Here is a 55,772-nt window from a genome sequence, read left to right as displayed (position 1 = left end):
GGCGAACGCTTCCTTGAAAGAAGCGGTGGTCGAGAGGCTGCATCGCGCACGTACCCCGCTCGAGCGGATGGATGCGATCATTGAGGCCAATTTCGAGGAACGCTTCTTCCAGCCTTCCGTCTGCCACGCCTGGCTATCGCTTTGCGCCGAAGTGCCGCGCGAACCGCAATTGGCGCGGATTCAGAAGATCATTCACGCAAGGATGCGGTCGAACTTGCTGTCGGCGCTGACGCACATCCTGCCTGCGAACGAGTGCGAAGATGTGGCGCTTGCCATTACATCGTTGATCGACGGGCTGTGGCTGCGGCTCGGGCTGCAGTCTGAAGGGGGGCTGACACGCGACATGGCACTTGCGCAGATGCGCGACTACCTGGTCCATCGCCTGCCAAAAACCCAGGCGTAAATGGACGCAGCGGCACTCATTGCCGACTGCAACGTGTTTGCCCATCCACGCGTTAGACGCCGAGCGCCTCCAGAACGAGGCCGCTGGCGCTGGCCTTGGCACGAGACTTGATCTCGGCGATGCGGGCGCTGACGGCTTGGCCGTCCGAAAACACAAAACCTTCCGGCAATCCGAGAACGGCGATCGAACAGCGCATCAGCGGAAAATCCTTGGCCGTGCCATCGCGGCCATGACCGCTGATACGCCCCTCTGCCTGATGCTCCGGTAGATAGAGCTGGCGGACATCGGAGGCGAAATCGTCGAGTAGACGGTGAAGAACGACCTGCAGCTCATCGACGGTGCAACCGCTGATGCCGACGAAGAAATCGTCGCCGCCGACATGGCCGAGGAACTTTTCTTCGCCAATGAAATGCCGCCGCAGCAGGGCGGCGAAAAGCGAAATCGCCAGATCGCCCTTCTGAAAACCGTAGGTATCGTTGAACGGCTTGAAATCGTCAAAGTCGCAATAGCAGAAATAGCGCGGCTGATCGCCGTCGAGGATCGCGTCCTGAACGTAATCGCGGATGGCGCGATTGCCGGGCAATCCGGTCAGGGGGTTCTGCTCCTGCGCCGTCTTCAACTGCTTCTCGTTGATGATCTTCAACAGCGACGATGCCGACAGGATGCCTGCATAGCGCATATTCTCGGTCAGGATCACACAATCGCTGCCGTCCATGCCGGCGAAAATCTTCAGCATCTCGTCGGCCGGCGTATCGAGATCGGCGATCGGCGCCGGGCTTGCGAAATGCGAGATGCGGCGCTGGTAGAGCCGGTTCTTCAGCAGGTCGCGGCCGAAGGGATGATAGATCATCTCCTTGACGTGATATTCGTGCAGGATGCCGCGCGGTTCGCCGTTGGCGTTGAGCACCGGAAAGAACGCCTGACGGGGATTAAGCCGGAACAGATCGAACACGGATTCGAGTTCGTCGCTTTCGCGCACCGCCGGCAGCTGTTCGATCTGCTTGCGGATCAGAATGCTGTCGAGCGTCGCCGACGAGCGGTGACCGCCGCCATTCAAGGCCAAATGCGGATAGGCAGGCTGCAATTCGCTCAGGTGCGTCGTCGGCCGGGCGATGAAATAGCCCTGTACGAGGTCGCAGCCGAGATCGCGACAGGTCTGGAACTCCGCCTCGGTCTCGACGCCTTCGGCGATGACCCGGGTGCCGAGCACATGGGCGGTGTTGACGGTGTGGCGCACCAGGTGGCGCTTGCGCGCATCGGCGTCGATGCCGGAAATGAAATGCCGGTCGATCTTCACGTAATCGACGGGCTGATCGCAGAGCAGCTTGAGGCCATTGAAGCCGGCGCCGAAATCATCGATGGCCAGCTTGAATCCGGCCAGCCGCAGTTCGCGCACGAGCGCCGAGAAATCCGGCATCTTGCCGCTGTCGAAACGTTCGGACAGCTCGAAGCATAAGGACGACGGCGCGATGTTGGCGCGCTTCAGGTGATTGACGAGGCGCTCGACGATCGCGTTTTCGCCGCCGACCAGGCGGGAATCGAAATTCAGGAACAGCGTGCGGGTGGAAAATTCCGGCAATGTCGCGAAGCCTGCGACGGCACGACTGTTGACCATATGCTCGAGCGCCAGCAACTGGCCGGCCTCTTCCGCCTTGTCGAGCAATTCCAAGGGCGAGGCAAAGCCCAGCTTTTGAAAGCCGCGCATCAGTGACTCGTAGCCGAACACGGCACCGGTTGCCGCTTCGACGATCGGCTGGAATGCGCTTTCGATCACAAGCTTTGCAAGCGTTACGATCTGGTCGTCGCCGAACCGGCGAAGCGAGAGAATTTCGGCGGGGGCGGCGGACATGCCGGGCTCCAGAAGATTGAGAACGGACGATCGGACGGCCGCAGGATGGCGACCAACAGTCAACGAAGTCTTTCCCCAATATGAAGCTTTGATGAAAGCTATATGACAGCTCCGCCCACGCTGATCATTATCGAACTTTCTAATAAAATCAGTAGTTTCATCGAATTTTCCCGAACTGCGGAAAATTGGTCGCAACAGGTTCAGGTGATGCGATAACGAGTGCATGCCACGACCGAGAAAGATCGCGGCAAGCGCAAACATCGTGGTCCAGAGCAGTCACACTGCAAGCAGGATCAGTGCCATGCCGGACAGGGGCACCTGTAGCGCTACACCCGAGATGGCGATCAGCGCTGGGATGAGCGTCGTTACACGGGCGGCCCGCACGGTCGCCTTCCCAATACGCCAGCCAACAGGCACGCTCTGCTTACAATCCCACCCGAACACGGCAAAGGCGAGCGAGCCGTGCGCTAGCCTTTTGCCAACACCCCGAAGGCGATCAGCGACAGACCCTGCATCACCAGATCGACCGCCAGGAACAGGCCGAGGATCCAGAGGCTGTTGACCGGCCAGCCGGCGGCAATGATCAGACCGGCGGCGAGCGTGACCAGACCGCCGAGCGCGACCCATCCCCAGCCCTGGATCGGCCGCAGCTTGAAGCTGACCCAGATCCGGAAGCAACCGGCGACGACGAGTGCGATGGCCATCAGGAAAGTGAGGACGGAGGAGGCCAGCACCGGGTTGATGAAGGCAAAGAGCCCGGCAATGGCGTAGCAGGCGCCGCTCAGCACCCAATAGAGCACGCTGTTCCAACCCTTGACCTGAAAGGCATGGGCGAGATTGAACAGGCCGCCGACGAGCATGATCAGCCCGACATAATAGACCGAGGCCACCGTCGCCATCAGCAGATTGCCGAAGGCAAGGCCGCCACACATGATCAACAGCACGCCGAGCGCGACGAACCATCCCCATTTGCCGGCAACCGCCGCCTTGCCAGCCGGATCGAATGCATGGGTCATTTCAACCTCCAGTCCTTCTGATATCCAGAACTCTACCATCGGATTGAGCCGGATTTCTCCGAAAAAAGAAAGAGAAAACATCGCAAATTTTTATTGATTGATGAGTCAATCAAAAATAAACTGACCATCATCGAGGGAGAGACGGATGCCCAAGGTCGGGATGGAGCCTGTGCGCCGCAAGGCGCTGGTGGATGCGGCGCTGCGCGTGATCGGCGATCAGGGCACGCTCGCCGTCACCATGTCCGACATCGCCCGCCGTGCCGGTGTCTCCCCTTCCCTTGCCCATCACTATTTCGGCAGCAAGGAGCAATTGCTGATCGAGACCGTGCGCAGTCTTCTAAGGCAACTGCGCGACGATACGGTGACGGCGCTGAGTGCAGCGATTACACCGCGTGAGAAACTGAGCGCGTTGATCCGCGTTTCGTTCCAGGCAAGCCAGTTTGCGCCCGACACCATCGCCGCTTGGCTCGCCTTCTATTCCGAGGCGCAGCGCTCGGAAGACGTCCGCCGGTTCCTCGTCGTCTACGCCCGGCGGTTGCGCTCCAACCTGATGGCGAGCCTCAAGGCGCTTTGTCCCGTCGATGACGCGGAACGCATCGCGGAAGGCGCAGCTGCGATGATCGACGGGCTCTACATCCGCCAGAGTCTGCGCTCTGCGCCGATCGGCATCGAAGCCTCGATCGCGCTGACGGAAGACTACGTCACCTCGCTTCTCGACCAGCTCCACCGCCAAGGACGGGCCATATGACCGCCAGACCTAATATCCTGATCATTATGGTCGACCAGCTGAACGGAAAATTCTTTCCCGACGGTCCGGCGGAATTCCTGCATGCGCCGAACCTGAAGAGCCTCGCCGCCCGCTCCGCCCGCTTTCGCAACAACTACACCTCGTCGCCGCTTTGCGCGCCTGCCCGCGCCTCGTTCATGGCAGGCCAGCTGCCGAGCCGCACCCGGGTCTATGACAACGCCGCCGAATACCAGTCCTCGATCCCGACCTACGCACATCACCTGCGCCGCGCCGGCTACTACACGGCACTGTCCGGCAAGATGCATTTCGTCGGGCCTGATCAATTGCATGGTTTCGAGGAGCGGCTGACGACCGATATCTATCCCGCCGATTTCGGCTGGACGCCGGATTATCGCAAGCCGGGCGAGCGCATCGACTGGTGGTATCACAATCTCGGCTCCGTCACCGGCGCCGGCGCCGCCGAGATCACCAACCAGATGGAGTATGACGACGAGGTCGCCTTTCTCGCCAACCAGAAGCTCTACCAGCTGTCGCGCGAAAACGACGACGCGGGCCGCCGCCCCTGGTGCCTGACCGTCTCCTTCACCCACCCGCACGACCCCTATGTCGCACGAAAGAAATTCTGGGATCTCTACGAGGATTGCGAGCATCTTCTGCCAGAGGTCGGCATGCTGCCGGAGGAGGACCAGGATCCGCACTCGAAGCGGATCATGCATTCCTGCGACTACGTCAATTTCGACTTGACCGAGGACAATATCCGCCGCTCGCGCCGCGCCTATTTCGCCAATATTTCCTATCTCGACCAAAAGGTCGGCGAACTTGTCGACACGCTGACGCGCACCCGGATGCTCGACAACACTCTGATCCTGTTCTGCTCCGACCATGGCGACATGCTGGGCGAGCGCGGCCTGTGGTTCAAGATGAACTTCTTCGAAGGCTCGGCGCGCGTGCCCCTGATGGCGGCCGGACCCGCCGTTGCGCCCGGCCTGCACCTGACGCCGACGTCGAACCTCGACGTAACCCCGACGCTTTGCGACCTCGCCGGCATCTCGATGGACGAGGTGAAGCCCTGGACTGATGGCATCAGCCTCGTGCCTGTCATCAATGGCGAGGAGCGCACCGAGCCGGTGCTCATGGAGTATGCTGCGGAAGCGTCCCACGCGCCGCTGGTCGCCATTCGCAAGGGCAAATGGAAATATATCCACTGCGCGCTCGACCCGGATCAGCTCTATGATCTCGAAGCCGATCCGCTGGAGCTGAAGAACCTCGCGGCAAACCCGGAGACACCGGTGCAGGCGGCAACGCTGAATGCGTTTCGCGACATGTGCGCCGCCCACTGGGACATGGAGGCCTTCGATGGCGCCGTGCGCGAGAGCCAGGCCCGGCGCTGGGTGGTCTACGAGGCACTGAGGAACGGCGCCTATTATCCGTGGGACCATCAGCCGCTGCAAAAAGCATCCGAGCGCTACATGCGCAACCACATGAACCTCGACAATCTCGAGGAATCCAAACGCTATCCGCGGGGAGAATGACATGAGAGCCCAACCGCAAGCCTCGCACTTCATCGATGGCGAGTATGTCGAGGACATTGCCGGCACCGTCTTCGAGAGCATCTATCCCGCAACCGGCGAGGTGATCGCCCGGCTGCATGCGGCAACGCCCGCGATCGTCGAAAAGGCGATTGCCGCTGCCAAGCGCGCGCAACCGGAATGGGCGGCCATGAGCCCGACTGCCCGCGGCCGCATCTTGAAGCGCGCCGCCGAGATCATGCGCGAGCGCAACCGCGAGCTTTCCGAGCTCGAAACGCTCGACACCGGCAAGCCGATCCAGGAGACGATCGTCGCCGACCCGACATCGGGCGCCGACTCGTTCGAATTCTTCGGCGGCGTCATCGCCACAGCGCTCAACGGCGACTACATTCCGCTCGGCGGCGATTTCGCCTATACCAAGCGTGTGCCGCTCGGCGTCTGCGTCGGCATCGGCGCCTGGAATTATCCGCAGCAGATCGCCTGCTGGAAGGGTGCGCCGGCGCTTGCCGCCGGCAACGCCATGGTCTTCAAGCCATCGGAGAATACCCCACTCGGCGCCCTCAAGATCGCCGAGATCCTGATCGAGGCGGGCCTTCCCAAGGGCCTCTACAACGTCATCCAGGGCGATCGGACGACCGGTCCGCTGCTCGTCAACCACCCCGATGTCGCCAAGGTATCGCTCACCGGCTCGGTGCCGACGGGCCGCAAGGTGTATGAGGCGGCAGCTGCCGGTCTTCGCCACGTAACGATGGAGCTCGGCGGCAAGTCGCCGCTGATCGTCTTCGACGATGCCGATCTCGAAAGCGCCATCGGCGGCGCCATGCTCGGCAACTTCTATTCCACCGGCCAGGTCTGCTCGAACGGCACCCGCGTCTTCGTCCAGAAGGGCATCAAGGATGCGTTCCTCGATCGCCTCAAGGCGCGCACTGAAGCGATCGTCATCGGCGACCCGATGGACGAAGCCACCCAGCTCGGGCCGATGGTGTCGGGCGCGCAACGCGACAAGGTCTTCTCCTATATCGAAAAGGGCAAAGCCGAGGGCGCGCGTCTGGTCACCGGCGGCGGCATTCCGAATGCGGTCAGTGCCGACGGCACCTATATCCAGCCGACCGTCTTTGCCGACGTCACCGACGACATGACCATCGCGCGCGAAGAGATCTTCGGCCCTGTGATGTGCGTTCTCGACTTCGAAAGCGAGGCTGATGTCGTCGCGCGCGCCAATGCCACCGAATTCGGCCTGTCGGCCGGCGTCTTCACCGCCGACATCACCCGCGCCCACCGCGTCGTCGACCAACTCGAAGCCGGCACGCTCTGGATCAACACCTACAATCTCTGCCCGGTCGAGATCCCCTTCGGCGGCTCCAAGCAATCCGGTTTCGGGCGCGAGAATTCCGTGGCGGCGCTCAACCATTACAGCGAGTTGAAGACCGTCTACGTCGGCATGAGCCCGGTGCAGGCGCCGTATTGAGGTTCAAGCGGCCTTCCTCGGGACGCATCTGATTCGCTCCCTCATCCTCGGGTGAGCGAAGCGAGTTCCGGGGATCCAGCAGCGCCACGTCGGTGGCGCGAAAGACTCCCTCAAGCGACAGACGTCGCTTGGCTGGATTCCTGTGACAAGCACAGGAATGAGGGGACAGAGGTAGAGGCACGGTACCGGCCGGTTTAGAGACGCAGAAGAAAGAGCACGATCATGCAGGCAGACTACATCATCATCGGCTCCGGCTCGGCCGGTTCGGCGCTCGCCTACCGCCTCTCGCAGGACGGCAAGCATTCCGTAATCGTGCTCGAATATGGCGGTTCGGACATCGGGCCGTTCATCCAGATGCCGGCAGCACTTGCCTGGCCGATGAGCATGGACCGCTACAACTGGGGCTATCATTCCGAACCCGAGCCGAACCTCAACAACCGGCGCATCACCGCGCCGCGCGGCAAGGTCATCGGCGGCTCCTCCTCGATCAACGGCCTTGTCTACGTGCGCGGCCATGCCGAGGATTTCAATCGCTGGGAGGACCTGGGCGCACGTGGCTGGGCCTATGCCGACGTGCTTCCCTACTTCAAGCGCATGGAGCATTCGCACGGAGGCGAGGTCGGCTGGCGCGGGACCGACGGGCCGTTGCACGTCAAGCGCGGGCCGGTGACCAACCCACTGTTCCATGCCTTCATTGAAGCGGGCGAGCAGGCGGGCTTCGAGCTTACCAACGACTACAACGGCTCCAAGCAGGAAGGCTTCGGCCTGATGGAGCAGACCGTCTGGCAGGGGCGCCGCTGGTCCGCCGCCAACGCCTATCTCCGCCCGGCTCTGAAGCGGCCCAACGTTTCGCTCATGCGCTGTTTTGCCCGCAAGGTGGTGATCGAGAACCGCCGGGCGACCGGCGTCGAGATCGAGCGCGGCGGCAAGATCGAGATCGTCAAGGCGAACCGCGAGGTGATCGTCTCCGCCTCCTCCTTCAACTCGCCGAAGCTGCTGATGCTGTCCGGCATCGGCCCGGCACAGCACCTGAAGGACATGGGCATAGAGGTCAAGGTCGATCGACCCGGTGTCGGCGCCAACCTTCAGGACCATATGGAGTTCTATTTCCAGCAGGTCTCGACCAAACCGGTCTCGCTCTATTCCTGGCTGCCGTGGTTCTGGCAGGGGGTCGCCGGAGCACAATGGTTGCTCTCCAAAGGTGGGCTCGGCGCCTCCAACCAATTCGAGGCCTGCGCCTTCCTGCGTTCGGCGCCGGGCGTCAAGCAGCCCGATATCCAGTATCACTTCCTGCCGGTCGCGATCAGCTATGACGGCAAGGCGGCGGCCAAGAGCCACGGCTTCCAGGTGCATGTGGGCTACAACCTGTCGAAGTCGCGCGGCAACGTCACCCTGCGATCCTCCGATCCGATGGCCGACCCGGTGATCCGCTTCAACTATATGAGCCACCCGGAGGATTGGGAGAAGTTCCGCCACTGCGTGCGCCTCACCCGCGAGATCTTCGGCCAGCGGGCCTTCGACCAGTATCGCGGGCCGGAGATCCAGCCGGGCGAGAAGGTGCAGACGGACGATGAGATCGACGCCTTCCTGCGCGAACACCTGGAAAGCGCCTACCACCCCTGCGGCACCTGCCGGATGGGTGCCAAGGACGACCCAATGGCCGTGGTCGACCCGGAGACGCGGGTGATCGGCGTCGATGGTTTGCGCGTCGCGGACTCCTCGATCTTCCCGCACGTGACCTATGGCAATCTCAACAGCCCCTCGATCATGACCGGCGAAAAGGCAGCCGACCATATCCTCGGCAAGCAACCGCTTGCCCGGTCCAATCAGGAGCCCTGGATCAATCCGCGCTGGGCCGTCAGCGACAGATAGGATCGCCTGCGCCACGAGGCACGTTTTCCCCGGCATTCGACTGCCGCAACGTCTGCGGCATGTCACATTCATTGACGCTATCTCGTCCTGTCTTCTCAAGTGCCCGAGATGAAGGAGACGAACATGACAGCGAAGCTCGATCCGCTTGTCGCAACCGCTGCGGCAATGCCATCATGGCTCCGCCTGCGCGCTGGCCATTGCTTGACCGCCTGCACCGCACGGCAGTGGGGGATGTGATGACCGAGATGACCGACGAAGACGTCAAAACGAGCTTCGACCCGCTGCGTCCGCGACTGATCCGCATTGCCTATCGGATGCTGGGTTCGGTCAGCGAGGCCGAGGACATCGTCCAGGAGGCATTCCTGCGCTGGCTGGACACCGACCGTGTGACCGTCAAGGAACCATCGGCGTTTCTGCGCCGGATCGTGACGCGCCTTTGCCTCGATCAGTTGAAGTCGGCACGACGGCGGCGCGAAACCTATCTCGGGCCGTGGCTGCCGGAACCGATCGTCGAGGAGAGCGACGACCTCGACGACATCACCCTGCCGCTGATGATGGCGCTGGAGCGTCTGTCGCCGCTCGAACGGGCTGCCTTCCTGCTGCACGATGTCTTCGGCGTCAGCTTCGATGAAATTGGCGAGACGATCGGCCGCAAGCCGGCGGCCTGCCGCCAGCTCGCCAGCCGCGCCCGCGTCAATATCCGCAATGCCCGACGCCGCTTTGCGATGCCACGGGAACAGGGCCTGGAAATCGCCTCCGCCTTCTTCGCGGCGTCGCGTGGCGGCGACATGCAGCAGCTTCGTTCGCTGCTTGCGACCGAGGCGATCGTCTATGCCGATGGTGGCGGTAAGACGGTGGCACCAAGACGGCCGATCGTCGGCCTAGACAAGGTGATGAAGCTGCACGCCTCGCTGGCGCTGATCTTTGCCCAGACGATGTCGCGGCTGGTGCGTTACGATTTCATCAATGGGCTGCCCGGTTTCATCACCATCGAAGACGGAGAGATCCTGCAGACCACTGCCCTTGAGATCGAGCAGGATCGGATCACCGCCATCTACGTCACCCGCAATCCGGAGAAGCTCAAACATCTCCCGGAAACACTGCGACATTTCGGTGGCCATGCCGTTCACTGAACGGCGGGTGGCCGCGCCCTAAAAATCGTTGGAGCCGACAGCTCCGTCAACCGACCCTGACCAACGCTTCAGCAAACCTGGCACGCGCCGACGGCGCGCGCCTTCGCTCGCGCGACAAATCCACCACCAAAACCAAAGGAGACCGAACCATGAGCAACATATGCATCGCCGTCATCTACCACAGCGGCTACGGACACACGGCACGGCAGGCTGACGCTGTCAAAACCGGTATCGAGCGGGTCGACGGCGCGCAGTGCCTGCTCTTGACCGTTGAAGACACACCGGCGCGCTGGAGCGATCTGCTCTCGGCCGAGGCGATCATCTTCGGCACGCCAACCTATGTCGGAGGCCCGTCGGCCGCGTTCAAGTCTTTTCAGGAAGCGAGTTCCAACGCTGTAATGGCCAAAGGCTATCTCTGGAAAGACAAGATCGCCGCCGGCTTCACCAATTCGGGAACCGCTTCCGGCGACAAGCTCGCGACGCTGATGCAGCTCGCACTCTTTGCTGCCCAGCACGGCATGCACTGGATCAACCTCGATCTGCCGCCTTCCAACCACTCGACCACCGGATCACCTGATGATCTCAACCGGTTGGGCTTTTGGCTGGGCGCCGGCGCCCAGTCGAATGTCGACCAGGGGGCCGATCTCGCGCCGCCGGCATCCGATCTCGCCACAGCACGGCATCTCGGCCAACGCGTCGCCGAGGCCACGTTGCAGTTCGTGCGTGGCAGAACGGTCGAGCGGGAGCCGGTCGTCCCCGCGTGGAGAACGGCAAACGAGCGATAGGATCGGCGTCAGAGAAAGCCGATCCAGCGCCCAGCCAGAAGTGCTGCCGGCCACACCGTCAGCGAGACGGCTGCGGATACGCGAAGACGCCATGAGACCGGGCCGCCATTTACGGCGGCCCGCCAGGCGCCGCCAAGATGCACAGTCATAGCATTGGCGGCGCCAACCCCGAGCAGACCGATCTTTGCGAGGAAGGCAGCATTCGCGGCATAAGCCGCCGGCCGAACGCTAAAGAGGCAGAAACCGGTCACGATCGCCAGACCCAGACCGACCGCGGCAGCGCGCGACAGAAACGGCCCGAGCCCTTCCAGCGAAGTGTTCCCGAAGAAACCGAGCAGTCGCAGGTCCAGAGGCACGATCGCGCCGATCAAAAGCGCGATCGCCAAGATATGGGCCGCGTTGACGACGAGATAGAGGATCGCGGATCGACGCATCGCTGACGCCAGCGGCCAGGCGGCAATCCAATCGAGCAGTTCCGCCGCGCTCATCCACCGGTCCGGATGCGGTCCGGATAGATGTCGAAGCTCTTGCCGGCAACGGTGACGCGGACTGCCTTCAGGCGCTTCTCGTTCGGATCGAGCGAGCGATTGCCCAGAACCACGATCTGATCGCCGACTTTGGCGACACCTTCGACGAAGCCGGACCGTTCCGTCTGTCTGGGATTGCCCAGTTCGACGCGCCAGAGCCCGTCCTTTTCAGTCTCGACCTGAAGCGTCGGATGTGGCGGCGCCATCGAGATTTCACGGATCGTGCCGGCAAGTTCGATCTGGTCCGCCTCTGCCCAGGACCAGCCGTGATGAGCGTAGGCGCCAGTGACCAGAAGCAACGTCACGATGCTTCCGGCGAGAACGCGGCCAGGAAAGGACCTCATCATCTCCCACTCCTCAATTTGCCTCGGAACCCGCAAGATTGAACCTGAAGCGACGGATGGGAAAGCATCTGCCGTTCAACATATCTTGAGCGGTCCGGCCTTGAGGCAAGCGCTACGTCGTCGTTGCTAGGCCCGCGCATCCGTGCTCGGCCGCCGACTTGCGGCTGCTTTTCGCAATCCGGAAGCCGAGCAGGAGAAGGCCTGAGTAGAGTTCTGACCGGCACCGTTGACCGATCGCCCGTTGAAGCGCGGACCGAAGGGGCCGCGCTTCTTCATGTAACGGCCGGGCCAAGGACGCGAAAGGAAGTATAAAGTCTAGTAAATTACTAGCTTATCTTGCGTTTTTCGCTGCTTTTCGATCTGAGAGGCAGATTTGCTCCAAACGCCCAGCATTAGAAACCGCTATTTCTGTCCCTCGCCACACCCGGCTGCGATATTCCTGACAAGTTGGAACAGGACGCAGCCATGACCACGTCACCCCTCGACGCCACCGCGAAAGCTCTGAACCAAGCGCTTGAAGTCCTGGATCTCGCAGGACGTCTCGCGCTCGTTGCCGGCCTTGAAGGCCGTGCCGTCTTTACCACGTCGCTCGGTATCGAAGATCAGGTGATCACGGCCGTCATCGGCGAGAACCAGCTGGCGGTCGATGTCGCCACGCTGCAGACCGGCCGCCTCTTCAACGAGACGGTGGCGCTGATCGACAAGACCGAAGAGACCTATGGCATCCTGATCAAGCGTTTTCATCCGGAAAAGGCAGACGTCGACGCCTATGCCGCGCAATATGGTGCCAACGGCTTTTATGACAGCGTCGAAGCCAGGCATGCCTGTTGTGACGCGCGCAAGCTGAAGCCGCTTGCACGCGCACTCGAAGGCGCCAGCTACTGGGTGACGGGGCTTCGCCGCGGCCAGTCCGGCAACCGGGCAGCGACACCCTTTGCCGAAGCGGATGCTGAGCGCGGCCTCATCAAGATCAATCCGCTCGCCGACTGGGACATCGAAACCATCCGCAGTTACGTCACTGCCAACGCCGTTCCTGTGAACCCGCTGCATGCCCGCGGTTATCCCTCGATCGGCTGCGAACCCTGCACCCGCGCCATCAAGCCGGGCGAGCCCGAACGGGCCGGCCGCTGGTGGTGGGAAAACGACGAGAAGCGCGAATGCGGGCTTCACGTCCCAGAGACCGCCAGTTCCATCATCCCGACTTCGAGCAGCGCCGCCTGAGGGCTGGCGCGCTCCTCCCAAGACAAAGATCCTCCCGGAGACTGAAATGCCTCTTACCCATCCGGAAACGGAACTGCACAATCCGCAGAGCACCAAGCCGCCGCTTGACCCGCATTTGAAGGCGCTCGAAAACGAAGCGATCCACATCTTCCGCGAAGTGGCCGCCGAGTTTGAACGCCCTGTCATGCTCTACTCGATCGGCAAGGATTCCTCGGTGCTGCTGCACCTGGCGCGCAAGGCCTTCTATCCCGGCCGCGTTCCCTTTCCGCTGCTGCACGTCAACACCGGCTGGAAGTTTGCCGAGATGATCACGTTTCGCGACGAGATCGTGAAGCGCTACGACCTCGACCTGATCGAGCACGTTAATCCGCGCGGCGCTCAGGAGAACGTCACGCCGTTCAGCCACGGTTCGGCGCTCTACACCGACATCATGAAGACCGAGGCGCTGCGCCAGGCGCTCGACGCCGGCCAGTATGACGCCGCTTTCGGCGGCGCGCGCCGCGACGAAGAGGCCTCGCGCGCCAAGGAGCGCATCTACTCCTTCCGCACCCCAGACCACCGCTGGGATCCACGCAACCAGCGTCCCGAGCTTTGGAACGTCTATAACGGCATGGTGCGCAAGGGCGAGAGCGTGCGCGCCTTCCCGCTGTCGAACTGGACCGAGGTCGACATCTGGCGCTACATCCAGGCCGAAGACATTCCGATCGTGCCGCTTTATTTCGCCAAGAAACGGCCGGTCGTCGAACGCGACGGCATGATGATCCTTGCCGAAGACCCGCGTCTCGAACTGCTGCCGGGTGAGGCCAAGCGCGAGGAAGTGATCCGCTTCCGTACGCTCGGATGCTTCCCGCTGACCGGCGCCATCCGCTCCGACGCCACGTCGCTCGACGACATCATCTCCGAACTTGAAACCGCGACCGTATCCGAACGCCAGGGCCGCGCCATCGACCGTGACCAATCCGGTTCGATGGAAAAGAAAAAACGCGAAGGATATTTCTGATGACCGCACCAGCAACCGCGAATGCCGTTCAGGAAGATGCAGCCGCTCACGTTCTGGCGTTTCCGGCGTCCGAATCGGTCCGCGCAACGCGCGACAGCCGCCCCCTTCGCCTCATCACCTGCGGCTCGGTCGACGACGGGAAATCGACGCTGATCGGTCGACTGCTTTGGGATACCAAGGCGGTCAAGGAAGATCAGGCGGCGACGCTGCGGCGTGATTCCAACGGCAAGCAGAACGATCTCGGCCTGCCGGACTTCGCGCTCCTGCTCGACGGCCTGCAGGCCGAGCGCGAACAGGGCATCACCATCGACGTCGCCTATCGGTATTTCTCCACCGACAAGCGCTCCTTCATCGTCGCCGACACACCCGGCCATGAGCAATATACCCGCAACATGGCAACCGGCGCGTCGACGGCCGACCTCGCGGTGTTGCTGGTCGACGCCCGCGTCGGCCTGCTCGAGCAGACTCGGCGGCACGCGACGATCGCGACCCTGATGGGCATCAAGCAGTTCGTTCTGGCGGTCAACAAGATCGACCTGACGGACTATGACCGCGCCCGGTTCGACCAGATCAGCCACGAGTTTCGTGAGCTGGCGCTATCGCTCGGCGTGCGCCAGGTCACGGCAATTCCGCTTTCGGCACTGAAGGGCGAGAACGTCGTTTACGACGGCCGCGCTTCGATGCCCTGGTACGATGGCCCGACACTGGTCGAAGTGCTTGAACTGGCGACGACACGCTCCTCCCAGACCGTCGGCTTCCGCCTGCCGGTGCAGCGCGTCTCGCGCCCGGGCGAAAGCTTCCGCGGCTACCAGGGAACGGTTGCCGGCGGCGCGGTCAAGCCCGGCGACAGCGTCGTGATCCTGCCCTCGGGCATGGTTGCCAACGTCACCAAGATCGTCACCTTCGACCTCGTGCGCAACGCTGCGGTCGCCGGCGATGCCATCACCCTGGTGCTCGACCGCCAGGTCGACGTTTCGCGCGGCGACATGATCGTCGCCATCGACAGCCAGCCGCTGACGGGCCTTGCCTTCGACGCCCAGATCGTTGCGCTGCAGCCTGATGGCATCCAGCCGGGCAAGCGCTACTGGCTGAAAAGCGGCAGCCGCCGCCAGCGTGTGCAGGTGCAGCCGGCAAGCCAGCTGGACCTGAAGACGGGCAAGTGGGAGCACGCAGACCAGTTGCCGATGAACGCCATCGGCAAGGTTCACCTTGCCTTCGACGAACAGGCGATCTTCGACCCTTATGAGCAGAATCGGACGACCGGCGCCTTCATCCTGATCGATCCCGACACCAACAACACGGTGGCCGGCGGCATGATCACGGCCAAGCGCTCGGCGCTCGGCGGCATCCATACGGAAGACGCCCGCGTGATCCTGTCGCTGCCCGCCGATCTCGCCGACCAGCTGATGGCAACCGAGCTGTTTGCGGGTCGTCGCGAGGATGCAGAAGTGCGTCGCGTCAGCGCTGGCCGCGCGAGCGAGATCATCGACACGATCGACGGCTGATCGCCACTCCCCAAAGATCAGAAAGGGCCCACGAGGGCCCTTTTTCCGTTTCTGCTGATCTATTTTTGATGCCTCGCCAGATTGCTCCTACCGCCTCTTCCCGAAACGACCTGCCGCACTACTTCCAAAGAACCGGGAAGGAGGAGCAGCCATGATGCTGGACCATGAACGGGAGGACGTGCCGCGCCGAAGCTTTCTTGGGCGGGCCGTGACGATCGAGGCCTTTGCGCGAAAGTACCGGTTGGACGCTGAGGAAACAAAACGGCTTCAGAGCCAGTTTGGTCCGACGGCCGGTGAGATCGAGTTATTGCAGGCCGCGCGGCGCAACGGAATGCCTGAGGAGTAGCGTTTCGCGCCGCGCCGGATTGCCTTTAAATTACGACCGCTGCTCGATGCTCGGAAGCACCATCGTCAGCGGCGCGGGATTTGTGTGCTGCCAAAGCTGGTATCCGACGACGCTGCCGAGGATGGCAGACCATATGGCGATCTCGCGGAATGTGAATATCGGTTCCTTCAACATCTGAGCCTCACTGGGAGAACGATTGTTGAAGATAATATCGCGCTTATTGTTCACCCTGATAAGACGCCATTCGATGAACAGGCCGTTTCCAATTGAACAATAACGTGACCCGACGTAGGCGGGTGCGGCGTTGGAGACTGCCCCTCACCCGCAGCTTCTGCCACCGCTAGAACGATCGGAAAATGGCCGCACGCGTGACGCCCAAGATGCGATCGTCCCAAAATGGGACACTTGTCGACATTGCTTCACCTTGATTGGCGGTCGCGAATTACTTGGGTTCAAATTCACCGGGGCATTTGTAATTTGGCGCGTCGATCATGATGATCGATAGGGCTGTTTCACCGTTTCCAAACGCCGTGGGACAGTCCGCCTGGCTATGCACCTTGCAGGCTTTGGCCGTGCAACAAGAAAGGGCCCTTGCGAGCCCTCTCCTGTCATTCGAAGCTGCTGCATGTTTCCTTAAATCCTATTCGATTTAACGATAAAAACATGCAGCCATTCAAAGTGCTACAGCGACCTTTGCGCGTCTAATAAGACGCGCGGCGCTGTAGTTCCCGATCAGCGTGTGATGACCACGGGCTCGACGTTTTCGTCTTCCGTGCGGCTTGCGAAGTAGTTGGCAAGCAGCGCGCCGGAAATGTTGTGCCAGACGCTGAAGATCGCGCTCGGCACGGCAGCCACGGGCGAGAAATAGGCATTGGCCAGAGCCGCGCCGAGACCGCTGTTCTGCATGCCGACCTCGATGGCGATCGCCTTGCGCTTGGCAAGTGACAGGCCGGCGGCCTTGGCGGCGAAGAAGCCGAGCAGATAGCCGAGGCCATTGTGCAGAACGACGACCGCGAAGATCAGCAGGCCGGAGCTGGCGATAGCGCCCTTGCTGGCGCCGACGACGGCGGCAACGATCAACACGATGCCCGCAACGCTGACCAGCGGCAATGCCGGCACCGCGGCCTTGACCAGGCCCGGCAGCAGCTTCTGCAAAAGAAAGCCCAACGCCAGCGGCACCAGCACGACCTTGACGATGCTCATGAACATCGCCATCGCATCAACCGGCAGATACTGGCTGGCAAAGGTCCAGACGAGAAACGGCGTGACGACCGGGGCCAGAAGCGTGGTGACGCTAGTGCAGGCCACCGACAGCGCGACATCGCCCTTCGAGAGGTATGTCATGACGTTGCTCGAGGTGCCGCCCGGGCAGCAGCCGACGAGAATGACACCGGCGGCCACTTCCGGCGACATCGGGATGATGGCCGTCAGCAACACGGCCAGCAAGGGCATGATCAGAAACTGTGAGATGACGCCGATGCCGACCTCGAACGGGCGCTTGGCGACTTCCTTGAAATCGTCGAGCGAAATGGTGAGGCCCATGCCGAACATGATAATGCCAAGCAGCGTAACGATATAGGGCGTGATCTGCTTGAAAATATCCGGGAAGACAAAGCCGAGAACGGCGAAGAGAATGACCCAGAGCGCGAATGTGCGCCCGACGAACGCGGAAAACGATGCGACAGCCTTCAAAATTTTACTCCTTGGCGTGATGAGGGCTGTCTAGGCGCCACAACCGGCGGCTTCAACACGCTTCGAACAAAAAACCGTCAGATATCGCAACTTTGTTTCTATCACGTCACGATAGCCGACATAAACCAGACGTCTATGGACATGGACCGCGTCATGCGGATATCAGGCATTGCCCACGCGGCGGCGCGCAGGATCTCAAGGAGACGAAGATGACCACGGATAAAAAACCGGAGACGACCGTGACCGTCGAGAAGCGCATGAACGGCAAATGGTGCTTCGTCGTCAAGTATCGCGGCGTCACCCATCCGGCTCAGGGCAACTTCTCCTCGATGCTGCAAGCGCAGGCAATCGGCCAATCCGTGCTGAAGGCTTTGGAAAAACAACGCTGAAGACGCGGGGGCCGTCGTGCCCCCCACCCAGCGGCACAGTTCGCTTCCAGCTTGTACTTGATCGCGCCACGGCAGCGAGCCCCGCATGGCTGTGCGGCCGTCATCCCGACTGGTGTTTGGCCGCACCGCGCAAACGAACGGCCAGCAGCCGCCTGCGACTACTCCGTCGCCGAGCGAACGATGTTGCAGAGACCGTCGCGCACGATGTCCTTGGAGGTCACCTGTCCGGCCTGGATGTCGAAGATGGCATCGACGCGCGTGCCGGCACCGCGCTTGCGAGCAACGACCCGCAGCGTCTGGATGCGTCCTGAACCGGTCGTTTCCTGGAATGCGTCGACAGTGCCGAGCGACTTGTTGACCTTGATGCCCGAGAACCCTTCGGCGGCAACGCCCTGGGCAAGCCGCTGCAAGGCCGTGTCGGGTTTCAGCTTGGAAAATTCCTGCCAGGTCTTGTAGCTGATGGCCGTCACCAGCGGCACACCGGATACCTTGAAGTTTTTCTCGCAGCTCTGCGCCTGCGCCAGTCCGTGGCTCGCCAGAACCAGCGCCGATGCGACTATTATCCGCCTAAACAACATTCCCTATCCTCTCGACAACGACAATGTAGTTGCCGAGACTACAACCCTTAGTTATCGACCAACAAGTCGAACATCCACCAATGCACCGTTATTCGACGAACGGCGCGTTCACGCCTGCGAAACGCGCACCAGAGGGAATCACGCGCCGCAATAGAACTTCGAGGAGATGTCGAACACGGAGGAGAATGGATAAGCGGCCAGCGCCAAATTAAGGCGGGCCAATCCGTATGCGGAGACGAACTTCACAAGCCCACGACTTGCGTTACCCTGAAGGCGCCCGCAATCGGTCCGCACTCAAAAACGGGCCGAACAGAAAACGAATTAAGGGATTGATTTAGCTGGTCGGAGTGAGAGGATTCGAACCTCCGACCCCCACGTCCCGAACGTGGTGCGCTACCAGACTGCGCTACACTCCGTGACCAGCGGCGCCTCTATAGAACAGGCATTTGGATTGCACAAGCGCCTATTTCGAAAAACCTTCTCGGTCTCGCCAAAAAAGCCGGTACAGTGGAAAACCCCGGCCGAAACCGCGTTCCGCCTCTTGTCCGACACACCCGTCAGGCACACCAGCAATCGACCAGGACAGAAGGCGATTGCTCGTGCTTGAGGCCGCCCCTTGACGGGGATGGCCCGTGTCGATTGTCTGCTGTGTCCGCTTTTTTGCCCGCCATTGCCAAGGAGTGCTGCCGTGTCGCCCATCATCCGTCCCGTGTCGCTTGCCGCAATGATCCTTGCCGGTCTCTTGGCTGGCCCGGCTGGTGCCGATATTGCCGGACCCTGGGGCTTTGAAGTGGATCTTTCCTTCTCGCAGGCCGCCGCGAGCAAACTTCAGGCGCTGAAGGAAGGGGTCGTGATCGCGGCCTATTATTCCGGCGAGCCGGCGGCGGGCGCAGAAGAGCATGCTGATCAGATCGGCATGATCGATCTCGGCGAGGACAGGACCGAGCGCGATGGCGAACCGGCCGTGGTGGCGATCCCCGGCAAGGGCGACATCGAGACGCGGCTGCATTGGGTCAAGGACGGCGAACCTCTCGTCAACATCAACGTCCATTCCGCCCGTCGCAGCGGCCCGGACAACCTGCTCGATTGCGATGTCTATGACGGTCCGCTGAAGGCGATCGCCGGGAGCGCCACCAAGATCGGCTGCAAGCTGATCGGGGAGTAGACCCACAGGAGCCGCCCCTGACCGACACAGCGGAGCGGACAATGCCTGCGCACCGACGAAACTCTAGCGCTTTCGCGTCTCGGCGAAGACCGCGCCCACCAGAAGCCCTCCCGCGGAGCGATTCGCATCGAAATGGAGCAACGGTTTCCCATGCCCGCAGCGGCGGGCGAAGGGACCAGAAACGACTGCAACCGATCACGTTGCGGTGAGGTTTCCGGGGCCAGATAGGGACTTTCTGCAACGCTTCGCATTTTCCTTAGATAGAATGCAGACAGCGGATTTTCTTTGCCGGCTTTTGGCGCTAGAGGCTCAGCGGAAAGCGCGCGAACTCAGGGGATTGGGGCGCGCGCGCCACGCCTACTTCCGAACGAGAGCCAAAGGGACGAAAACATGAACTTCCGCATGATGACGGTGGCAGGCCTCGCGCTTGTGCTCGCAGGCTGCACCACGACGACGGCGATTTCCAGAAACGCAGTTGAATCGCGTTGGCTCGGTCAGCCGGCCGGCGGCTTCTTCGCCCAGTATGGTCCTCCGCTCTCCGACGTCGAAAGCGGCAGTTCCACCGTCTACAACTGGAAGGGCGGCTATAAGACCCGCAAGACCCCGGCCCAGTACGAAACCGGCAAGGACGGCAAGCGCGGCAAGCGTATCTCCTCGGCCCGCACGGAATATCTGAGCTGCTCGGTGCAGCTGACCGTCTCTTCGGACTATGTCATCCGCTCGATCCGCCTGGTCGGTGACCACAAGCGCGCCGACGGCCCGAGCTGGTGCGAAGAATTCCTCGGCGGCGCCAAGGCGGAAAAGCCGGCTGCACCGGCAAGCTGATAACCGGCGCATCAAGGGGCAGACATTTGAAACCCGCCAGCGTCAGTTGGCGGGTTTTCTGCTTCCTTGGAATAGTCCGCCGAAGCCAGCCGCCCTCGGTTATTGCTTCAGGCAGCCGGACTGGCTGCATTTGCCGGCTGAGCAACCTCTGCCGGCCCAGCGGTCAGCGGCATATCCGCAGCCACGACCCGGTCGCGCCCCTCGCGCTTGGCGCGATAAAGCCTTGCATCGGCGCGCGCGCTGAACGCCTGGAAACGTTCACTGCCATCGCGTTGCGCCAGACCGAAACTCGCGGTCACGCTTTCTGTCGCGCCAAGAACAGGAAAACGGTGAATTGCCAGCCGCTCGCGAATACACTCGGCAACCGCCATCGCCGCATCCACGTCCATCCCAGGTAGGAGGATTGCGAACTCCTCGCCGCCAATCCGCGCGACAAGATCTGCTTCACGCACGCTGTCGCGCAATACGCCCGCAAACGTCGCCAGCACTCTGTCACCGGCCGCATGTCCATGGGCGTCGTTGATCGCCTTGAAATGATCGATATCGCAGAGGATCAGGCTGAGCGGTGCACCCGCATTGCGAAACAGCCTTGCCACTCGCTCCTCCAGCCCCCGACGATTGAGGACACCCGTCAGCGGGTCGACATCGCGCTCGCGCCTGAGATCGTCCATGACATCCGTCAGCGCCGCCGCAAGCAGCGCGAAGGCAAGCGCTGTACCCGCCGCCGCGATCAGCAACTGCATCATGTTCCAGAAGAGCGACGCGCCGAAAGCCTCGATGCTGGCGGTCGCGTCAGTGCCAAATGTCAGCCAGGTGCGCGGGAAGAAGTGGATCGCAACGACAGCCACAACCCAGAACAGGACGCGGTCTACAAGGCGACCATGTCGCAGAGCCCGAATGCGCCAGGCGGCGGCCGCAAGGATCAACCCATACCCAAAAGCCTGCACGTAGATCCGCACCAGAAGGTTCGGCCTGATATAGTAGAAGTACCAAAGCAGAGCGGTTATCACACCGATTGCCCCGAGTGCCGCCTTCCAGCCCATGCCGCGACCTGAACGACGCAGGATGGCCTCCGCGGCAGCAAGCACCGCAAGCGTATAGAGCAGGCCAGTCGGGATGGTATTGGCGCCGATATCGAGGGGCAGCAGCATGATCTGCATAAACGCCGCTGTCGCAAACAATAGGCAGGCGGCAGTCAGAAGCAGCAGATAGTGCCGCTTCTTCTCAATCGACCACGCCCATCCAAAGGCAAGGCCGAATAGCACGAACAGTCCCGGCCATGCCGAAGCGATCGCCGATGCCGCCAGAGGTCCATTCATTTTCCGGCTGTTTCCTCCCTGGCAACCAACGCCTCTCACGCGACGTGAAGACGTGCATCCAGACGTTGCGTGCATGAATGCGGCAGACAGATGGAGGAAAGATGAAAGACGCCCCTAGAATTTTAAGGAGACTCGAGGACCGGGCATACACGGCAACGCGACAGCCATCGTCAAGCGCGACGCCGAACTTGGCATCCGGGACGTTGAGAGGACAGAACGCTTGAAAGAAAAATGTGGCTGGGGCGCCTGGATTCGAACCAGGGGATGGCGGTACCAAAAACCGCTGCCTTACCGCTTGGCTACGCCCCAACGAAATTGGCGAGAAATAGTTTCGCCAAATCGAGCGCCTGATTAGCAAAGCTCGTGCCGCGTCACAATGATTAAGTTTGTGGTTCGAGCGGTTTTGTTGGGCTTTGTTCGCCAGCATACACTTCGCCCTCGGCGAAACGCCAGTGCCCGATGCCGCACCGCCCTTCCCTTCCCGACCGTCACCTCCTATTCTCCGGCGCGAATGGAGACCCCAATGAGCCAGTTTCGCGCCCGTCCGCCCGCCGTGCCCAGCATTCTTGTCGATGACGCGGTCGTGCGCATTACTAGGTGGGACTTCGAACCCGGTGCCGATACCGGCCATCATGTCCACGGTCTCGGTTATGTCGTCGTGCCGATGACCGATTGCCGGTTCCTGCTGGAGGAGGAAGGCGGCAGCCGCCGGGTGGATATCGCCAAGGGAGCGGCCTACCGGCGCGAGGCCGGCATGGCGCACAACGTCGTCAATGCCGGCAGCGAACCGATGTCCTTCATCGAGATCGAATACAAGTGAAGGCCAGGAAACGACGCATGCAGGGCCCCGACTTCGATCTCGACTTCAAGCCGGCACATGGCGAGGCCGTGACCGTTGCCGACGGCGTGCAGCGCATCACCGTCAACAATCCCGGCCCTTTCACCTTTCACGGCACCAACAGCTATATCGTCGGTAATCGCTCGGTGGCGGTGATCGATCCGGGCCCGGAGGACGAAGCGCATTTTCAGGCGTTGATGTCGGCGCTTAGGGGCCGCGAGGTGACCCACATCGCCGTCAGCCACACCCACCGCGACCACTCGCCGCTGGCGCGGCGACTGAAGGCCGCGACGGGCGCGGCAATCGTCGGCGAAGGGCCTCACCGTGCCGCCAGACCTTTGCATGAAGGCGAGATCAACCCCTTCGCCGAGAGTTCCGATATGGACTTCTCGCCCGACATCATCCTTGCCGATGGCGGACGGATCGAAGGCGACGGCTGGGCGCTGACGGGGCTCGCCACCCCCGGCCACACCGCCAACCACATGGCATTTGCGCTCGACGGCACCGGCACGGTCTTTTCCGCAGACCACGTCATGGCCTGGGCGACGACGATCGTCGCACCGCCGGATGGCGCCATGGCAGACTACATGGCCTCGCTGGAAAAGCTGCTGATGCGTGACGACCGGCTCTATCTGCCCGGCCACGGCGGGCCTGTCATCGAGCCGGCTTCATTCCTCAGGGGCCTGCGCGCCCACCGGCGCATGCGTGAGCGCGCCGTGCTTGAGCGCGTCCGCGCCGGCGACGGCAAGATCCCCGACATGGTCAAGGTGATCTATGCCTCCACCGACACACGACTGCATGGCGCAGCAGCCCTCTCCGTGCTGGCGCATCTTGAAGACCTGGTCGAACAGGGACGTGTTGAGACCGATGGACCGCCGTCCCTTTTCGGCGACTATCGCCTGGCGCCGGGAGGGGCTGGCTGAGGATGCGGCGGCAAGCGCACAGCTACCGCGAGGACCCGTCGGTGCCGCGCTTTCCCGACGATCGGCCGGTGATCGTCTTTGACGGCGAATGCATCTTCTGCTCGGGCTGGGTGCGCTTCATGCTGCGCCATGACCGGCAAGCGCGCTATCGTTACCTGACGGCGCAATCGCCGCTCGGCCAGGCGCTCTACCGGCACTATGGCCTCGATACAGAGAACTATGAAAGCAACATCCTGATCGAGAACGGTATTGCGCGCTTCAAATCGGACGGATCGATTCGCACGCTTGCAGGATTGGGCCTGCCATGGTCGCTGGTGAATATCTGCCGCATTTTGCCTGCTGCCCTTCGCGATCCGCTCTACGATCTCGTTGCAAGGAACCGCTACCGCATCGCCGGGCGCCGCCAGACCTGCATGGTTCCGACCGCCGACGAGCGCGGGCGTTTCATCGCGTGAAGGACGCAGCGGAAAGTGGCATGGTCCGTCAGCAAAGCCTCTACCGACGAGTTCTCGGCGCTGAATGGGATCGCTTGCCCACGGCGATCCGCACTCTGCATGAGACGTCGGATGGGCAAGCCATTTTCAGGGGGCGTGCGACCATCGAGCGTGGCAAGGGGTCATGGGGCCGCCTCACCGCCTCTGTCTTCGGCTTTCCCGTGGCCGGCGAGAATGTGCCGGTCGAGATCCGTTTCGAGTGCGCCAATGGTCGCGAGATCTGGACGCGGCGGTTTGGAGAGAAGGTTTTGCGCAGCTCCCAGCAAAAAGCCGAGAACCGGAAGGAACGATTGCTTGCCGAGGGTTTCGGGCCGTTCCGGATCCTGTGCGCCTTGGAGCCTGTGGGAAACCGCCTGCATCTCAGGGTTCGCGGCTGGTCCTTCCTCGGCCTCCCGCTTCCAGCGTTGCTGGCGCCAGGTGGCCGGACGTTCGAGGAAGATCGCGATGGCCTGTTCCACTTCCACGTCGAGGTCGAAAGCCCATTGACCGGCTTGATTGTGCGCTATCGCGGCTGGCTCAAGGCGGACGACGAGGCACCATCGCCGATCGCAAACGTGCGAGACCAAAAGCTGCCTCATGGATCTGGTGGCCACGACGCCCTCATGCAGGACTGAAGCGTCTGCCGGTATTCTGCGGATCAATCGCCGGCGATGCCGAGCAGCTCCGCATCGAGCGCCCGCAGGAACTGGTCGGCGAAGGCGGCGCCGATGCCGAGGTCGTGCTGGCCGTAGCGAGACGCGACGCGCAGGTCGACGAACGTCGTTTCCGCTTCTTCGCGCAGGCGGATCAGCACATCGAAACGAAAGCCGGCAATCAGCGTCCGCCATTCTCCCTGAAGCACGACGTCACTGGAACGCCGCCCTGGAAGGGCGCCCTCCAAAGCCAGCTCCGGTCGGGATTCCGGCACGGGTATGTTCTCCGGCTCGGCGGCGGCGTCCGCCCCGGCATTCGGCCGCACCGCCAGATCCTCGAGATCGGCGCGGGCGTTTTCGACGCCGAGTTCCTGCGTGACGCCGACGCGCGTTTTCTCGACGACATTGCGCACACCTTGGAAAACGCGGTCGAGCGCACCGTCGTATCGTCGTCCGGTCAGGCCGGGATAGGCGATAATCTGCGCTTCGCGGTCCTCGGGCGTCACAGCCGGATTGCGCTTCAGCCAGCTTTCCTCCGTCTGCGGCACCTTCAGCCAAGGCGGCGGCGTCACTGTGTCGGTGCTGACATCATAGATCGCCGGCCGGGTCAGGTACTGCGCGATGCCGAAACCGATGAAACCGAGCGTGGGCGCCGCATAGACAAGGGCCGAGGCGGAGGCGATGCCACCGATCGCGGCCACCTGCCAAAGCCGCGCGAGCCCGACTACGGCAAGCAGGACGCCGAGCAGTGCAAAAGCACCGGAGAGCCCGACCAATCCAAGGAAATGCGGCGTCGTCAACGGGCCGAACCGGTGCGCCAGCAGGGACAGCGCGAAGATCGCAAAGGCTATGCGGGCAAAGCGGCGCGCCCAGTGGGCGGCATAGGAATAGGGGCGCTCGTACCGGACCATCATATAACGGAATCAATCCCCTGCATCGAAACAGACCAGCATTCTTAGACCATGGCCGGGGCCGTGAAAACAGGCAATAGGATGCGGCTGGAGACCTGGGCCGCGCGCCTGCAGCCACTTGCCGCAAAATCGCCATTCTCGTTAACCACCTATCAGAAACTGGAAATATGCCCGTACGCCGGCAAAAGTCGTCGCGAATCGTCAATCGGGGGGCAAGGGCCGACGCTGGGAACGCATCCGGCACGGCAAGATGGAGAGACATCATGGTCGCATCGCAAGCAGCCGTGGCAACAGCCACCCACGCAGCACCGCCTCCGCCGGCTGACGCCCGCATTCCCATGGCGCTGCTGGAGCTGGAGCTTTCGCTCGACGGTTTCTCCGGAAGCAAGGACGATTTCACCGCCTTCATCCGCACGGTTGCCGACAACGTCGGCGGCGAGTTTCTCTTTGCCTTGCCCGCTTCCGGCCTGGTCGACGATTGCCTGAGCATCGCGGTCCTTCGGCTCGGCGGGACCGAGGGCGACGCGTCGCCAATCCTGTTTGTCTGCCTCGAAGAAGAGGGCTCGACGATCCGGCTCGAGCACCCCGGCGAGAACACCCAGGATCTGAAAAGCTTTGCCGAATCCTTTGTCGGCGTGCTTGAGCGCATGTGACCATCCGGACTTGCCGAAAACGGATTGACGGTCGCCCAACGGCTGCCCCATCATGTCTTCATGCGATCGAATCGTGAATGCAAAATCCGTGTTGTGCGTTTCTGCCCTTGGCTTGTAGCTGCGCCGAAGCCTCGGCCCTCGATTGCACGATCCACCCTACCGATCTTTACAGCCATACCCGAAAAAATCAGGGTGGACACGACGGCCCGCCATGCGGCAGAGCTCTGTCCTGCAGGCGGCGGTAAAGACCTGAGCGACCGGTGTACCCAACAGCCTTCTGACAAAAGCTGAGGTTCGGGCACAAGCAAAGCCGGTCTTTCGCCGAGCCGATCTGCATCCGCTCAGGAGGCATGAATACGATGAAGACCAAACTGCTGACCCTTGCCGCCATCGGGCTCTTGCTTGCGGCCTGCCAGACGATGACGCCGGAAGAGCGGCGCGCCGCCGACGGCAACACCTGCGCCTCCTACGGCTTTCGGCGCGGCACCGATGCATTCGCCACCTGCCTGCAACGCATCGAGCTCGACCGCCGCGCCGAGCGGCGCAGCTACCGCTATGACAATGATGTGATGATGTGGGGTTGGAACCGGCCGGTCGTCATTGCACGCCCGGTTATCGTGCAGTCTAAGTAGCTCTGAAACGAGATGCCTACAGCGCCGCGCGTCTTGATAGACGCGCAAAGGTCGCTGTAGCACTTTGAATTACTGCATGTTTTTGTCCTTAAATCGAATAGGATTTAAGGAAACATGCAGTCGCCCCGGGCACCCTTGACCGGGGCGTTGAGGTTATGGCCGGTATCGATGCCGCCTCACGCCTTGCCGTTGATCGCCGCCTGTGCGGCGGCGAGCCGGGCTATCGGCACGCGGAAGGGCGAACAGGAGACATAGTCGAGGCCCGCTTCTTCGCAAAAGCGGATCGAGGCCGGATCGCCGCCATGTTCGCCGCAGATGCCGAGCTTGAGGCCGTTCTTGGTCCGGCGTCCGCGCTCCGTGGCGATCTGGATCAGTTCGCCGACACCGTCGAAATCGAGCGAGACGAAGGGATCCTGCTCGATGATGCCCTTCTGCTGATAGGTCGCCAGGAACTGCGAGGCGTCGTCGCGTGAAATGCCGAATGTCGTCTGGGTCAAGTCGTTGGTGCCAAACGAGAAGAAGTCGGCGGCTTCCGCAATCACATGGGCGCGAAGTGCCGCGCGCGGCAGCTCGATCATGGTGCCGACGAGATAGTCGATGTCGATGCCGGCTTCGCCGATCACCGCCTTTGCCACCGCATCGATGCGCTCCTTGACGTAGTCGAGTTCGGCGCGCAGGCCGACGAGCGGCACCATGATCTCAGGCACGACGGCAGCGCCGGTTTCGCGCGCGGCTTCGACCGCCGCCTCGAAGATGGCGCGAGCCTGCATCTCGGCGATCTCCGGATAGGAGATGGCCAGACGGCAGCCACGATGGCCGAGCATCGGGTTGAACTCGTGCAGCTGGTCGACGCGCTGACGCAGGGCTGACGGATCCAGTGACAAAACACCGGCAACATCAGCGATTTCCTCATCCGTCTTCGGCAGAAATTCGTGCAGCGGCGGGTCGAGCAGACGGATTGTCACCGGCAGCCCGTGCATGATGGAAAAGAGTTCGACGAAGTCCGAACGCTGCATCGGCAGCAGCTTGGCGAGCGCCAGCCGCCGCCCGGCTTCGTCTTCCGCCAGGATCATCTCGCGCATGACATTGATGCGGCCATCCTCGAAGAACATGTGCTCGGTACGGCAAAGGCCGATGCCCTCGGCACCAAAAGAGCGGGCGGCGCGCGCGTCGGCCGGCGTTTCGGCGTTTGTGCGCACGGTCATGCGGCGGCTGGCGTCCGCCCAGGCCATGATCTTTCCAAAATCGCCCGAAAGCTCCGGCTGGAGCATGGCGATCGCGCCCTTCAGCACTTGGCCGGACGAGCCGTCGATGGTGATGATGTCGCCCTTCTTCAGCGTCACGCTCGGCGTGATCAGCAATTCGTTGCGCAGATCGACGCGGATGCCGCCCGCACCGGAAACGCAAGGGGTGCCCATGCCGCGCGCAACCACCGCGGCGTGACTGGTCATGCCGCCGCGCGTGGTCAGAATGCCTTCGGCGGCGTGCATGCCGTGAATGTCTTCCGGACTGGTTTCGATGCGCACGAGGATGACCTTGCGGCCTTCCTTGTCGGCCTGGACGGCCTCTTCCGAGGTGAAGACCATTTCGCCGGTTGCAGCCCCCGGCGAAGCCGGAAGGCCGGAGCCGATGATATCGCGGCGCGCGTGCGGATCGATCGTCGGATGCAGCAACTGATCGAGCGAAGCCGGATCGATGCGGGCGACCGCTTCGTTCTTCGAGATCAGCCCCTCGTCCGCCATGTCGACGGCGATCTTCAGGGCGGCCTTGGCCGTCCGCTTGCCGGAGCGCGTCTGCAGCATCCAGAGCGTGCCGCGCTCGATGGTGAATTCGAGGTCCTGCATGTCGCGATAATGCCGCTCGAGCTTGTCGCAGATCGTGCGGAACTCGGCAAAGGCCTCCGGCATCAGCTTTTCAAGCGATGGCTTGTCGGAGCCGGACGCAATGCGGGCCGCCTCGGTGATGTTTTGCGGCGTGCGGATGCCGGCAACCACGTCTTCGCCCTGGGCATTGACGAGGAACTCGCCGTAAAGCTCGTTCTCTCCGGTCGAGGGGTTGCGGGTAAACGCAACGCCGGTCGCCGACGAATTGCCGAGATTGCCGAAAACCATCGCCTGGACGTTGACCGCGGTGCCCCAGGCCGCCGGGATGCTGTGCAGATGGCGGTAGGTGATGGCGCGCGGGTTCATCCAGCTGGAGAACACGGCGCCGATGGCGCCCCAGAGCTGGATTTCCGGATCCTGCGGAAACGGCTCGCCGAGCGTTTCCTCGATCGCGTCCTTGTAGCGTGTGATGACATGTTGCCATTCGACCGCGGAAAGTTCGGTATCCTGCTCGTGGCCGAGGCGGGCCTTCTCGTCTTCAAGGATCTCCTCGAAGATATCGTGGTCGACGCCCATGACGACGTCGCCATACATCTGTATGAAGCGGCGGTAGCTGTCCCAGGCAAACCGCGCATCGCCGGCGTCGTGACCGAGCGCATGCACGGACTGATCGTTGAGGCCGAGATTGAGGACAGTGTCCATCATCCCCGGCATCGAGGCGCGGGCGCCGGAACGCACGGAAAGCAGCAGCGGACGGTTGGTGTCGCCAAAAACCCGGCCGGTGACTTCCTCCATCCGGCGAATGCCTTCGCGGACCTGGTCGTGCAGGCCCTCGGGTATTTCGCGGCTATTGTCGAAATAGCTGTTGCAGGCATCGGTGATGATGGTCAGCCCCGGCGGCACCGGCAGGCCCAGACTGCACATTTCCGCAAGGTTTGCACCCTTGCCGCCCAGCCTGTCACGATCACCCGCACGCCCTTCGGCCTTGCCCCCACCGAAGGTGTAAACCCATTTCATCATGCCTGCTCTCCACCCAAAAACAGTCTTTTATGACGATTTACAGTATATGCTTCAGCCTGGAAATGCACCCGCCGAAGATTTATGCTGCATTGCATCATTTTTCCGACTGTCGAACGCACTGCGGCGGACTTCGAGGCTCAGCGGATCGTCGCGCGCACCATCTCCCCCTTGATGCAAATCAGAGGCCTGGCGCCGGGGATCGCCGTTCGCGAACTGTCGACCCAGGAGGCCGTCGCCATCACCCGATAATCAATGAAACTTGCCGCATCGAATCCGAGGTGAATGTCGAGTGCCTTGCCGGAGATCTCCACGGTCTCGGACTGCGAGGTCTTCTCATAGATCAGCCGCGCCCGCAGGGCGTCGACATCGAGCCTCACCTGTCCGACGTGCCCCTCGATCGAAACATCAGCTGCCTTGCCCTTGAGCGCCACACTCGAAAACTCCCCCTCAAGCGCGGCTTGGAACGCCGGTTGCTCCACAGAGATTGACGCTCCCTTTTTCAGGTTGGCGCGAAATGCGGTCCTGCACTCCTCCAATTCCGGCCAGGAGGGCGCTGCCACAACGATGTAAAGGGTCGAACCTTCGACGCGCATACGGGTCTCCGATACGCAATCGCTGTAGAACCAGCTGGAATAGAAGGGGGCAAACCAGCCGGACCGCCTGCTCTCGACCGAGGCGCTGAAGGGCAAAGTCTCATCGCTGGTGAGTTCGATTGCGCTTGCGTCGCCGGTGGCGACGATCGCCGTGACGCCGGTGATATCGATGTCCCTCGCCGATGTCTCGGCATTGCTCGCCAGGGCGAGGAGAAGGATGGGGGCGAGAACCATTGCTGGCGGTCCGATCAACATTTGACGCTCCATTCGTGCGGTCTGGCACCATCGCCGGACCGGAATAGCTCGCCTGAAATCGAACGCAGTCGCGACCTTGATCGCGTTTCGGGTCGACCCTGAACGCAATCAAGGGCATCATCCTGCCATCCGCCCACCTCCCTCCCGAAGAATTCTTCCGCTCATGCTGTTTGTACCGCTCCCCTTCGTCGTTTCCCTGCTGCTGATGATCGTGATTGTCCGGATGTTTTGGCAGCGCGGCGAGGCCATGACCTTCGAGCAACGCCTGTTCCTGCTGCTCGTGTGCGCTTATGCACTGCAATCCGTGCTGATCGGCATCCGATGGGGCTACGAAATCCGTACCATCCTCTTGGCACAGGCGATGCTTGCGACGTTCAACGCGGCGCTGGCATGGGTTTGCTTCAGCAGCCTTGCGAGCGATGGTCCGCCACGCCTGGGGCAAATCGCCTGGCACCTCCTGCCCCCGCTCATCGTCGGGGTCATGATGTTTGCCTGGCGCGATGCGGTCGGCACGGCGATCACCCTGTTCTTTCTCGGCTACGGGTTTGCCTTGCTCTGGCTTGCGCGGCGGGGCCCGAACGCACTGGTCGCCTCGCGGCTCGACGGCGTGCTTCGCTCATACCGATCGCTCAAGTTCACCGGGTGGGCGCTGATCGCCTCAGCGCTTAGCGACGTCGCCATCGGCTTCGACCAGCTGCGCAATGGAGGTGCCTATTCCGGCGCGATCGTTGCGGCAGGCAACGTACTCGCCCTGCTCATTCTCGGCACCGCCGCCTCGATCGCCAGCTTCGACACATCGACAGACAGCGGACGGGGGGACGCAGCGCCTTTGCCGCAAGAGCGCACTGCGACTGAAGAAGATGCCGAGATCGTGCGAAGCATCGACGACCTGATGCGCAGGAAAGCGCTCTACAAGGATCTCGAGCTCAACCTCTCGCGGATCGCCCGCAAGCTCGGCGTGCCGGCCCGGCGGATTTCCAATGCCATCAACCGGATCCACGGCATCAGCGTCTCGCAATATGTCAACAACTACCGGGTGGAGGAAGCCTGCCGGCTGCTTTCGGCGACCGACGAGGCAATCACGCAGATCGCCTTCGAGGCCGGCTTCCTGACGAAATCGAACTTCAACCGCGAGTTCCTGCGCGTCACCGGCCAGAGCCCTTCTTCGTGGCGCGAAGAGCAGCGCGTGCCCGAATTTCGCGAAGCGGCATAGAGCCTACTGCACGTTTCCTTAAATCGTATTCGATTCAAAACATGCAGCAATCCAAGGTGCTGCAGCGACCTTTGCGCGTCTAACAAGACGCGCGGCGCTGTAGTTTACCGCGTGGCGCTGACGCAATCGGCCCAGGACTGCACATTGCAGCATCCATCATAAATATCTAATATTACGAAGCGATGAGGGGCACATCGGCGAATATCCCGTCATGGCGATCCGTTTCAGTCCTGTGGGCTTGGAGGCAGGTCATGAAATGTCGTGCGAAACTGCGCTTTTCGATGCTGTCATTTCTGCTTTTGTTGTTTGCTGCGAGCCCAGTGTTCGGCGACAATGGCGGCAAGCGGCTGGCTCTGATCGTTGGCATGAGTAACTACGCGATCGCCGGAAGCTTGCCGAACGCGACCCGCGACGCCGAAGCCTTCAGCGGCTTCCTGCAGAGCAAAGGCTTTGAAGCGGACCTCGTGCTGAATGCAGACCGCAAGAGCTTTGCCGAGGCGCTCTCGCGCTTCGCCCGCAAGATCGGGCCGCAGGATATTGCACTGTTCTATTTTGCCGGCCACGGCATGCAGCTCCATGGCGAGAATTTTCTGATCGGCACGGATGCCAGGCTCGAAAGCGAGTTCGACGTGCCGGCGGAAACCGTGGCGCTGTCCGAGATCATCAATGCACTCGAAAAACGCGCCCGGATATCCCTGGTGTTCCTCGACGCCTGTCGCAACAATCCGCTCGCCAACAAACTGAATGTCGACGTCGATGGCGCCACGCGTGGCGGCGCCACCCGCGGACTTGCACCGATCGAAACGCAAGGTGCCGGTACACTGGTCGCCTTTGCGGCCGCCCCGGGACAGGTCGCTGCCGACGGCACCGACGGGCATTCACCCTTTACCCGCGCCCTGATCGCCAACCTCTCCGGCCCCGGGCTTGAGGTTGGCACCGCCTTCAAGCGCGTGGTTCGCGATGTGCGCAAGGACACGGGCGGCAAACAATCACCGCAGATCCTTTCGTCCCTGTCGCTGGAATTCTACTTCGGGCCGGAAACACCGACGGCGGCATCGACGCAGACGGCCCCCTCGACTGCCGTCGATCCGGCAGAGCTTGAAGCCGAAGCCGATTTCAAAAAGGCGCTTCGTGTCGGTACGCCGCGCATCTGGCGCTTCTTCGTCGCCAAGCATCGCACAGGCGAATATGCCGAACTTGGTAGGCAGGCATTGGCGCAGATCGACCCGGCGACAGCGCGGGGTCAAAATTCAACGCCGCAGACGATCGAGAGCCGGTTGCTTCCGAGCAAGGAAGCGCGGAGGAGCGTGCAGCTGGCGCTCGCGGCGACGGGGCTTGAGATCGGCACGGCCGACGGCGTCTTCGGCGAGCAGACCCGCACTGCCATCCGGCAGTACCAAAGCCGGAACCAGCAGCCGAGCAACGGCTTTATCAGCGAACGCACCGCCAAGGCACTTGGCATCGCCGTTTCGCAGGATATCGACGGCGTCTACAGCGCCACCAAGGCCCGCGAATACAAGATCGATGATTTGAGAGGGCTGGAGACCGACGGGCGGGTTCTGAGGGCAGTTGAATGCCTACCTCGCTACGACACTGTCTATGGTGCCTTCCAGGGGCATCTCTACGTCGTCGTGCGATACCTCTATGTCCCTGCCTCAGTCGCACAATATTGGGCCAAGAGTTGCGGCGCACATCTCGCTACAATCACTTCGGACGCAGAGAACGAGTTCGTCGCCTCACTCTTCAACAGCGACGAGAACTTCTTCAACACCGGATACGATCCGAATGGCGGCGTCAGCTACAAGATGGGTCCGTGGATCGGTCTCGTTCAAGCGTCCCAGGGCAGAGAGCCGCGCGGCGGATGGGGCTGGGACGACGGCGAGCCGCTGACGTACTCGAAATGGTTTGCCAACATGCCGAACGAGCACAAGAAGGGCGACGATGTTGGCATGTATTATGCTCACCGCGAAGGCAGAGCCGATCTTAAATCGCTGCGGGTAACGACTTGGGACGACATGGGTCCGCAAGACGCGACCGGGAGCTTCCTGCTTGAGTTCGAGTAGAGTTACACCACTTCCCTCAGCCGCTCTGCCGTCTGCAGGTCGACGGAAACAAGCTGCGACACGCCCTGCTCCGCCATGGTGACGCCGAACAGGCGGTTCATGCGGGCCATGGTGATCGGGTTGTGGGTGATGATGACGAAGCGGGTTTCGGTCGATGCCGCCATCTCGTCCATCAGGTTGCAGTAGCGCTCGACATTGTGGTCGTCGAGCGGCGCGTCGACTTCGTCAAGAACGCAGATCGGCGCCGGATTGGTGAGGAAGACGGCGAAGATCAACGCCATTGCCGTCAGCGCCTGTTCACCGCCCGACAGCAGCGTCATGGTCTGCGGCTTCTTGCCCGGCGGACGGGCAAGGATTTCAAGGCCGGCTTCAAGCGGGTCGTCGCTCTCGATCAATTGCAGCTCGGCCGTGCCGCCACCGAAGAGATGGGTGAAAAGCCGTTGGAACTGGGCGTTGACCACGTCGAAGGCGACGATCAGCCGCTCGCGACCCTCACGGTTGAGGTTCTGGATGGCGCTGCGCAGCTTGCGGATCGCTTCGATGACGTCGTCGCGTTCCTTCAGAAGCAGAGCGAGCCGCTCGGAGAGCTCCTTCTGTTCTTCTTCGGCCCGAAGGTTGACGGCGCCAAGACGCTCCCGCTCGATCTTCAGCCGTTCCAGCTCGCGCTCGACATTGCGCATGTCCGGCAGCGCCTCGTCGACGGCAAGCCCGGTCAGCCGCATAACCTCATGCGGAGCACAGGAGAGCGCCTCCTGGATGCGTGCCTCGATCTCGACCCGGCGCTCGCGGCCGGATACCAGCCGCTCCTCGGCGCGGCCGCGCTTTTCGCGCGATTCTGCCAACTCCGAAAGCGCGGTTGCGGCCATGCGGTCTGCCTCGCGCTGGCGACCCTCGGCCTCGGCCAGGATATCGGCGGCCTCGCGACGTGAAGCCTCGGCCTTCTGCAATTCGTTCATCAGCGCGCGCCGCTTGTCCTCGAACTCGTCGGGCGCATCCATCAGCTCCTCGACCTCGTCGCGCGCTTCCGCCTCGCGATCCCTGAGGGTGGCTATATGTTCTTCGGCGCTTGCCGCCCGTGCTTTCCAGGTCTGGCGTTCGCCTGATATCGCAGTGATCCGGCGCTGGCGCGCCTCGTTTTCGCGCGCAAGTCCGTCATGGGCCGCACGCCTTTCGGCAACCGCTGCCCGGTCGGCGGCGACATCTGCCGTTTGCGTGCGCAATTTCAGCTCAAGTTCTGAAAGGTCGGGCGCATCGGCAAGCGCGTCGTTGGCGGTCTCGATCTGCTCGGCGACCTCTTCAAGCTGGCTTTCAAGCTGGCTCTTGGTTTCGGCAACAACCGCGCGGCGACGCGAGAGATCGCCGGATGCGCGCTCGGCAGCGGCCAGCGCATCGCGCGCTTCGCCGAGCTGGCGCGTGATCATGCGCTGGGCGTCGCGCGCAAGCCTCAGCCGTTCATCCTCGGCGCGGATGCGCGAGCCGGCAGCGGCAAGATCAGCCTCGGCACGGCGGAGCGACTCGCCGGCGTCGTCCGCCTCAGTATCGAGTTCAGCAAGGCGGTTCTTCTGGGCCAGCCTTAGTGCTGCAGCACTTGGCGCTTCGGAACCGGTCACGTGGCCATCCCACCGCCAAACCGAGCCCTGCTTCGTCACCAGGCTCTGGCCGGGTTTCAACAGCGGCATCAGCCGCTCGGCCTCTGCCTCGCTGTCGACAATGCCGACCTGGCTCAAGGCACGCGTCAATGCCTGTGGCGCGCGAACGTGCTCGATGAGTGAGCGCGCCCCTTGCGGCAAGGCGGCATCGCCGGAATGATCGCCCGGTGTACGCCAATGGGCCGGTGCTGCGCTATCGAGCGGCGAATCGAGATCATCGCCAAGCGCTGCGCCAAGCGCCGTCTCGAAGCCGCGGTCGACCTTCATCTCCTCGACAACAGCCGGATAGTCGCCACCACCGGCCGCTTCGAGCATGCGACGGATCGTGCGCGCCTCGGTCTCGATGCCGTTCAGGATGGCCCGCGCCCGATCGACTGGCGGGCGGGCGTCGGCCTCGGCGCGGCGGGTTTCGGCGAGGGTCTCTTCGATGGCTGCGACAGTCGCCTCGGCCTCTTCTAGGGCGGCCTCGGCCACTTCGACCTGGCCCTGTTTTTCGTGCGGGTCGGGCAGCGTCGACATCTGCCGGTCGAGTTCGTCAAGATCGCGGGCCTGGTCGGAGAGCTGGCGCGCCAACCGAGCCTGCCGCTCCGAGAGATCGCGCAGCGCCCGCTCAAGCTGGTTGCGACCGGCCTGTGCCTCGGCACGCTCGGCCGTCAGCCGGCTGAGATCTGCTTCGCTCATGGAGAGCTTTTCGTTCGCTTCCTCGAGCCGTTCCCGGGCTTCGCTTGCCCGGTCGTCCGCCTCGGCGAGCAGTTCGCGCAGTTCTTCATCTTCTTCGTCGAGGCGAGCGAGAATACCGGCATTGTCGGCAACCAGGCGCTCCTCGCGGGCGATATCCTCGGCAAGCTGGGCCAGGCGACGCTGCAGCTCGTCGCGACGGCGCAGGATACGGCCAGCATCCTCCTCAAGCTGCGAACGGGCGATCTGCAGCCGCTGCAGTGCGGCCGCCAATTTCGCCTCGCTCTCGCGCAGCTCCGGCAGTTTCAGGCTGGAAATCGCCTGATCCTTGGCGGCCTGCATCTGGGCCTGCGCCTTTTCGGCGACGAGTGCCGTCACCTGGTTGAGTTGGCTGGTCGCCTCGGCTTCGGCTTCCTTGGCCTGAACCCAGCGGATGTGGAACAGGATCGCCTCGTGCTTGCGGATATCGGCAGAGAGCATCTTGAAGCGACTGGCCTGGCGCGCCTGCCGTTTCAGGCTCTCGATCTGGCTTTCGAGCTGAGAGGTGACGTCATCAAGGCGCTCGAGGTTGGTTTCGGCGGCTTTCAGCCGCAGCTCGGCCTCATGCCGGCGCGAGTGCAGGCCGGAAATACCGGCCGCCTCTTCCAGAAGCTGGCGCCTGGCCTGCGGCTTTGCCGCAATCAGCTCGCCGATGCGGCCCTGGCCGACCATCGACGGCGAGCGAGCGCCGGTGGACGCGTCGGCAAACAGCAGCTGCACATCCTTGGCGCGCGCTTCCTTGCCGTTGATCCTGTAGACCGAGCCCTGTTCGCGCTCGATGCGGCGCGTCACCTGGATTTCGTCGCTGTCGTTGAAGGCGGCAGGCGCGGTGCGATCGCTGTTGTCGAGGTAGAGGCCGACTTCGGCGGTGTTGCGCGCCGGGCGATTGCCGGAGCCCGAGAAGATCACATCGTCCATACCGGACGCGCGCATGTTCTTGTAGGAGTTCTCCCCCATAACCCAGCGCAATGCCTCGACAAGGTTCGACTTGCCGCAGCCGTTCGGGCCGACGATGCCGGTCAGACCGCGCTCGATGATGAATTCGCTGGGTTCGACGAAGGATTTGAAGCCAAGCAGGCGAAGCTTGTTGAACTTCATGCGGCAAACGCTGGCGCGGAACGCCCCTCTTCACCCGGCCCCAGGGCATGAAAAACGGGCGCACGGCTGCTGCCGTCGCCCGTTTTCAGGAAAAGCGAAGGATCAGAGCTTGCTGTCGATGAGGGCCGACATGACGTCAACCGACATATCCCCAGAATAGTGCTCTCCATTGACGAAGAAGGTCGGCGTCGATTGTACGCCAAAGTCCTTTGCGCCCCGCTGCATAACTGCGTTCACATCATCCAGAAGTTTTTGGTTCGTCAAGCAGGACTCGAAGCTCTCCTGTGTAAAACCGGCAAGTTTGGACATCTGCAGCAATGCGTCGCGACCATTCTGAGCGGCAGCCCACTGCTGCTGCTGCTTGAACAGCATCGAGATCATCGGGAAATACTGGCCCTCTGGGGCGCAGCGCGCCAGCATGAAGGCGGCAGCAGCGCGCGGATCGAACGGGAATTCGCGCAGGACGAAACGAACCTTGCCGCTGTCGATGTACTTCGTCTTGATCGCTTCGAAGGTGTTGTTGTGGAAGGCGGCGCAATGCGGGCAGGTCATCGACATGTATTCGACGATCGTTACCGGGGCGTTGGCATCGCCGACCGCCATTTCCGGCAGCGCTCCGGGCTCGAGCAGCTTGGCCATGTCGACGGAGCCTTCCGAGCTCGGCAGCTCGACCTTTGCCGGAGCGGCGGTCGACTGGGCAACTTCGGTGCCGGCGGGCTTGGCTTGCGCGGTCGTTGTCGGAGCAGCCGTCGTCGAAGCGGTCGTCATCGCGTCGGCCGGCTTGGCGTCGGCCTTGGCGGCCGTTTCCGTGGTTTCGGTCGGGGTCGCCGAAGCCTGCTCCTTCTTCTCGTCGCTGCAGGCGGCAAGCACAAGAGCGACGGTCGCGATGGCAACACCGCTGAGCAGGCGTTTCGAAAGGTTCATTGCGGAAGCGGACATGAATTTTACCCGTGTTCGGAGGGAATTGCAGTGCGGATTCGATATCTTGCCGCGCGCGGGGCGGCAAGGGGCAGCGTTTCAACAGAATTCAAAGAATTGTGACCGCCTGATGGTGCTGGCCTAACGCCGGCGTGGAGACATGACTGCGGTCCCGAGCCGTCGCAGCGCCGCCTTCAGCTCTTCGCTCTCGATACCCTCGACCATGGTTTCGAGTTTGCGGGCCGGTTCGCCGGAAAGCGGGCTTGGCTTGCGATTGCGTTTTGGCGGCGGCGATACCGGCTTTTGCACGATCCGCAGCTGGCCGATGGCATAAAAGCCGAAGAAGCCGTTGATACGCTGGATCAGCTCGCCCTGTGCATGGGTGAGGAAAAGCGCACGCGCGCCCTCGCAGGCAACGGTGAGCACGCCGGGCTGATGGCCGCCCTCGCCGGCAATCTCCGAGGCGCGTCGCGGCCAGGCGATCTTTTCCGGCCGGGTGCAGTCGGCAAAGTCCGCGCCGGCGATCTCGTCCCAGGAGCCGAGCAGCATGGTGTTGATGCCGGCGCGCTTGGCGAGCACCGGATCGATCAGGCCGTTGGCGACCTCGCTGATCTGGACCACACCCCTGCGGGACTTCTGTTCACTCACGAACGCGACTTTCTGTATGCAATGTCGATTGAGCCTTGATGCGCCGGCTCGCCTTCTCCAAGTATAGGCCGGAAAAGGAACTTCCGGCAAATCATGGCAAATACGATCACGGCGGCGAAGGCCGCTCCGCTTCTTCTTGAATGGTACGACCGGCACCACCGCGAGCTTCCGTGGCGGGTCTCGCCGTCGATGGCGCGGCAAGGCGTGGTCGCGAACCCATACCATATCTGGATGTCGGAGGTCATGCTGCAGCAGACGACCGTGCAGGCGGTGAAGGCCTATTTCGAGAAGTTCCTGACCTTGTGGCCGGCGGTCGAAAATCTCGCCGCCGCCGACAATGAAGACGTGATGAAGGCCTGGGCCGGCCTCGGCTACTACGCACGGGCGCGCAACCTGAAGAAATGCGCCGAGGCCGTCGCCCGCGATCATGGCGGCCGTTTCCCGGACACGGAAGAAGGGCTGAAGGCCCTGCCCGGCATCGGCGACTATACGGCCGCCGCCGTCGCCGCCATCGCCTTCAACCGCCAGAGCGCCGTACTTGACGGCAATGTCGAGCGGGTGATCTCGCGGCTCTATGCCATCGAAACGCCGCTGCCGGCGGCCAAGCCGGAAATGCGTAGCCAAGTCGCGGCCTTGACGCCCACCGACCGGCCCGGCGATTTCGCCCAGGCGATGATGGATCTCGGCGCGACGATCTGCACGCCGAAGCGCCCCGCCTGTTCGCTCTGTCCCTTCCGGCCACACTGTCTGGCGCTTTCCGTCTCCGACCCCGAGACTTTTCCGCGCAAGGCAAAGAAGAAGGACAAGCCGCTGAGGCTCGGCGCCGCCTTCGTGGCGATCGATGCCCGCGACACGGTCTATCTGCGCAAGCGCAGCGAAACCGGCCTACTCGGTGGCATGACCGAAGTGCCCGGCACGGCGTGGACGGCGCGGCAAGACGGCGAGACTTCAGTCGAGGCCCAGCCCTTTGCGGCGGCCTGGGAAGACTGCGGCACGATCACCCATGTGTTTACGCATTTCGAGTTGCGCCTGTCGGTCTACCGGGCCAATGTCGCGCGCGCCGAGACCGGAAACGACGGCTGGTGGGAGCCGGTCGCTTCGCTGAAAACCCAGGCGTTGCCGACGGTTATGAAGAAGGCGATCGCCCAGGCGATACCAGATGCCTTCAAGGCCGAGCGCGTCTAGCGTAGACGCGCGGCGCTGTAAAAGTTCGTAAAGAGGAACAGGTTCATGAGCAGCATCGAAATCCGCCACATCGTCTTCGACATCGGCAGGGTGCTGATCCACTACGACCCGAATCTGCCTTTCAGCCGCATCATTCCCGACGAGGCCGAGCGGCAGTGGTTCTTCGCCAATGTCTGCTCCCACGACTGGAACATCGAGCAGGACCGCGGCCGCTCCTGGGAAGAAGCCGAGGCTCTGCTGATCAAGGATCACCCTGAACGGGAAGAGCATATCCGCGCCTTCCGCAAGCACTGGCAGGAGATGGTCCCGCACGCCTATGTCGAAACGGTTTCCCTGATGGAGAACCTGATCGCCGAGGGGCGCGACGTGACGATGCTGACTAACTTCGCCTCCGATACGTTCCGCGAGGCGCTGCAGCTCTATCCGTTCCTCACCCTGCCGCGCGGCGTCACCGTGTCGGGCGATGTCGGCCTGATCAAGCCGGATGTGGCGATCTACGAGACTCATGCCCGCAACTTCGACCTCGATCCGCCAGCGACACTGTTCATCGACGACAGCATGCCCAATGTCGAGGGCGCGCGCCTCGCCGGCTGGTACGCGGTGCATTTCACCGACCCGGAGAAGCTGAAGGCCGATCTCGCGGCCTATGGCATCCAGCGCTGACATGGCAGCGCGCCAATAGCTGGAAGTCCCCGAGGTTGAGGGAAACATACAAACGCCCGGAAACCTTGCGGATTCCGGGCGTTTAAAGCTCTCCTTCCGGGACTGAAGGTACAAAAACCGGGCAGAGGGCTTTTCGAAGGACCTGGCGGAACTGGTTGATCAGTTCAGTTTTGCCAGGTCATTTCGAATGACGGTTCTGAGTTCGTCGATGGGCTTCAGGATGTTCCCATCTTCGAAGTGCCAGAATGTCCATCCATTGCAGGCATCCAGACCCTGGACCTTGGCGCCCAGGCGATGAATGGAGCCGGCCTCGCCACCGGAGGCAAGCGTGCCGTCGGCGCGCACGATGGCACTATGACGCCGCCTGGCGTCGGTCAGGACGGTGCCGGGCTTGATCAATCCGCTTTCGATCAGCGTATTGAATGCCACGCGCGGCTCGGCCTTCTTGCCGGTCATCACAGAAAGCATGGCCTTGCCGAGCGGCTCGACGGCGTCGATGCGCGCCGATGCCGCGTCGATGTAATCCTGTTCGCGCTCGATACCGACGAAGTGACGGCCGAGGCGCTTGGCAACGGCGCCGGTGGTGCCGGAGCCGAAGAACGGATCGAGGATGACGTCGCCGGGCTTGGTCGATGCCATCATGATGCGGGCAAGCAGCGCTTCCGGCTTCTGGGTCGGGTGCACCTTCTTGCCATCGTCGCCCTTGAGGCGCTCGTGACCCGAGCAGATCGGAAACAGCCAATCGGAGCGCATCTGCACGTCGTCATTGGCCGCCTTCATTGCATCGTAGTTGAAGGTGTAGCCCTTGGCGCTGGCGTTCGGCGTCGCCCAGATCAGCGTTTCATGGGCGTTCTGGAACCGGCGGCCCTTGAAGTTCGGCATCGGGTTGGTCTTGCGCCAGATGATGTCGTTGAGGATCCAGAAATGCAGGTCCTGGAGGATGGCGCCGACGCGGAAGATGTTGTGGTAGGAGCCGATGACCCAAAGCGTTCCGGTCGGCTTCAGCACGCGACGGCAGGCAAGCAGCCAGGCGCGGGTGAAGGCGTCATAGGCTTCGAAGGAAGCAAACTGGTCCCACTCGTCATCGACGGCGTCGACGACCGACTGGTCGGGGCGGGTCAGCATGCCGCCAAGCTGCAGGTTGTAGGGCGGATCGGCGAAAACGACATCCACCGAATTGTCGGGAAGCGCATTGAGCGCTGCCACGCAGTCACCCTTGATGATGGAATCGAGCCAGCCCAGCGGACGGGTGGAACGGGAGACTTCGGCAAGCGAAACAACTGATGACATGGACAACTCGCAAATACGCTTACTCGGGACGGACTATGGAGCGTATGGTTACCGAAGATGGTTACCAAAGCCTGAAGGTCATCAGGAAAAATTTTGTAATTGCGATGCATAGCCAACCGCTTGGCATGCCGATGGCCCTCAAGCCTCGTGGAAGGCGCGGCTGTCGACCGGCGCCTGATGCCGCTCGTTCATGCCATAGTCGCGAACGACTGACGCGATGCGCAGACGGTAGTCGGCAAAGACGCCGTGACGGCCGGCCTCCTGGGCGGCGCGGTGCTCGGCGCCGTTGCGCCATTCCTTAACGGCGGCCTCATCGCGCCAGAACGAAAGCGACAGGACCTTGTTCGGATCGGCAAGGCTTTGAAAGCGCTCGATCGAGATGAACCCGTCGATGCCGTCCAGCAGCGGGCGCAGGTCGGCGGCGATGCCGAGATAGGTATCGCGACGACCCTCGGCCGGCAGTACTTCAAAGATAACGGTGATCATGAGCTCAGTCCCTTCCAGCCGGTGACGAAACGTTTTTCAGGAAGATGCGATCCTCCTTCAGAATAAAACGCTCTTTGCGCGCGAATGCGTAGTTCTCGCTGCCCAGAGGGTCGGCGGCAAGCCGGGCGCGATAGGCCTCATAGGCAGCAAGGCTGTCGATATTGTAGACGCCATAGGCGGTTGTCGCCGAACCTTCGTGCGGCCCGAAATAGCCGATCAGGTCGGCGCCGCAGCGCGGGATCGCCTCACCCCAGTTGCGGGAATAGGCGGCGAATTCCTCCTTCTTGAAGGGGTCGATTTCGTAGCGGATGAAGCAGGTGATCATCTTGAGTTCCTCGTGTTTGTCTTTCGATGAACCCACTATGCCCGCTTGCCGGCCTTTGATGCTTCGATTACCATCGAAGTATGAAGGAAGGTCCAGACATCGCACTCATCGGCTCGCTGATCGGCGACCCTGCCCGCGCCAACATGCTGACCGCGCTGATGGCCGGGCGCGCACTGACGCCGACAGAGCTTGCGGCCCATGCCGGCATCACGCTGCAGACGGCGAGTTCCCATCTTTCCAAGCTCGAGGCCGGGGGCCTGCTGACCCAGCGTAAACAGGGCCGTCACCGCTACTACCAGCTGGCCGAAGACGAGGTCGGGCTGATGCTAGAGAACCTCATGGGATTTGCCGCCAGCCGCGGCATGAACCGGCATCGCCCCGGGCCCAGGGATCCGGCCCTGCGCAAGGCCCGTGTCTGCTACAACCACCTAGCCGGTGACTACGGCGTGCGCATGCTCGACAGCCTGATCGCGGCGAAACAGATCGAGGTCGCCGGCGACGATCTCGCCTTGACCGATACGGGCCAGATCCGCATCGAGGCGCTCGGCATAAGCTACGCATCGCTGAAGAAATCCCGCCGGCCAATCTGCCGAACTTGCCTCGACTGGAGCGAGAGACGCTCGCATCTGGCAGGCTCGCTGGGCGAGGCGCTGCTGACGCTGTTCATCGACAAGGGCTGGGCAAAACGCGAGAACAACAGCCGCGCCATCCGCTTCACCGATAGCGGCGAAAGGGCCTTTTCAGACCTCTTCCCGCAGTGAACACGGGTCCGTGCCTGCTCGCACCAGAACATCCCTAAAACCGCTATCGGCAACGCGGCTACAGAGGCCGGCCCATTCGCATTCGACACAGACCGCCGCGGCCTTTCCGTCGGCGACTGATCTGTCGAGGATGTTCGCGATGGCCGCGAGTGCAAGACTGTCTCGCCGTGCAATGCTGTCTTCCCGGCAATGGGCACCGGCGTCACACAACATCGGCACGCAAATATCGTCCGGGCCGTCGACAACCGTGACGCTTTCACCTGACGACAGGCGTTCGGCGATCCTGACATAGTTGCGCGTGAACGTGGGCGTGTAGCCCTCGCCCACGAAGGTCAGCAGGCACAGCAGATGGTGCCCGCGCAGCCGGACCGTCAAAGCAGGTCCGTCGGCTTCTGCACATAGCGCTGGACGGCTTTCAGCACGGCCGCCGCAAGTGCCGACTTCAGCACCGCGCCGAGCACGAAGGGCGCAGCACCGAGTGCGATTGCCTGTTCGAAACCGATCAACGTCGCAAGCCAGGCGGCGCCAACTGCAAGGCACAGCATGTTGGCGGCGAAATGGGCGGAGAAGCTCAGGACAACGCGATCGCCGGTCCAGCCGCGCTGTGCCAGCCAGCCGGCGATACCAGCGACCAAAGGAAAGGCGGCGAGATAACCGGCCGTCGGCCCTGCGAAATGGGCAAGACCGCCGGCGCCATTGGCAAGAACCGGAAGCCCGAGCATGGCCTCAGTCAGCCAGGTAAGGACGGTGGCAACGCCAAGCCGCCAACCATAGATGACGCCGATCATCGTGATGGCAAAGGTCTGCATGGTCACCGGCACCGGGACCATCGGCACGCTGATCTGCGAGGAGAGCGCGAGAAAGCCGGTGCCGAGAAGCACGAACAGCGCCTTGACCGGCCAGGCTTTACCGTCGAGGCGGAGCGGATCGAAGAGGGGCGCGTGGGCGGAAGCGAGATTGGACATCTGGGTCTCCGTGGGTTGCATTCACGATTATAGATAATTTTTTATTCTATCTATAAGATGGCCGCACTAGCCCACTGACGTACCAGTCAATCCGAGACCGACAACGGCGCGCAAAATCGCACGTCGATTCCATCAACAGACTGAAAAACAAGGCAAATAAATTATCTATAATTTTGCGCCCATGGCGGCGACCCAAGCGTAACGGTTGCGCTCAAAGACCTATCCGACGATGGAAAACGCCTCTCGCGTCTCGCCGGCAGCTGTCTTGACCGGCGTCTTGCCAATCCAGCCGACATGGCGCGCGAGGATTTTGGCTGCCTCGTCGCCCCGCCCTTCCCGCAAGGCGGCAAGGATCGCGCGGTGGTCATGGTCGGTGCGCGCTTCCCAGCTGCTCCTCCAGGCCGAAAACAGAAAGCGGGCGCTGGCGGCATGCAGGTCGTCGATCGAGGCGAGCAGTCGCGGCATGCCGCAGGGCTCCAGGATCAGCCGATGGAAAGCGCGGTTGGCAGCCTCCCAGGAACGGACGTCGCGCGACGTGTCCGCGGCGACCGTTGCCGCCTCGGCACGATCGAGGATGGCAGCGGTCAGATGTGGGATCGCATGGCGCAGCGCCAGCACCTCGAGAACCGCCCGCATTTCGGCGACCTCGCGGACTTCCTTGAGGTCGAACGCCGCAACACGAACGCCGCGACGTGGCTCGCTGACGGCAAGCCCCTGCGCCTCCAAAAGCCGGAACGCTTCGCGCACCGGCACGTGGCTGGCGCCGAATTCCTCGGCGATGTGATCCTGGCGCAGGCGCTCGCCCGGCGTCAGCACACCCGAGATGATCCTCTCGGCCAGTACCCGGCTGATGCGGCTTGCGATCGTATCGTCCCGTTGCTTGTTCATCGGCTACAGATAGAGGTGCCGGCAGGACCTGTCGAGCAAGCGACTGCGGCCTTTCGACGATTTCCAAAGGTTGAGATTTCGGCCGCCATCGTATAAACCTTCGGCGTACAAAAGCACGCGCCGCGAAAGCGATCTCCCCCTGCCTGTGGCGCCTCCTTCTCCCAGGGAAACTGACCTAAATGAACGGTATCGACCTCATCATCTTCGATTGCGACGGCGTTCTCGTCGATTCGGAAATCATCGCCTCGGAAGTCGAGGCGGCCCTTTTGACCGAAGCAGGCTATCCGATCAGCACCGAGGAGATGGCAGAGCGCTTTGCCGGCATGACCTGGCAGAACACGCTGCTGCAGATCGAAAAGGAAGCGAGCATCCCGCTTTCGGCCTCGCTCATCAGCAAGGTCGACACGATCCTCGACGAACGCCTCGCGCGCGATCTCAAGATCATCGAAGGCGTCAAGCCGATGCTGGCGCAGCTGACGCTGCCGCACTGCATCTGCTCCAACTCGACCTCGGCGCGGCTCGCGATGATGCTCGGCAAGGTCGGGATCAAGGATCATTTCGGCCGCCATATCTATTCCGCCCGCGACCTTGGAGCGGACCGCGTCAAGCCGAAGCCGGACATCTTCCTGCACGGCGCCAAGCAGATGGGCGTCGCCCCTTCCCGCATCCTGGTCATCGAGGACTCCGTTCACGGCATCCATGGAGCGCGCGCAGCGGGCATGCGCGTCGTCGGCTTTACCGGCGGCTCGCACACCCATCCCTCGCATGCCGACCAGCTGACCGATGCCGGCGCCGAAACGGTGATTTCCCGCATGTCGGCGCTGCCGGGCGTGATCGCCGCTCTATCCGAGTGGTCGGAGTCGATGACGGCCTGATCCGGCAAAGCCGGGCGCTAGCCGCTACAGACCCTTTCGCTCCGGATGTTCACCGGGGCGGGAAAAAGCTCTCGGCCATCACGGCGGGCGTCCGATTAGGCGCCGAGGGACAGGATGTCACATTGATGTGCCATGGCTGTCCCTCCGAAGATCTCCCCGGTTTTCGCACCGCGCACGAGGGCCATATCAGCCAAGCCCCTCAGGGGTATTTCTAGGAGGAAACATCATGCGTCTTTCAATGTTGACGGGCCTGACCCTGGCGGCCAGCGTTGCCTTCGGGCCGTTCGCCTTTGCCGATATCACCGTTGGCGTCATCACGCCGCTCACCGGCCCGGTCGCGGCCTATGGCGAGCAGGTCAAGAACGGCGCGGAAGCTGCCGCGGAGGAGATCAACAAAGCCGGCGGCATCAACGGCGAAAAGATCGTGCTGAAGATGATGGACGATGCCGGCGACCCGAAGCAGGCCGTATCGGTAGCAAACCAGGCTGCTGGTGAAGGCATCCACTTCGTCGTCGGTCCGGTGCTTTCAGGCACCTCGATGGCGGCGTCCGACGTTCTCGCCGAAAACGGCATCCTGATGATAACGCCGACGGCGACCACGCCCGATCTGACCACCCGCGGTCTGTGGAACGTGCTGCGCACCTGCGGTCGCGACGACCAGCAGGCTGAGGTTGCCGCTGCCTATGTGGTCAAGAACCTTAAGGACAAGCGCGTCGCCGTCCTGCACGACAAGGCTCCCTACGGCAAGGGCCTCGCCGACGGCTTCAAGAAGGGGATCAACGCAGGCGGTATCACCGAAGTCGTCTACGAAGGCCTCAACCCGGGCGACAAGGACTTCAGCGCCATCGTCACCCGTCTGAAGGCGGAAAAGGTCGATGTCGTCTACTTCGGCGGCTATCATCCGGAAGGCGGCCTGCTCGCACGCCAGATGCGCGACCAGGGTGTGACAGCGCAGATCTTCGGCGGCGACGGCCTGTCGAACACCGAGTTCTGGGCGATCGGCGGCGACGCTGCGACCGGCACGATCTACACCAACGCAAGCGACGCGACCCGCAACCCGGCGTCGGCTCCGGCCGTCGAGGCACTGAAGGCGAAGAACATTCCGGCCGAAGCCTTCACCCTTAACGCCTATGCGGCAGTGCAGGTCCTGAAGGCCGGCATCGAAAAGGCCGGCTCCGCCGAGGATGCGACCGCCGTTGCGACCGCGATCAAGTCCGGCGAAGCGATCGACACCGTGCTCGGCAAGCTCACCTACGGCGAAGCTGGCGACCTCACCTCGCAGGCTTTCTCGCTCTACAAGTGGGAAGGCGGCAAGAGCGTCGCTGCCGAGTAATCCGGTACAGTCACCAAATGAAAACGCCGGGGCTTGCCCCGGCGTTTTTCGTTTCAGGCAGCTGCTACAGCGCCGCGCATCTTAATTAGACGCGCAAAAGTTGCGTAGCACTTTGAATTGCTGCATGTTTTTATCCTTAAATCGAATAGGATTTAAGGAAACATGCGGCAGAGCCGCTTACTTCTTGCGCTTTGCCGGCGGACCTTCGTCGAAGCCGACGAAGACCTTGGCGTTGGAGCCTGCGCCGGCCGGGAGCGCGACGTCCGTCTTGGTGAAGACGAACTGCGTCGAGCCGTTTGCCGGGATCTCAACGACATGCTGCGTCAGCTCGGAATAGAGCGTCTTGTCTTCGTCGACCGCTGCGACGCGGATCGGCATTGTGATCTTGCCGGGACCGCCTGCGGGACCGCTGACGACCCGACCCTGAACCACGACGGTCACCGTGAGCGCGGTTTCGCTCTGCACGCATTGCCGCGTCGTATCGGCGAGCGACGCCTGATAGATGACCTTGGTCGGATCGTCCTTGCCGCCCTTGGCGTAGGTGCGGAACGACGAGGTACCTTCTCTCAAAACCACCTGCGGGCATGCAGCCTGGACAACGGCCGGCGTAGCTGCTGCGGCACTGCCGCCCGCATCGATCGCTCCGCCGGATTGCGTCTTGTTACAGCCGGCGAGGATCGCGAGAAAGGATATTGCGAGGACAGGCCGGGATACTTTGCCAAACACGTTGAACAACCTCTACTGAACCGGTTGAAACTCCTTGACCGAAATCTCGGCCGGAAGGCCTTTCATGGCCTTCGGGCATCGTCTATAGCAGCGGCGAATTGAAAAATCGATCGGGTCAGCCATCTCGATCGGAATTTTCCGAAACGACGCTCGGGCCGGAAATTGCATTGGTGACAAGAATGCGTGGGGACTTTGTCAAGGACTGACGCAATAAGACAGACGCGCTGCGGCCGGTTCGCATAGGGTCGCCGCGATCCGAAGGCAAGACGAAGGACTAGGATGGTGAAGTATATCTCGACGCGCGGCGAGGCCGCCCCTCTCGGCTTCTGCGATGCGCTGCTTGCGGGCCTTGCGCGCGACGGCGGTCTCTACCTTCCCAGGGAATGGCCGACGCTGTCGAAGAAAGAAATCCGGGCGCTGCGCGGCAAGTCCTATCAGGATATCGCCTTTGCCGTGCTCGAGCCCTTCATCCACGGTGAGATCCCCTCAGCGAAGTTTCGCGAGATGATCGACGAGGCTTACGCGACCTTCCGTCATCCCGCCATCGCGCCTCTCGTCCAGACCGGCCCCAATGCCTTCGTCATTGAGCTGTTCCACGGCTCGACGCTTGCGTTCAAGGACGTGGCGATGCAGCTGCTGGCCCGCCTGATGGACTATGTGCTCGCCGAGCGCGGTGAACGGGCGACCATCGTCGGCGCGACTTCGGGCGATACCGGAGGTGCTGCCATCGACGCCTTTGCCGGTCGCGAACGTACTGACATCTTTATCCTCTTCCCGCATGGCAAGGTCTCTGCCGTTCAGCAGCGCCAGATGACGACATCGAAGGCCGGCAACGTCCACGCCATCGCCGTGAAAGGCAATTTCGACGATTGCCAGAACCTGGTCAAAGGCATGTTCAACGACGCGGCCTTCCGCGATCGCGTCAAGCTTTCGGGCGTCAACTCGATCAACTGGGCGCGGATCATGGCCCAGATCGTCTATTACTTCACGACGGCGATCGCGCTCGGCGGCCCGGACCGCAAGATTTCCTTCACTGTGCCAACAGGCAATTTCGGCGATATCTTCGCCGGCTACGTCGCCAAGCGCATGGGCCTGCCGATCGACAAGCTTGTTGTCGCCACCAATGAAAACGACATTCTCGCCCGCACGCTGAAGACCGGCCGCTACGAAATGCGCGGGGTCGAGGCGACCACGTCTCCGTCGATGGACATCCAGATCTCGTCCAATTTCGAACGGCTTCTGTTCGAAGCCAACGATCGCGATCCGGCCGAAGTCCGATCCGCGATGGACAGCCTCAAGCAATCAGGCTCCTTTGCCATCCGCGAAAAGGCGCTGAAGGCGATCCGCAAGGAGTTCCAGGCCGGGCGCGCCTCCGAAAAGGACGTCGCCAGGACCATTGCCAAGACCTTGGAGAAAACCGGCTACCTGCTCGACCCGCACAGCGCCATCGGCGTCTTCGTGGCGGCCAAGCACGAGAAGGCGTCGGCCCCAATGGTGACGCTTGCAACCGCCCATCCCGCGAAATTCCCCGACGCCGTAAAATCGGCAAGTGGTATTGACCCGGCGCTTCCGACGTGGCTTGCTGACCTGATGAACAGGGAGGAGCGTTTCGATATCCTGGATGCGGATTTGAAGAGCGTCGAGACCTTTATCGGCGAGCGCACCCGTCTCCAGGGGTAAGAACGAGAAGAAACGTATGATGAAAGTTGAGTGCACCCGGCTCCCTTCCGGGTTGACGGTGGTAACCGAGCAGATGCCGCACCTTGAAAGCGTGGCGCTCGGCGTGTGGATCAAATCGGGCTCACGCAACGAAACCGTGGGCGAACACGGCATCGCTCATCTGCTTGAGCACATGGCTTTCAAAGGCACCGGCCGGCGCACCGCCCGCCAGATCGCCGAGGAAATCGAGAATGTCGGCGGCGAAGTCAACGCCGCGACCTCGACCGAAACGACATCCTATTACGCACGCGTCCTCAAGGATCACGTGCCGCTGGCCGTCGACATCCTTGCCGACATCCTCACCGAATCGAGCTTCGACGAGGAAGAGCTGCGCCGTGAAAAACAGGTGATCCTGCAGGAGATCGGCGCTGCCGACGACACGCCCGACGATGTCGTCTTCGATCGTTTCGCCGAAACTGCCTATCGCAACCAGACGGTCGGACGCCCGATCCTCGGCACGCCGGAGACGGTGATGTCGTTCTCCGCCAACCAGATCCGCCAATATCTCGGCCGCAACTACACCACCGACCGGATGTTCGTCGTCGCGGCCGGCGCCGTCGAGCACGAGGCTTTCGTGCGCCAGGTCGAGGAGCGCTTCTCGACGCTGCCGCGCACGCCGCTGGCAACGCCGGTTCTCGAAACCGCGATCTATACTGGCGGCGAAAGCCGCGAGACCCGCGACCTGATGGACGCGCAGATCCTGCTCGGGTTCGAAGGCAAGGCCTATCACGCCCGCGACTTCTACTGTTCGCAGATCCTCGCCAACATCCTCGGTGGCGGCATGTCTTCGCGCCTATTCCAAGAAGTGCGCGAGCATCGTGGCCTCTGTTACTCGGTCTATGCCTTCCATTGGGGCTTCTCCGATACCGGCATCTTCGGCGTGCATGCGGCAACCGGCGGCGAGAACCTGCCGGAGCTGATGCCCGTGATTGTCGACGAACTGCGCAAGTCGTCGATGAACATCGAACAGCAGGAAATCGAGCGCGCCCGCGCCCAGATCCGCGCCCAGCTGCTGATGGGCCAGGAAAGCCCGGCCGCACGCGCTGGCCAGATCGCCCGCCAGATGATGCTTTATGGCCGCCCGATCCCGAACGACGAACTGATGGAGCGCCTGTCTGGCATTACCATCGAGCGTCTGACCGATCTGGCAGGTCGCCTGTTCTTCGACACCGCCCCGACGCTGTCGGCGATCGGACCACTCGAACAGCTGGCGCCGATGAACGACATCCTGTCGTCACTGACAGGAAAAACCACCGTCGCGCACGCCGTCGCAAGCTGATCCGGACCACCGGATCTCGGCCGGGACTGCCATGGCGCCCGGCCGGCGAAGTGTTTGCGACTTTTCGTAAAATCGGATTCGATTTGTGCGCAAAGTTGTGCAACGCTCGGATTTGCGACAGCGCAAAGGGCGCCGTGCGCCGGGCGGTTAAGGATCTTCCGCGCGTTCAACTGGAAGGCCTCGGAGGCACATATGACACGATCGGTTTTTCGGTTCCTGTCGCGACAGCCCGAGACGATCGAGATCGCCAACCAGGATTACCTGCTCCGCCTCCCCCGTTACGCCGATTATCGCCAATGGTACCACCTTCGAAGCGAGAGCCGCGGCTTTCTGGAACCGTGGGAACCGACCTGGCGCGCCGACGAAATGACGGAAAGCGCCTTTCGCGGCCGCGTCATCCGCAATGAGCAGGAATTCGCATCCGGCCAGGCCGTACCGCTTTTTCTTTTCCACAAGCCCGCGGAGACCCTGCTCGGCGGGATCACCATCGGCCACATCCGTCGCGGTGCCGGGCAAAACTGCATGATCGGCTACTGGATGGGCGAGCGTCATGCCGGCCACGGCCACATGTTTGCCGCCCTCAAGCTTGCGATTCCCTACATCTTTTCGAGCCTTGAGTTGCACCGTATTGAAGCAGCCTGTATTCCGGAGAACTCAAGAAGCATCCGGCTCCTTGAAAAGGCCGGTTTTGAGCGTGAAGGCTACTTAAGACAGTACTTGAGGATTAACGGGCAATGGCGTGACCATGTGCTTTTCTCTCTCCTGTCCGATGATGCCGTACCGAACAGGAAATTGCCCCTTTGATGCCTCTAACCCGCTCGCCCTTCGCATGGTCAGCCTCGAAGCTGGCAGCGTTTCTGATCGCTCTCACGACGCTGTTCTGCGCCTTTAGCGGCATTGCCCATGCTCTTGAGCCGGTCAAGATTTCACGCGAAGACACCGCACTCGACCTGACCGCGACGACCGAGATCTATAGCGGCCGCAGCGAAGCCTTCCAGGTTTCGACGGCGCCAGGCGCTGACGGTATCGTCCGGCGCATCGAAGTGCGTTCCAGCACCGAGAACCACCAGGGCGACTGGGCGGTTTTCGCGCTCGCCAACGTTTCGGGCGAACAGCTCGACCGCGTGATCGTCGCGCCGCATTTTCGCCTGGTGAATTCCAAGCTCTTCTGGCCCGACCTCGGGTCGCAACGCATGCTGTCGATCACGCCGAGCGAGGGCTTTGCGCTCGAACGGCTGCCGAGCGACGATTCGGACGTCTTCCAGATCACGCTCAACCCAGGCGCGGTCATCACCTTCGTCGCAGAGCTGGCGACGCCTGAGCTGCCGCAGATCTACCTCTGGCAACCGGACGCCTACAAGGACACGGTCAACGCCTTCACGCTCTATCGCGGCATCGTTCTCGGCATCGCCGGCCTGCTCGCGGTGTTCCTGACGATCCTGTTCGTGGTCAAGGGAACCTCGATGCTGCCGGCAACGGCAGCACTCGCCTGGGCGGTGCTTGCCTATATCTGCGTCGATTTCGGCTTCTTGTCCAAGCTCATCAGCGTCACGGCCGGCGACGAGCGAATATGGCGAGCGGGAACCGAGGTGTTCCTCGCGGCAGGCCTGGTGATCTTTCTCTTCACCTATCTCAACCTCAATCGCTGGCACCAGCATCTGGGTTATGCGACACTCGCCTGGATCCTCGGCCTTGGCCTGCTCTTCGGCGTTGCGGTCTATGATCCGGCAATCGCATCGGGTATCGCCCGCCTCTCATTCGCACTGACGGCAACGGTCGGGATCGTGCTGATCGCCTATCTCGGCTTCAACCGTTACGACCGCGCCATCCTGCTGGTCCCCGCCTGGCTGCTCATTCTGGTCTGGCTGTTCGGCGCGTGGCTGACCGTCACCGGCCAGCTGGCAAACGACATCGTCCAGCCAGCACTTGGCGGCGGCCTCGTCCTGATCGTGCTCTTGATCGGCTTCACCGTCATGCAGCACGCCTTTGCCGGCGGCGCCTACCAGCAGGGCCTGTTCTCCGATCTTGAGCGCCAGTCGCTGGCGCTGACGGGTTCCGGCGATACGGTCTGGGACTGGGATGTGGCGCGTGACCGCGTCGTCACCATTCCCGATATCTCCCTGCAGCTCGGTCTCTCCATGGGCTCGATGCACGGCCCCTTGCGCAACTGGTTGCCGCGCCTGCACCCCGATGACCGCGATCGCTTCCGTGCCACGCTCGACGTCCTGCTCGAACACCGCCGCGGCAAGCTCAACCACGAATTCCGTGTACGTGCAGAGGATGGCCATTATCACTGGCTGTCGATCCGCGCCCGCCCGGTGCTTGGCGCCAATGGCGAGATCATCCGCTGCGTCGGCACGATCATCGACATCACCGAGCAGCGCAACTCGGTCGAACGTCTGCTGCACAACGCGCTGCATGACAATCTGACCGGCCTTCCCAATCGTCAGGTCTTCCTCGACCGCCTGCAGGCCATCCTGCTGATGGCCGACACCACGACCGCACGCCCGACCGTTCTGGCGATTGATATCGATCGCTACAAGCAGGTCAACGACCTGCTCGGCATTGCCGCCGGTGACAACATCCTGATCGCACTGACGCGCCGGCTGCGCCGGCTGCTGCGCCCGCAAGACACGCTCGCGCGCCTCGGCGGCGACCAGTTCGGGCTGATCCTGATGTCGGAGCGCGACCCGGCCAAGGTCGCCGATTTCGCCGACGCGGTCAGCAAGGCGATCATGGTGCCGCTCAACTATGGCAACCGCGAAATCAACCTCACCGCGTCCATCGGCCTCGTCTCCTGGCTCGACCAGGAGCAGAGCGCTGCCGGCCTGATCGACGACGCGGAGCTTGCGATGTTCCGCGCCAAGAAGGAAGGCGGCAACCGCGTCGAGCCTTTCCGTCCAGCCTTTAGAACCTCCGGCTCGGATCGCATGCAGCTCGAAGCCGATCTCAAGCGAGCGATCGAGCGCAAGGAACTGTCGCTGGTCTACCAACCGATCGTGCGGCTCAGCGACGCCGAGATTGCCGGTTTCGAGGCGCTGATGCGCTGGGATCACCCCAAGCGCGGCAATGTCTCGCCGACCGAGTTCATCCCGATCGCCGAGAATTCCGACCTGATCAACCAGCTCGGCATGTTCGCATTCGACAAGGCGACCAGCGACCTCACGGAATGGCAGATCCAGACCGGCGATCTGCCGATCTTCGTGTCGATCAATCTCTCCAGCGCGCAGCTGCTCAACAACGAGCTCTATGACGACGTTCGTGCCGTGCTGAACAAGAACCGTTGCGACCCGGCCAAGGTGAAGATGGAGCTGACCGAATCTCTTGTCATGGAGAATCCGGAGCAGGCGCGGTTGGTGCTTGAGAAGCTGAAGGAAGCCGGCTTGAAGCTGGCGCTCGACGACTTCGGCACGGGCCACTCGTCGCTCTCCTATCTCACCCGCTTCCCCTTCGATACGATCAAGATCGACAAGGCGCTGGTGCGAGACCCGAGCGATAAGCGCGGCATTCTGCTGCGCTCGGTGATCACCATGGCACGCGAACTCGACATGCAGGTTGTGGCCGAAGGCATCGAGTCCGAGGAAGACGCTATCCAGCTTTCACAGATGGGCTGCGACTACGGCCAGAGCTTCCTGTTCGGCCCGCCGATCGGTTCGGAGTCGATCCTGCGGCTGTTGAAAGAGCGATTTCCGCTGATGAAACGGGCTTAAGCTCCACAAGGGTGCGCCACTGCAAGGCTGCGGATACACGCAGCCTCGGATGTCTCATGGACGAATCTGATTGAGGCAATCTGGATTACAGTTCATGGCCGGATCCGGCGCCGGGTATCAGGCGTGGCCGGCCTCGATCGACAGCATCGCCGGGCTGACGCCCATCAATGCCAGAGCGCGATCGTATTTGTCGCCGAGCGCCTTGTCGAAGATCAGCTCTTCGCGCGCCGGGCAGGTCAGCCAGCCGTTCTGGGTGATCTCCGCCTCAAGCTGGCCGGGACCCCAGCCGGCATAACCCAGCATCATCGTCGCCCGGTGCGGCCCCTCCCCGCGCGAGATCGCACGGACGATGTCGAGCGTGGCGGTCAGGCAGATATCGTCGCTGACCGGAATGCTGGAATCGCTTAAATAATCGTCAGAGTGCAGCACGAAACCACGCCCGGTCTCGACCGGGCCGCCCGCCTGAATCTGGAAATCGCGGGTCATCGCCGGCAGACGGATTGCCTCGTCCTCGTCGAGGATTTCGAGGTGCATCAGCACATCGGGGAAGGTCAGCTGCTGCGGCCGGTTGAGGATGAAGCCCATGGCGCCGTCGTCCGAATGGGCGCAGATGAAGATGACGGTGCGGGCAAAATTCGTGTCAAACATCCCAGGCATGGCGATCAGGAACTGACCGTCAAGGAAACCGCGTTCCCGTTTCTTCTGTGCCATGGGTATCGCCATAATGCGGACAGCCTACCAATTCGTCGCGAAATGAAAAGCGCTTCAACGTC

At 62.3% G+C, this 55,772-nt stretch carries 53 protein-coding genes and 2 tRNA genes (1 of these 55 running past the window's edge); 31 read left to right on the top strand and 24 right to left on the bottom strand.

The annotated features are described in order from the left end of the window. Window positions 1–403 carry the 3' portion of a transcriptional regulator BetI gene (gene betI / locus ASD52_RS16200; protein ID WP_025426236.1) on the top strand. 188 nt of this gene lie to the left of the window's left edge, so the window shows 403 of its 591 coding nt (coding positions 189–591); its start codon lies off the left edge, out of view; the stop codon is at window positions 401–403. A gap of 52 nt (window positions 404–455) precedes the next feature. Here the strand turns inward: betI (ASD52_RS16200) and ASD52_RS16195 are convergent, their stop codons facing one another. After that, window positions 456–2,252 (bottom strand): GGDEF domain-containing protein, encoded by a 1,797-nt coding sequence (locus ASD52_RS16195; RefSeq protein WP_025426235.1) that lies wholly within the window; start codon window positions 2,250–2,252, stop codon window positions 456–458. A 467-nt stretch (window positions 2,253–2,719) separates the two neighbouring features. Beyond that, the gene (locus ASD52_RS16190; protein ID WP_025426234.1) at window positions 2,720–3,268 is read right to left on the bottom strand and encodes an HdeD family acid-resistance protein; all 549 of its coding nucleotides are present in this window, start codon (window positions 3,266–3,268) and stop codon (window positions 2,720–2,722) included. Between the two features lie 145 nt (window positions 3,269–3,413). Here ASD52_RS16190 and betI (ASD52_RS16185) point away from each other — a divergent pair, with 145 nt between their 5' ends. From betI (ASD52_RS16185) to ASD52_RS16160, 6 genes are all read left to right on the top strand, one after another. After that, window positions 3,414–4,016, top strand: a complete 603-nt coding sequence (gene betI / locus ASD52_RS16185; RefSeq protein WP_025426233.1) for a transcriptional regulator BetI — start codon at window positions 3,414–3,416, stop codon at window positions 4,014–4,016. After that, entirely contained in the window at window positions 4,013–5,548 is a 1,536-nt protein-coding gene (gene betC, locus ASD52_RS16180) for a choline-sulfatase (RefSeq protein WP_057224795.1), read from the top strand. Before betI (ASD52_RS16185) ends, betC begins: the two co-directional genes overlap by 4 nt. Window position 5,549: 1 nt before the next feature. Beyond that, entirely contained in the window at window positions 5,550–7,013 is a 1,464-nt protein-coding gene (betB, locus tag ASD52_RS16175) for a betaine-aldehyde dehydrogenase (RefSeq protein WP_025426231.1), read from the top strand. 222 nt (window positions 7,014–7,235) lie between these two features. Beyond that, window positions 7,236–8,885 carry a choline dehydrogenase gene (betA, locus tag ASD52_RS16170; protein WP_025426230.1) on the top strand — a complete coding sequence of 550 codons (1,650 nt, stop codon included), beginning with the start codon at window positions 7,236–7,238 and terminating at the stop codon, window positions 8,883–8,885. A gap of 236 nt (window positions 8,886–9,121) precedes the next feature. Then, window positions 9,122–10,018, top strand: a complete 897-nt coding sequence (locus tag ASD52_RS16165) for a sigma-70 family RNA polymerase sigma factor (RefSeq protein WP_025426229.1) — start codon at window positions 9,122–9,124, stop codon at window positions 10,016–10,018. A 149-nt stretch (window positions 10,019–10,167) separates the two neighbouring features. Continuing rightward, window positions 10,168–10,803: a flavodoxin family protein gene (locus ASD52_RS16160; protein ID WP_025426228.1), complete on the top strand. Its 636-nt coding sequence runs from the start codon at window positions 10,168–10,170 to the stop codon at window positions 10,801–10,803. A gap of 8 nt (window positions 10,804–10,811) precedes the next feature. Here the strand turns inward: ASD52_RS16160 and ASD52_RS16155 are convergent, their stop codons facing one another. Together ASD52_RS16155 and ASD52_RS16150 are read right to left on the bottom strand one after the other, a co-directional pair. Continuing rightward, window positions 10,812–11,291, bottom strand: coding sequence for a hypothetical protein (locus tag ASD52_RS16155; protein ID WP_025426227.1), 480 nt, complete (start codon window positions 11,289–11,291; stop codon window positions 10,812–10,814). Next, the gene (locus tag ASD52_RS16150; protein ID WP_025426226.1) at window positions 11,288–11,677 is read right to left on the bottom strand and encodes a DUF6152 family protein; all 390 of its coding nucleotides are present in this window, start codon (window positions 11,675–11,677) and stop codon (window positions 11,288–11,290) included. The genes ASD52_RS16155 and ASD52_RS16150 overlap by 4 nt, the downstream gene beginning before the upstream one ends. A 462-nt stretch (window positions 11,678–12,139) precedes the next feature. On the opposite strand from ASD52_RS16150, the gene ASD52_RS16145 reads away from it, so the two are divergent. The 4 genes from ASD52_RS16145 to ASD52_RS16130 all read left to right on the top strand — a co-directional run bounded on the left by ASD52_RS16145 (window position 12,140) and on the right by ASD52_RS16130 (window position 15,746). Beyond that, complete coding sequence (locus tag ASD52_RS16145) at window positions 12,140–12,895, top strand: phosphoadenylyl-sulfate reductase (protein WP_025426225.1); 756 nt, start codon at window positions 12,140–12,142, stop codon at window positions 12,893–12,895. 46 nt (window positions 12,896–12,941) lie between these two features. Continuing rightward, complete coding sequence (gene cysD / locus ASD52_RS16140) at window positions 12,942–13,895, top strand: sulfate adenylyltransferase subunit CysD (RefSeq protein WP_057211498.1); 954 nt, start codon at window positions 12,942–12,944, stop codon at window positions 13,893–13,895. Next, window positions 13,895–15,400 (top strand): sulfate adenylyltransferase subunit CysN, encoded by a 1,506-nt coding sequence (gene cysN / locus ASD52_RS16135; protein ID WP_025426223.1) that lies wholly within the window; start codon window positions 13,895–13,897, stop codon window positions 15,398–15,400. Before cysD ends, cysN begins: the two co-directional genes overlap by 1 nt. Before the next feature lie 151 nt (window positions 15,401–15,551). Then, window positions 15,552–15,746, top strand: a complete 195-nt coding sequence (locus ASD52_RS16130; RefSeq protein ID WP_107026871.1) for a hypothetical protein — start codon at window positions 15,552–15,554, stop codon at window positions 15,744–15,746. Window positions 15,747–15,776: 30 nt separating this feature from the next. On the opposite strand, the gene ASD52_RS39340 is transcribed toward ASD52_RS16130, so the two are convergent. Continuing rightward, window positions 15,777–15,920, bottom strand: a complete 144-nt coding sequence (locus ASD52_RS39340; protein WP_200954044.1) for a hypothetical protein — start codon at window positions 15,918–15,920, stop codon at window positions 15,777–15,779. A 558-nt stretch (window positions 15,921–16,478) separates the two neighbouring features. Further along, window positions 16,479–17,438 (bottom strand): bile acid:sodium symporter family protein, encoded by a 960-nt coding sequence (locus ASD52_RS16125; protein ID WP_025426221.1) that lies wholly within the window; start codon window positions 17,436–17,438, stop codon window positions 16,479–16,481. A 209-nt stretch (window positions 17,439–17,647) separates the two neighbouring features. On the opposite strand from ASD52_RS16125, the gene ASD52_RS16120 reads away from it, so the two are divergent. Continuing rightward, on the top strand, window positions 17,648–17,827 hold the full coding sequence (locus ASD52_RS16120; RefSeq protein WP_025426220.1) for a hypothetical protein: 180 nt from the start codon (window positions 17,648–17,650) through the stop codon (window positions 17,825–17,827). A gap of 158 nt (window positions 17,828–17,985) precedes the next feature. Here ASD52_RS16120 and ASD52_RS16115 read toward each other — a convergent pair whose 3' ends face one another. Both ASD52_RS16115 and ASD52_RS16110 read right to left on the bottom strand, forming a co-directional pair. Further along, on the bottom strand, window positions 17,986–18,405 hold the full coding sequence (locus tag ASD52_RS16115; RefSeq protein WP_057211502.1) for a hypothetical protein: 420 nt from the start codon (window positions 18,403–18,405) through the stop codon (window positions 17,986–17,988). A 339-nt stretch (window positions 18,406–18,744) separates the two neighbouring features. Beyond that, a tRNA-Pro gene (locus tag ASD52_RS16110) sits at window positions 18,745–18,821 on the bottom strand. A 272-nt stretch (window positions 18,822–19,093) separates the two neighbouring features. Here ASD52_RS16110 and ASD52_RS16105 point away from each other — a divergent pair. Both ASD52_RS16105 and ASD52_RS16100 read left to right on the top strand, forming a co-directional pair. Then, the gene (locus ASD52_RS16105) at window positions 19,094–19,570 is read left to right on the top strand and encodes a hypothetical protein (protein ID WP_025426218.1); all 477 of its coding nucleotides are present in this window, start codon (window positions 19,094–19,096) and stop codon (window positions 19,568–19,570) included. Between the two features lie 390 nt (window positions 19,571–19,960). Next, complete coding sequence (locus ASD52_RS16100) at window positions 19,961–20,395, top strand: hypothetical protein (protein ID WP_025426217.1); 435 nt, start codon at window positions 19,961–19,963, stop codon at window positions 20,393–20,395. A gap of 107 nt (window positions 20,396–20,502) precedes the next feature. Here the strand turns inward: ASD52_RS16100 and ASD52_RS16095 are convergent, their stop codons facing one another. Beyond that, on the bottom strand, window positions 20,503–21,714 hold the full coding sequence (locus ASD52_RS16095; protein WP_025426216.1) for a GGDEF domain-containing protein: 1,212 nt from the start codon (window positions 21,712–21,714) through the stop codon (window positions 20,503–20,505). A gap of 234 nt (window positions 21,715–21,948) precedes the next feature. After that, window positions 21,949–22,023: transfer RNA gene (locus tag ASD52_RS16090), tRNA-Gln, on the bottom strand. 214 nt (window positions 22,024–22,237) lie between these two features. Between ASD52_RS16090 and ASD52_RS16085 the strand changes: the two genes are divergently transcribed. Genes ASD52_RS16085 through ASD52_RS16070 form a run of 4 tightly spaced genes read left to right on the top strand, consistent with a single transcriptional unit; the run spans window position 22,238 to window position 24,583 of the window. Continuing rightward, on the top strand, window positions 22,238–22,534 hold the full coding sequence (locus ASD52_RS16085) for a cupin domain-containing protein (RefSeq protein ID WP_025426215.1): 297 nt from the start codon (window positions 22,238–22,240) through the stop codon (window positions 22,532–22,534). 17 nt (window positions 22,535–22,551) lie between these two features. After that, a complete protein-coding gene (locus ASD52_RS16080) occupies window positions 22,552–23,475 on the top strand; it encodes an MBL fold metallo-hydrolase (protein WP_025426214.1) in 924 nt (307 codons plus the stop codon). A 2-nt stretch (window positions 23,476–23,477) separates the two neighbouring features. Next, complete coding sequence (locus ASD52_RS16075) at window positions 23,478–23,930, top strand: thiol-disulfide oxidoreductase DCC family protein (RefSeq protein WP_025426213.1); 453 nt, start codon at window positions 23,478–23,480, stop codon at window positions 23,928–23,930. A gap of 20 nt (window positions 23,931–23,950) precedes the next feature. Then, window positions 23,951–24,583, top strand: a complete 633-nt coding sequence (locus tag ASD52_RS16070; RefSeq protein ID WP_057211504.1) for a DUF4166 domain-containing protein — start codon at window positions 23,951–23,953, stop codon at window positions 24,581–24,583. 23 nt (window positions 24,584–24,606) lie between these two features. On the opposite strand, the gene ASD52_RS16065 is transcribed toward ASD52_RS16070, so the two are convergent. Further along, window positions 24,607–25,515 carry a DUF1499 domain-containing protein gene (locus tag ASD52_RS16065; protein WP_025426211.1) on the bottom strand — a complete coding sequence of 303 codons (909 nt, stop codon included), beginning with the start codon at window positions 25,513–25,515 and terminating at the stop codon, window positions 24,607–24,609. Window positions 25,516–25,775: 260 nt separating this feature from the next. Here ASD52_RS16065 and ASD52_RS16060 point away from each other — a divergent pair, with 260 nt between their 5' ends. Beyond that, on the top strand, window positions 25,776–26,165 hold the full coding sequence (locus ASD52_RS16060) for a hypothetical protein (RefSeq protein ID WP_025426210.1): 390 nt from the start codon (window positions 25,776–25,778) through the stop codon (window positions 26,163–26,165). A 350-nt stretch (window positions 26,166–26,515) separates the two neighbouring features. Then, the gene (locus ASD52_RS16055) at window positions 26,516–26,797 is read left to right on the top strand and encodes a hypothetical protein (protein WP_025426209.1); all 282 of its coding nucleotides are present in this window, start codon (window positions 26,516–26,518) and stop codon (window positions 26,795–26,797) included. 176 nt (window positions 26,798–26,973) lie between these two features. Here ASD52_RS16055 and ppdK read toward each other — a convergent pair whose 3' ends face one another. After that, window positions 26,974–29,640 carry a pyruvate, phosphate dikinase gene (gene ppdK / locus ASD52_RS16050; protein ID WP_025426208.1) on the bottom strand — a complete coding sequence of 889 codons (2,667 nt, stop codon included), beginning with the start codon at window positions 29,638–29,640 and terminating at the stop codon, window positions 26,974–26,976. A 137-nt stretch (window positions 29,641–29,777) separates the two neighbouring features. Then, entirely contained in the window at window positions 29,778–30,488 is a 711-nt protein-coding gene (locus tag ASD52_RS16045) for a hypothetical protein (protein ID WP_025426207.1), read from the bottom strand. Window positions 30,489–30,651: 163 nt separating this feature from the next. Between ASD52_RS16045 and ASD52_RS16040 the strand changes: the two genes are divergently transcribed. Then, the gene (locus ASD52_RS16040; protein WP_025426206.1) at window positions 30,652–31,701 is read left to right on the top strand and encodes an AraC family transcriptional regulator; all 1,050 of its coding nucleotides are present in this window, start codon (window positions 30,652–30,654) and stop codon (window positions 31,699–31,701) included. A gap of 251 nt (window positions 31,702–31,952) precedes the next feature. Beyond that, window positions 31,953–33,764 carry a caspase family protein gene (locus ASD52_RS16035; protein WP_025426205.1) on the top strand — a complete coding sequence of 604 codons (1,812 nt, stop codon included), beginning with the start codon at window positions 31,953–31,955 and terminating at the stop codon, window positions 33,762–33,764. Between the two features lie 2 nt (window positions 33,765–33,766). On the opposite strand, the gene smc is transcribed toward ASD52_RS16035, so the two are convergent. From smc to ASD52_RS16020, 3 genes are all read right to left on the bottom strand, one after another. Beyond that, entirely contained in the window at window positions 33,767–37,228 is a 3,462-nt protein-coding gene (gene smc / locus ASD52_RS16030) for a chromosome segregation protein SMC (RefSeq protein WP_025426204.1), read from the bottom strand. A gap of 102 nt (window positions 37,229–37,330) precedes the next feature. Then, on the bottom strand, window positions 37,331–38,167 hold the full coding sequence (locus ASD52_RS16025) for a DsbA family protein (protein ID WP_081788840.1): 837 nt from the start codon (window positions 38,165–38,167) through the stop codon (window positions 37,331–37,333). A gap of 120 nt (window positions 38,168–38,287) precedes the next feature. Then, the gene (locus ASD52_RS16020) at window positions 38,288–38,794 is read right to left on the bottom strand and encodes a DUF721 domain-containing protein (protein ID WP_025426202.1); all 507 of its coding nucleotides are present in this window, start codon (window positions 38,792–38,794) and stop codon (window positions 38,288–38,290) included. A gap of 93 nt (window positions 38,795–38,887) precedes the next feature. Here ASD52_RS16020 and mutY point away from each other — a divergent pair, with 93 nt between their 5' ends. After that, on the top strand, window positions 38,888–39,979 hold the full coding sequence (gene mutY / locus ASD52_RS16015; protein ID WP_025426201.1) for an A/G-specific adenine glycosylase: 1,092 nt from the start codon (window positions 38,888–38,890) through the stop codon (window positions 39,977–39,979). 45 nt (window positions 39,980–40,024) lie between these two features. After that, a complete protein-coding gene (locus ASD52_RS16010; protein WP_038575950.1) occupies window positions 40,025–40,642 on the top strand; it encodes an HAD family phosphatase in 618 nt (205 codons plus the stop codon). Window positions 40,643–40,801: 159 nt separating this feature from the next. Here ASD52_RS16010 and ASD52_RS16005 read toward each other — a convergent pair whose 3' ends face one another. The 3 genes from ASD52_RS16005 to ASD52_RS15995 form a co-directional block, all read right to left on the bottom strand. Further along, window positions 40,802–41,932, bottom strand: a complete 1,131-nt coding sequence (locus ASD52_RS16005; protein WP_025426200.1) for a site-specific DNA-methyltransferase — start codon at window positions 41,930–41,932, stop codon at window positions 40,802–40,804. A gap of 138 nt (window positions 41,933–42,070) precedes the next feature. Further along, complete coding sequence (locus ASD52_RS16000; protein ID WP_025426199.1) at window positions 42,071–42,418, bottom strand: antibiotic biosynthesis monooxygenase; 348 nt, start codon at window positions 42,416–42,418, stop codon at window positions 42,071–42,073. A 4-nt stretch (window positions 42,419–42,422) separates the two neighbouring features. Beyond that, window positions 42,423–42,743, bottom strand: coding sequence for an NIPSNAP family protein (locus ASD52_RS15995; protein ID WP_025426198.1), 321 nt, complete (start codon window positions 42,741–42,743; stop codon window positions 42,423–42,425). An 80-nt stretch (window positions 42,744–42,823) separates the two neighbouring features. Here ASD52_RS15995 and ASD52_RS15990 point away from each other — a divergent pair, with 80 nt between their 5' ends. Continuing rightward, window positions 42,824–43,504 carry a winged helix-turn-helix domain-containing protein gene (locus tag ASD52_RS15990; protein WP_025426197.1) on the top strand — a complete coding sequence of 227 codons (681 nt, stop codon included), beginning with the start codon at window positions 42,824–42,826 and terminating at the stop codon, window positions 43,502–43,504. On the opposite strand, the gene ASD52_RS15985 is transcribed toward ASD52_RS15990, so the two are convergent. The 3 genes from ASD52_RS15985 to ASD52_RS15975 all read right to left on the bottom strand — a co-directional run bounded on the left by ASD52_RS15985 (window position 43,484) and on the right by ASD52_RS15975 (window position 45,357). Beyond that, window positions 43,484–43,879, bottom strand: coding sequence for a DUF1284 domain-containing protein (locus ASD52_RS15985; protein ID WP_025426196.1), 396 nt, complete (start codon window positions 43,877–43,879; stop codon window positions 43,484–43,486). The two genes, ASD52_RS15990 and ASD52_RS15985, sit on opposite strands and share 21 nt — an antisense overlap. Beyond that, on the bottom strand, window positions 43,876–44,469 hold the full coding sequence (locus ASD52_RS15980) for a biotin transporter BioY (protein ID WP_025426195.1): 594 nt from the start codon (window positions 44,467–44,469) through the stop codon (window positions 43,876–43,878). The genes ASD52_RS15985 and ASD52_RS15980 overlap by 4 nt, the downstream gene beginning before the upstream one ends. Window positions 44,470–44,688: 219 nt before the next feature. Continuing rightward, entirely contained in the window at window positions 44,689–45,357 is a 669-nt protein-coding gene (locus ASD52_RS15975; protein WP_057211508.1) for a GntR family transcriptional regulator, read from the bottom strand. Between the two features lie 179 nt (window positions 45,358–45,536). Here ASD52_RS15975 and ASD52_RS15970 point away from each other — a divergent pair, with 179 nt between their 5' ends. Together ASD52_RS15970 and ASD52_RS15965 are read left to right on the top strand one after the other, a co-directional pair. Further along, window positions 45,537–46,232, top strand: a complete 696-nt coding sequence (locus ASD52_RS15970; protein WP_025426193.1) for an HAD family hydrolase — start codon at window positions 45,537–45,539, stop codon at window positions 46,230–46,232. Between the two features lie 226 nt (window positions 46,233–46,458). After that, entirely contained in the window at window positions 46,459–47,565 is a 1,107-nt protein-coding gene (locus ASD52_RS15965) for an ABC transporter substrate-binding protein (RefSeq protein WP_025426192.1), read from the top strand. Window positions 47,566–47,742: 177 nt separating this feature from the next. On the opposite strand, the gene ASD52_RS15960 is transcribed toward ASD52_RS15965, so the two are convergent. Further along, the gene (locus tag ASD52_RS15960) at window positions 47,743–48,291 is read right to left on the bottom strand and encodes a hypothetical protein (RefSeq protein WP_025426191.1); all 549 of its coding nucleotides are present in this window, start codon (window positions 48,289–48,291) and stop codon (window positions 47,743–47,745) included. A gap of 279 nt (window positions 48,292–48,570) precedes the next feature. On the opposite strand from ASD52_RS15960, the gene thrC reads away from it, so the two are divergent. From thrC to ASD52_RS15940, 4 genes are all read left to right on the top strand, one after another. Then, window positions 48,571–49,971, top strand: a complete 1,401-nt coding sequence (gene thrC, locus ASD52_RS15955) for a threonine synthase (RefSeq protein ID WP_057224793.1) — start codon at window positions 48,571–48,573, stop codon at window positions 49,969–49,971. A 16-nt stretch (window positions 49,972–49,987) separates the two neighbouring features. Beyond that, window positions 49,988–51,289, top strand: a complete 1,302-nt coding sequence (locus ASD52_RS15950) for a pitrilysin family protein (protein ID WP_025426189.1) — start codon at window positions 49,988–49,990, stop codon at window positions 51,287–51,289. Between the two features lie 192 nt (window positions 51,290–51,481). Continuing rightward, entirely contained in the window at window positions 51,482–52,093 is a 612-nt protein-coding gene (locus tag ASD52_RS15945) for a GNAT family protein (protein WP_025426188.1), read from the top strand. After that, window positions 52,093–54,999, top strand: coding sequence for an EAL domain-containing protein (locus ASD52_RS15940; protein ID WP_025426187.1), 2,907 nt, complete (start codon window positions 52,093–52,095; stop codon window positions 54,997–54,999). Before ASD52_RS15945 ends, ASD52_RS15940 begins: the two co-directional genes overlap by 1 nt. A gap of 117 nt (window positions 55,000–55,116) precedes the next feature. Here the strand turns inward: ASD52_RS15940 and ASD52_RS15935 are convergent, their stop codons facing one another. Continuing rightward, entirely contained in the window at window positions 55,117–55,722 is a 606-nt protein-coding gene (locus ASD52_RS15935; RefSeq protein ID WP_025426186.1) for a YqgE/AlgH family protein, read from the bottom strand. Window positions 55,723–55,772 lie beyond the last annotated feature (50 nt).

This window comes from Ensifer sp. Root142 (assembly GCF_001426785.1).
Classification (GTDB): domain Bacteria; phylum Pseudomonadota; class Alphaproteobacteria; order Rhizobiales; family Rhizobiaceae; genus Ensifer; species Ensifer canadensis.
This window is presented reverse-complemented; position numbering and strand designations above follow the sequence as displayed.

What these genes read in the sequence shown, in the direction of transcription:
- ASD52_RS16195 (WP_025426235.1), bottom strand. Translation starts at nt 2,252, where the DNA reads ATGTCCGCCGCCCCCGCCGAAATTCTCTCGCTTCGCCGGTTCGGCGAC.
- ASD52_RS16190 (WP_025426234.1), bottom strand. Translation starts at nt 3,268, where the DNA reads ATGACCCATGCATTCGATCCGGCTGGCAAGGCGGCGGTTGCCGGCAAA.
- betI (WP_025426233.1), top strand. Translation starts at nt 3,414, where the DNA reads ATGCCCAAGGTCGGGATGGAGCCTGTGCGCCGCAAGGCGCTGGTGGAT.
- betC (WP_057224795.1), top strand. Translation starts at nt 4,013, where the DNA reads ATGACCGCCAGACCTAATATCCTGATCATTATGGTCGACCAGCTGAAC.
- betB (WP_025426231.1), top strand. Translation starts at nt 5,550, where the DNA reads ATGAGAGCCCAACCGCAAGCCTCGCACTTCATCGATGGCGAGTATGTC.
- betA (WP_025426230.1), top strand. Translation starts at nt 7,236, where the DNA reads ATGCAGGCAGACTACATCATCATCGGCTCCGGCTCGGCCGGTTCGGCG.
- ASD52_RS16165 (WP_025426229.1), top strand. Translation starts at nt 9,122, where the DNA reads ATGACCGAGATGACCGACGAAGACGTCAAAACGAGCTTCGACCCGCTG.
- ASD52_RS16160 (WP_025426228.1), top strand. Translation starts at nt 10,168, where the DNA reads ATGAGCAACATATGCATCGCCGTCATCTACCACAGCGGCTACGGACAC.
- ASD52_RS16155 (WP_025426227.1), bottom strand. Translation starts at nt 11,291, where the DNA reads ATGAGCGCGGCGGAACTGCTCGATTGGATTGCCGCCTGGCCGCTGGCG.
- ASD52_RS16150 (WP_025426226.1), bottom strand. Translation starts at nt 11,677, where the DNA reads ATGATGAGGTCCTTTCCTGGCCGCGTTCTCGCCGGAAGCATCGTGACG.
- ASD52_RS16145 (WP_025426225.1), top strand. Translation starts at nt 12,140, where the DNA reads ATGACCACGTCACCCCTCGACGCCACCGCGAAAGCTCTGAACCAAGCG.
- cysD (WP_057211498.1), top strand. Translation starts at nt 12,942, where the DNA reads ATGCCTCTTACCCATCCGGAAACGGAACTGCACAATCCGCAGAGCACC.
- cysN (WP_025426223.1), top strand. Translation starts at nt 13,895, where the DNA reads ATGACCGCACCAGCAACCGCGAATGCCGTTCAGGAAGATGCAGCCGCT.
- ASD52_RS16130 (WP_107026871.1), top strand. Translation starts at nt 15,552, where the DNA reads ATGATGCTGGACCATGAACGGGAGGACGTGCCGCGCCGAAGCTTTCTT.
- ASD52_RS39340 (WP_200954044.1), bottom strand. Translation starts at nt 15,920, where the DNA reads ATGTTGAAGGAACCGATATTCACATTCCGCGAGATCGCCATATGGTCT.
- ASD52_RS16120 (WP_025426220.1), top strand. Translation starts at nt 17,648, where the DNA reads ATGACCACGGATAAAAAACCGGAGACGACCGTGACCGTCGAGAAGCGC.
- ASD52_RS16115 (WP_057211502.1), bottom strand. Translation starts at nt 18,405, where the DNA reads ATGTTGTTTAGGCGGATAATAGTCGCATCGGCGCTGGTTCTGGCGAGC.
- ASD52_RS16100 (WP_025426217.1), top strand. Translation starts at nt 19,961, where the DNA reads ATGAACTTCCGCATGATGACGGTGGCAGGCCTCGCGCTTGTGCTCGCA.
- ASD52_RS16095 (WP_025426216.1), bottom strand. Translation starts at nt 21,714, where the DNA reads ATGAATGGACCTCTGGCGGCATCGGCGATCGCTTCGGCATGGCCGGGA.
- ASD52_RS16085 (WP_025426215.1), top strand. Translation starts at nt 22,238, where the DNA reads ATGAGCCAGTTTCGCGCCCGTCCGCCCGCCGTGCCCAGCATTCTTGTC.
- ASD52_RS16080 (WP_025426214.1), top strand. Translation starts at nt 22,552, where the DNA reads ATGCAGGGCCCCGACTTCGATCTCGACTTCAAGCCGGCACATGGCGAG.
- ASD52_RS16075 (WP_025426213.1), top strand. Translation starts at nt 23,478, where the DNA reads ATGCGGCGGCAAGCGCACAGCTACCGCGAGGACCCGTCGGTGCCGCGC.
- ASD52_RS16070 (WP_057211504.1), top strand. Translation starts at nt 23,951, where the DNA reads ATGGTCCGTCAGCAAAGCCTCTACCGACGAGTTCTCGGCGCTGAATGG.
- ASD52_RS16065 (WP_025426211.1), bottom strand. Translation starts at nt 25,515, where the DNA reads ATGATGGTCCGGTACGAGCGCCCCTATTCCTATGCCGCCCACTGGGCG.
- ASD52_RS16060 (WP_025426210.1), top strand. Translation starts at nt 25,776, where the DNA reads ATGGTCGCATCGCAAGCAGCCGTGGCAACAGCCACCCACGCAGCACCG.
- ASD52_RS16055 (WP_025426209.1), top strand. Translation starts at nt 26,516, where the DNA reads ATGAATACGATGAAGACCAAACTGCTGACCCTTGCCGCCATCGGGCTC.
- ppdK (WP_025426208.1), bottom strand. Translation starts at nt 29,640, where the DNA reads ATGATGAAATGGGTTTACACCTTCGGTGGGGGCAAGGCCGAAGGGCGT.
- ASD52_RS16045 (WP_025426207.1), bottom strand. Translation starts at nt 30,488, where the DNA reads ATGTTGATCGGACCGCCAGCAATGGTTCTCGCCCCCATCCTTCTCCTC.
- ASD52_RS16040 (WP_025426206.1), top strand. Translation starts at nt 30,652, where the DNA reads ATGCTGTTTGTACCGCTCCCCTTCGTCGTTTCCCTGCTGCTGATGATC.
- ASD52_RS16035 (WP_025426205.1), top strand. Translation starts at nt 31,953, where the DNA reads ATGAAATGTCGTGCGAAACTGCGCTTTTCGATGCTGTCATTTCTGCTT.
- smc (WP_025426204.1), bottom strand. Translation starts at nt 37,228, where the DNA reads ATGAAGTTCAACAAGCTTCGCCTGCTTGGCTTCAAATCCTTCGTCGAA.
- ASD52_RS16025 (WP_081788840.1), bottom strand. Translation starts at nt 38,167, where the DNA reads ATGTCCGCTTCCGCAATGAACCTTTCGAAACGCCTGCTCAGCGGTGTT.
- mutY (WP_025426201.1), top strand. Translation starts at nt 38,888, where the DNA reads ATGGCAAATACGATCACGGCGGCGAAGGCCGCTCCGCTTCTTCTTGAA.
- ASD52_RS16010 (WP_038575950.1), top strand. Translation starts at nt 40,025, where the DNA reads ATGAGCAGCATCGAAATCCGCCACATCGTCTTCGACATCGGCAGGGTG.
- ASD52_RS16005 (WP_025426200.1), bottom strand. Translation starts at nt 41,932, where the DNA reads ATGTCATCAGTTGTTTCGCTTGCCGAAGTCTCCCGTTCCACCCGTCCG.
- ASD52_RS16000 (WP_025426199.1), bottom strand. Translation starts at nt 42,418, where the DNA reads ATGATCACCGTTATCTTTGAAGTACTGCCGGCCGAGGGTCGTCGCGAT.
- ASD52_RS15995 (WP_025426198.1), bottom strand. Translation starts at nt 42,743, where the DNA reads ATGATCACCTGCTTCATCCGCTACGAAATCGACCCCTTCAAGAAGGAG.
- ASD52_RS15990 (WP_025426197.1), top strand. Translation starts at nt 42,824, where the DNA reads ATGAAGGAAGGTCCAGACATCGCACTCATCGGCTCGCTGATCGGCGAC.
- ASD52_RS15980 (WP_025426195.1), bottom strand. Translation starts at nt 44,469, where the DNA reads ATGTCCAATCTCGCTTCCGCCCACGCGCCCCTCTTCGATCCGCTCCGC.
- ASD52_RS15975 (WP_057211508.1), bottom strand. Translation starts at nt 45,357, where the DNA reads ATGAACAAGCAACGGGACGATACGATCGCAAGCCGCATCAGCCGGGTA.
- ASD52_RS15970 (WP_025426193.1), top strand. Translation starts at nt 45,537, where the DNA reads ATGAACGGTATCGACCTCATCATCTTCGATTGCGACGGCGTTCTCGTC.
- ASD52_RS15965 (WP_025426192.1), top strand. Translation starts at nt 46,459, where the DNA reads ATGCGTCTTTCAATGTTGACGGGCCTGACCCTGGCGGCCAGCGTTGCC.
- thrC (WP_057224793.1), top strand. Translation starts at nt 48,571, where the DNA reads ATGGTGAAGTATATCTCGACGCGCGGCGAGGCCGCCCCTCTCGGCTTC.
- ASD52_RS15950 (WP_025426189.1), top strand. Translation starts at nt 49,988, where the DNA reads ATGATGAAAGTTGAGTGCACCCGGCTCCCTTCCGGGTTGACGGTGGTA.
- ASD52_RS15945 (WP_025426188.1), top strand. Translation starts at nt 51,482, where the DNA reads ATGACACGATCGGTTTTTCGGTTCCTGTCGCGACAGCCCGAGACGATC.
- ASD52_RS15940 (WP_025426187.1), top strand. Translation starts at nt 52,093, where the DNA reads ATGCCTCTAACCCGCTCGCCCTTCGCATGGTCAGCCTCGAAGCTGGCA.
- ASD52_RS15935 (WP_025426186.1), bottom strand. Translation starts at nt 55,722, where the DNA reads ATGGCGATACCCATGGCACAGAAGAAACGGGAACGCGGTTTCCTTGAC.